We start from the raw sequence: 56,808 nt of genomic DNA, 5'->3' as shown, positions 1-56,808 counted from the left end.
AGATCCTCGACATCTCGCATTTCGAGCCGGCAGTATGACCTGACCCGAGTACGACTGTGGCCCCTCCGGTTTGGAGGGGCCACAGTCGTGTTCTCTGGTGGTGCTCAGAGCCGCTCGATGATGGTGGCGTTGGCCATACCACCGCCTTCACACATCGTCTGGATCCCGTAGCGGCCACCGCTGTGCTCGAGGTTTCCGACCATCGTCGTCAGCAGCCGGGTACCCGAGGCACCCAGTGCGTGACCGAGCGAGATCGCGCCACCGCTCGGATTGAGCTTCTTCGGGTCGCTGCCGAAATCCTTCTCCCAGCACAGCGGTACCGGCGCAAATGCCTCGTTGACCTCATAGGTGTCGATGTCGTTGATGCTCAGGCCGCTGCGTTCGAGAACCTTGCGAGTGGCCGGGATGACCCCGGTGAGCATGTACAGCGGATCGCTGCCGGTGACAGCGAAGGAGTGGAACCGTGCACGGGGAGTCAGCCCGAGTTCCGCCGCCTTTGTCGCCGACATGATCAGCACCGCGGAAGCGGCGTCCGTGAGCGGGGACGAGTTGCCCGGCGTGATCGACCAGTTGATCTGCGGGAACCGCTCGTCGAACTCCGGCCGCGCGAACGACGGCTTGAGGCCGGCGAGACCTTCTGCGGTCGTGCTTGCTCGCAGGGTCTCGTCAGCGTGATGGATGGAGCCGTCGGGCAGGGTGATCGGAATCAGTTCCCGCTCGAATCGACCGGTCGCATGTGCCTCGGCGGCGAGTCGATGTGAGCGCGCGGAGTACTCGTCGAGGGTCGCCCGGTCGAGTCCCCACTTCGCCGCGATCAGCTCGGCGGAGACACCCTGGTTGACCAACCCGTCCGGGTACCGGTCGGACAGCGGCCCGACGGTGGGGTCCTGTCCCTGCGAGCTCGCCCCCATGGGGATGCGGCTCATCGACTCGACACCGCACGCGACGACGATGTCGTACGCGCCCGCGATGACTCCCTGCGCGGCGAAGTGCGCAGCCTGCTGGCTGCTGCCGCACTGACGGTCAACGGAGGTTCCGGGCACCGACTCGGGAAGCCCGGCGCGCAGCGACGCCGTCCTGGCGATGTTGAGGGCCTGCTCACCCGTTTGCGACACGCAGCCGGCGATCACGTCGTCGATCAAGGTGGGATCGAAGTCGTTGCGGTCGAGGAGCGCGGCGAGGGTCTGCGAGAGCAGGTCGGCGGGATGCACACTGGACAGTGCACCTCCCGGCTTGCCGCGGCCGGATCCGGTCCGTACGGCGTCGACGATGACAGCATCGATGGTCACGAGAAATCTCCTAGTTCTCTGTCTTCTTCGTGGGTTGTTCAGAAGGGCTTGGGCCTGGTCGTCAGGCGTGCCACAGGTTTGGGCCCGGACGGGTCAGCAGCAAGCGCGGGACGACCACGGTGCGCTCGAGTTCGGTCAGTGCCACGGTCTGGTCGGCGACATCGCGGGCGGTGATCATCTCCGTCGGCGCGATCGTGTCCGCCAGACCAGAGGTCATGTCCGTCGCGACGTATCCCGGGCACACTGCCACGCCGGACACACCGTGCTCGTACTCCTCGACGGTCAGTGTCTCGCACAAAGAGATCAGGGCGGCCTTGGTCGCGCCGTACGCGGAGTTGAGGGGTTCGGCGCTGATCCCGGTCATCGAGGCCATCGCGATCACGCGCGCTCCCTTGGAGGACAGGCCACCGGTGGCTCGCATCGTGGGAAGCAGTTGCTGGACAAGCTGGTATGCGGACCGCACATTGACTGCGTAGAGCTTGTCGAGGCGCCGCAAGGGAAACTCCGCGAATCGCCCGATTGCTCCCATCCCCGCGTTGAGGACCAGCGCATCCGTCCGGCCGAACGCGTCAACGTGTTCGCGGGCGAGTTGTTCGACCGCCGCCTCGTCCGACATGTCAGCCGCCACCGCGACGATGCGGCGTCCGGTGTCGGCGGCAAGAGCGTGGGCGAAGCCTTGCAGGGCTTCTGGCTGTCGAGCGCTGACGGTCAGGTTCCAGCCCCGCTCGGCGAGGGTGCGCGCGATCAACGCGCCGATGCCTCGGCTCGCGCCGGTGACCAGTGCGACCCGGGCGTCGTCGGCGCTCATTGGGGTGCCATTCGGATCGCGCCGTCGAGGCGGATGGTCTCCCCGTTGATCATTGCGTTCTCGGCGATGTGGCGTACCAGGTTCGCGTACTCGGCCGGTCGACCCAGTCGCGAAGGATGTGGAACCTGAGCTTCGAGGGATGCGCGTGCGGAGTCCGACAGCCCCTTGAGGATCGGCGTCTCGAACATCCCGGGGGCGATTGTCACGACACGGATCAGTCTGCTCGCGAGGTCTCGTGCGATCGGCAGTGTCATGCCGACGATGCCGCCCTTGGATGCGGAGTAGGACGCCTGGCCGATCTGACCGTCGAAGGCAGCGACGGAGGCGGTGTTGACGATCACCCCGCGCTCGCCGCCGATCTGTTCGGTGGCGGCGATGGCGGGGGCCGCGAGGCGGATGACGTTGAAGCTTCCGATGAGGTTGACCTCGACGACCCGTCGGAAGCGCTCGAGGTCGAGCGGGCCTTTGGAGTTCAGGGTCCGAGCCGGATCGCCGATGCCGGCGCAGTTGACGACGATCCGCAGGTCTCCCCATCCGGCCGCGATGTCGATCGCGGGCCCCACCTGATCGGCTTCGCGGACGTCTGCGCCGATGAATCGGACGCGATCGCCCAGGTCGCGCAGGCCGTTCAGATCCGCCGAGGGGAGGTCGAGGGCCACCACGCGGGCGCCTGCGGCGACGAGTTCTGTGGTGGTTGCCAGACCGAGGCCGGAGGCACCGCCGGTGACGAGAGCAACGGTGTCGGAGGTGATGTTCATCGGGTCGTGTCCGTCCATTCGATGTGTGCTGCAACAGTTCCGGTGTCGGGCTGGTACCAGCCCCTGTGCTGCGCGTAGTCGAGCATGGCTGCGAAGCTGGTTTCCCATTCCGGGGTGGGTGTGGCCGACAGCGCGGCTCTGGCGGCGTCCCGGAACGCGCTCACGTCGAGCTTGATCGTCTCGGGGGTGGACTCGACCACTGCGAGGTTGGCCGACAGAAGCGCGTCGAGGACCGCTGACGGCGACTGCCCGGTAGTTGCCACGATCGACAGGCGACGGAAGTCCTCGGGCTCCTGAACGGAGGGCGGTCCGGTGGGCGTCACCGCTATGTACATCTTGTCTCCCGGGTTGTGAGCTGATACTTTCGAGCCTCACACCGAACACCGGACCTCGGTCGTCGCATTTCGATACGCCCACTGCGAACGAACGGGCCATGTGTGTCGATCTGGGACAACCGCATGTGACTGGCGACACATACGTTGGCGGTTGTTCGAGCAGTACCCGCAGACAGGAGAGTGAAGTGACACAGTCGATTCAACGCCCCCAGTGGGCCGACGCATCGTCGGAGGCGGCGCGCGCTCATGGTGCCGACGAGGCGTTGGTGCTCGAGTTCATGGATGCGCTGAGCAGCAATGACGCCGACCGCCTCATCGCCTACTTCGCCGATGACACGATGTACCACAACATGCCACTGCCCGCCGCCTACGGCCGTGATGCCGTCCACGCAACTCTCGCCGGCCTGTTCACGGTGATGAGTATCGACAAAGTTGACACCTTCTACATCGCATCGCGTGATGGCGTGGTGTTCACCGAGCGCGTCGACCTGCTGACGGCCCTTCCCACCGGTAAGTCGTTCGAGTTGCCCGTCACCGGCATCCTCCACATCCGCGACGGCAAGATCACCGGTTGGCGTGACTACTTCGACCTGCGCAGTTTCGAGGAAGCGGTCGACTTCGCACTCGGTGGATAGACCGACTCGTCGTTCCGCCGAGACGGTGAGTAACGCAGAAGGGGGTTCAGTCGAGGCGCTCGGCTGGACCCCCTTTCTGCATGCTCCGGGGCCGCGACCGGCAAACAGGACCGCTACGGTGTGCCTATGACGGTCAACCATGCTCCCGATCGGCGTGTACGGCTCGAGGCCGACGATCGTCGAGAGCGGATGATCGAGGCTGCGCAGTCGCTGTTCGCGGACCGGTCATACGATTCCGTCTCGACGGAGGAGTTGGCCCGCGCCGCGGGCACCACGCGCACCAATCTCAACTATCACTTCGGCAACAAGCGCAACCTCTACCTCGAGGTGCTCCGCCGTTTCTCTGCCCTGCCGTCGAACCTTCCGCGCAGCGTCACACGGGGGGACGCCCCGGTTGCCGACGCGGCGCGGGCATTGTTCACTCGTTGGCTCAATCTCGTCGAAGAGAACCGAGCGACCTTCACTGCTCTGATGCGGGCGCAGCGATCCGCAGACGACGAGATCGCGGCCCTGCTCAGAGGCAGCCTGGCCTCGTGGGAGGACCGAATCCTCGCCGTCACCGCAATGCCTGCCTCGGAAGCGTCGCGTGCCCGAATCCGCGCATTTCAGGGGATGATCAGCGCCGCGACGTCAGAATGGCTCGACCACGACACATTGTCCAAAGACGATGTTCTCGAGCTGCTGGTGCGCGGTGTTGTAGCCCTGAGTGACTGAGACACGATCGGTGCCGCCGAGCTTCACTCGGTGGCACCGGTCGCGCATGTCAGATCTGGTCAGCCGAAGAAGCCGAGAGCGGCGCGGCCGATCATGTCGTAGGTCTGCCCAGAGTTGACGGGGTGATAGATGCCTGCCCGGGCGTCGCGGAACACCCGCTCGAGGGGCAGTCCGCGGCGGATTGCGCTTCCGCCCACCAGCCGCAGCGCCACATCGGTGGCACGAATCGCCGCCTCGGTGGCGGCGACCTTGCCGATTGCCACCCGCGCAGGGCGCTCGTGCGGGTTCCAGGACGCGTCAGCGCCTTCGAACAGGGCCTCGGCGGTGCCTCGAACAGCCCATTCGGCGGCTTGCAGTTCGGTCAAGGCCTTGCCCAGCTCGTACTGCACGTACCCGACATCGCGGACGGCCTTCTGCTCCCCCTCCTGCGTCCTGCCGAGGTTCTTCTTCGCCAGAGTCTCCGTCGCCAGGCGAAGTGCACGGTCGCCGACTCCGAGATAGACGCCAGCGAAAGGGAAACAGGCCCATTCGATCTCGCCGAAGAGCCCGTTGCGGTAGGAGCCGCTGTACGCCTCGCCAGGCACCGAGACGTTGTCGAAAATCAGTGTCTGGGTTCCGCTTGCACGCATGGACATGGTGTCCCAGGTGCGGTCAATCTTCAGGCCGGCGCTCGCGGCGGGAATGACGAACACCGCTTCCCGATCGGCGTGCTCGGAGAAGGTGTCGGGCAACGAGCCGTCGTCATTGGTGATGACGGCAGTGAAGGCGATGATGTCGGCATTCTCGACGTACGTTGCCCAGTTCTTCTTGCCGTTGACCGTCCACCCACCATTTCCGTCGGGGACAGCGGTTGTGTCGGACAGGCCACTGATGCCGGCGCGTTCCTCACTCAACGTTCCGGACAGCATGTCTCCGGTTTCGACGATCCTCCGGAACAGGCGCTCCCGCGCAGGCTCGTCGAGAAGGTTCCGGAAGATGCCGACCATGACGTGATGCATGTTGAACGAGAGTGTGATTCCCGGATCACCGTAGGACGCAAGCTCCTTCTCCACCAGCGCCGTCGTCCAGACATCGGCACCGAACCCGCCGTACTTCTTCGGGATCACCAACCTCGGAAGTCCGCTGTCCTTGTACATAGGGACGAGCTCGGAAGGGAAGAGGTTCTCCTCGTCCGCCTGCCTGCCGAGACGGTCGAACTCCACCGCGAGGTCTCGTGCCCGCGCCACGAGGTCCGCGCGCTCCTGCGGGGTGACTTCGACAGCATGCTTGTTGCCCATTGGGAACTCCTTGATGTTGAAATGACTTACCGGGAAAACAATTGGCCGATCCGACGAGCTGCGCTGTGCTGCCACCCGGCGGATTCTCGGTCAGTGCGAGTCAGACGCTAGGAGTGGGCCGACGACAGGAGGTGTCCCAGAATCGGACGGCTCCACCCAGCACTGTTGACACTGCGTCAGGAGCGCATCCACAATGACCGTGTGACACAGGTCATAGACGGTCGTCGAGGTGGCACGACCAGCCGGTACGTAGACGAACGAGTCCGCGAACTCCTCCGCGAGCGGCGCTCGACGCTCGGCAGGGAGGTGTCGCCCGCTGTCATGGAATCGTGGGCACGTAGCGTCCGATACGGCCTTGACCCCAATCATGTCGAGCCGAGCAGCAAGATCGACTACGACATGGACAGCCGACTGTTGTCCATTGCTGACACGGTGATGTCAACGCGATCAGGCAGCCTGGACATGACCGCGGGATGTCTGTTCCTGACCAACAACTCCGGAGTCATCCTGCGGCAATGGTCAGGCGATTCGACACTCAGCGCCGAACTGCGCCGGCTCGACGTCGAGCCCGGATTCCTCGTATCCGAGACGACGCTGGGAACCACGAGCGGCAGCACACTGATCACCGGCACCCCGGCTTTCGTCCGTGGACCCGAGCACTTCGGCGACCAGTTCGTCGACTACACCTCCGCGGGCATGGTTGTCACCCACCCCGTCCTGCGCAGGGTGATTGGCAGCATCAACCTGATCTGCCGATTCCAGGACACCTCACCAGCAGCGCTAGGCTGGGTTAGCGAGATCGTGCGCGCCATCGAGGCGGCGCTCCTCGACGGGGCAACCCAGTCTGAGCAGCTGTTGATGCGCGGATTCCTCCTCGAGAACCGGGACTCTCGACATCCCGTTGTCGCGGTCAGCGAACGCACCGTGGTCACCAACGCCGCCGCTGCACGCATGCTCGGGACGGTCGACCAACTCATGCTCTGGGAGTACGCATCACGAATCGCATCCGCGCCAGATCAGGCACCCCCGCCCTTCGTCCTGAGCGACGGATCAACAGCCACCGTGCGATGTAGGCCCATCACGAACGCCGACGCGCTCGTTGGAATCGTCATGAATCTCGCACGATCACATCCAAACCGCACCCGGCCTCTCCCGGCACCTTCGAGCCTTCACGGCCTCATCGGGTCCACACTGGCATGGAAATCCATGTCCGAGAGGATCACCAGATGCGGTGGCGCGTCAATGCTGCTCCACGGCGAACCGGGCGTCGGCAAATTCGCCATTGCCCAGTCCGTTGCAGGTCCTCACGCGACGGTGCTCGACGCGGCAGAGTGCCAGCGCGATCCCGCCCGCTGGATCGCTAACGTCGAGCACGCACTGAACAAGCCCGGCACCCCCGTAATCATTCGGCACCTCGAGCAGCTTTCGCAGAATGCAACGGGAGAACTCGCCAACGCACTGATACAGCATCAGCACGCAGCCCGGATCATCGGAACGTCGACAGAACCGCCACCTCAGCGGTACGCGGATACTGAGGCGCTCTCGCAGTTCGTCGCCACCGTCGCTGTGCCGCCCCTACGCGACCGAATGGGCGATCTTCCCGACCTCGTCGCCCACTTCACCGAAAGAGCTGTAACTCAGACCGGTCGTGACTCCGTCCGATGGATGTCCGACGCCCTACAAGCCCTTTCCCGAGTCACATGGGCAGACAACCTAACCGGACTCGAGCGCACCGTCAGACAAGTCGTAGCCAGCGCTCGCTTCGACTACATCGGATCCCGCGACCTTCCCGTCAACCTCGCTATCCAAACCGCCCGCCGTCAACTCAGCACCATCGAACGCGTCGAGGCCACCGCCATTATCAACGCGCTCCACAACGCAGACGGAAACAAACTCCGAGCGGCCGAAGCACTCGGCATCGCACGGTCTACCCTCTATCGAAAACTAAGGTCCCTAGGAATCGACCTGGGTGAATCAACGTTCTGACGGCGAGTGCGGGCCGCCGGGGTATCTGCCGCTACGGCGCGACGGCCGCGGCCCGTCGACCGCCCGAGTTCGCACAGCCTGATCACCAACCCCGGTCGCAGCATCGGTGGGCAGAGCCCAGAACACCGACGGAGCGCCGCACACGAACCACACCGCAATCCCCAACACCAGCACGATCGAGGCGGTGAACAGTCGACTCTGCCAGGTCATGGATGCCCGGATGTCAGCAAGTCGGACGGTTATTGCAGGCGAGTTCACCGCGGTTGAAACCTCGTACGGCACCAGATGCGGCTTGGGGATCGGCTGATCAGCGCGTCGACGTCATCGCTGTCGGTCAGCGAAGTATCGAGCCATGGACGTCTCCGGCAGCATCACCGGCGAGTGTTCGTGGATCCCGCTGGAGGCGTCGGTCGCCGGCCGGGTCAGCGCGGTGCACGTCCAGAGAGCCTGCCGAGGCGGAGTCCTTGAGCGCGGGCTTCTGAGTGACCGTCTCCGACCGCGCGTTGATATCCGCGACCCGATCTCCTGATCCTTCGCCTCCGCATCCGGATCCTCACGCGGTGCGCGGTCGAGGACGACGTTCACCTTCTGCGTCGGCGACGTTGTACGAGGCGCCAACCCCTTCCCGACCGTCTCGGTCACATCGAACGCCGCAACCAACTCGGCACGGCTGCCCGTTGATGCATATCGGCCACACACTGCCCGCTCCCCTCGCTGTCGAACCCGACATCGTCCCAGCAGGCGCGCGCCGCGGCCGACCTCGTCGAGTCCGAGGCCGCGCACCATCCGCCCGAATTGCTGTCTGACATCTGATGATGACACGTCCCCTCGCCCTTCCGGAGCCACTGGGTGGCCGCCGGCGCGGCCGATCAGTTCGGGGGGTCCGATCCAGTGATGAGATGTGCGGACCAGTTGCGGCGGCACCCGGATCGGTGTCGCGGTCTCGTCGAAGTAGCTGCGGTAGTCGATCAAGCCCCGCTGGGGCTGTCCGGTGTCCGGGTCGATGCCGCCGAGCAACGGAACCGCCCGTCCGTAGAGACGTGGCGCTGGCAATCGGTTCTCGATCGCGCACAGAAGTGCAACTCATCGACTGACCGTGAGCCTTGAGCCGTTGTTGGCAGACCCAGTGTGACGGCACCTGGGTTGGCCTGAACGAGGCGGCGACAATCAGCGAATCCTTCTGCTGTAGTGCATGATCAGGCGGGATGGCGATCTGCTGTGTGCGCGTCAGTCCTGTGATGCGGTCTGCAGGTACGTCCAGGGAGTCCGGTTGTGCAGCCATGCCTGAAGATTCACCGCCATGGTGCGTATGCCCTCTGTCGCGTAGTGCTCACGGTCCCATGCCGCGTACATCCTTACTGTCAGAGGGTTTCCCATCGCGAACAGAGGAATCTGATGTAGCCCGAAGCGCGGGGGTTCCGTGACCACTGCGCCCCCACCCCGGCGGCGGCAAGGGCTTGTGCAATCGTCCCGGTGCCTGTGATGTGGGCGAGATCCAGGCTGACTCCGAGAAGGCTGGAGGCACCCACCACGACATCTTCCACGGCGCTTCCGAAGCCTGGCATCACGATGCGTTGGTTTGTGAGCAGTTCGAGTTCCAGGGCGTGGCGGTTGCGGGCCCAATCCGGAACTTGAGCGAATTGTGCGGTGATCGGTATGTCGACCAGTTCTAGGACTGATCGCTCACGGGGCGGGGCATGTGTGCTGACGGCGAGATCGACGTTCTTGTCCAGGGCGGTGTAGACGTCGTTGGGCGTCACCGTGCGTACGTCCACAATGGGCGCCGAGGTCTCCGCGATGAAGGGTGCAATGATGAAGTGCGCCGTGGTGTCGAGGCAAGCCACCGTGTACGCCGGCCGCCCCATAAACAGCGCACGCATCACTTCCTCGGCTCGATCGACCCTGCTGAGGATGTCGGTTGCCAGCTCCAGGAGCTTTTCGCCGGCCCCGGTGAGTTCCATTCCCGACGGGGTACGCCGGAACAGGCTGGCCTTGATGGCGCTCTTTGATCCTGCTCAGACCTGCTCACCGAAAGTGCTCACCCGTGTGGCTCCGCCGATGAGGGCGGGTCTCCTTCGATGCTGGTGGTCTCTGACCACGCACCAGCACCCCGAAGGAGACCGCTTTCTCATGTTGACATGGGAGGAAGACGTGGAGATCCACGCACTGCACAAACGAGGCTGGACGATCTCGGCGATCGCCCGGCACACCGGCCGAAACCGGCGCACGATCCGCAACTATCTGAACGGCACCACCACCCCCGGCATCCGTAAACCCGCTGGTGAGGATCCGTTCGAACCGTTCGTCGACTACGTCACCGCTCGTCTGACCGAGGATCCGCATCTGTGGGCACGGACCTTGTGCGACGAACTCGAAGACCTCGGCTACACCGCCTCGTATCAGACGCTGACCCGCCAGATCCGGCAACGCAAGCTCCGGCCCGTCTGCCAAGCCTGCGCGTGCGCGACCGACCGCCCCAACGCGGTCATCGACCATCCGGCGGGGGCGGAAACCCAGTGGGACTGGGTCGAGCTGCCGAACCCACCCGCCTCGTGGGGCTGGGGTAAGACCGCATATCTGCTGGTCGGATCGCTCGCGCATTCGGGTCGGTGGCGCGGGGTGCTCGCCCCGGCCATGACCCAGCCGCATCTGATCGACGGCCTCGACCGGATCTGCCGAAAACTCGGCGGCCTGACCCACACCTGGCGATTCGATCGAATGTCGACGGTCTGTTACCCCGACAGCGGAAAAGTCACTGCCTCCTTCGCCGGGGTCGCCAAGTATTACGGCGTGTTGGTGGCGATCTGCCCACCGCGGTCCGGCAATCGCAAGGGTGTCGTCGAGAAGTCCAATCACACTGCGGCCCAGCGATGGTGGCGCACCGTGGCGGACGAGCTCACCGTCGAGCAGGCCCAGGCGAGCGTGGACAAATTCTGTAGTCGACGCGCCGATGCCCGGATGCGGGCCACCGCCGACGGCAAGGCCCCGGTGCGCACCGTCGCCGACCGGGAACCGTTGACGTCGATGCCGAGCAGTCCGTATCCGGTGGTGCTCAGCGAACCGCGCACCGTCTCGAGGCAGGCGTTGGTGGCCTACCGCGGCAACCGCTACTCGGTGCCCCCGGAACTGGCCGCAGCGCAGGTCACCGTCACCCGGCAGCTCGGCGACGAGGTGATCGACATCGTCACCGCCTCGCAGATCACCGTCGCCCGCCACCGGTTGGCGCCGGACGGGGCCGGCGCCGTGGTGCGCGATCACGGCCACGTTCACGCCCTTGAACAGGCCGCGATGGCCGGTGCCGCGGCCGGAGGCCGACCGCACCGCCGCAAAGAACGCATCCCACCCGGACCCGAGGCGCTCACTGCGGCAGCAGCATTGCGCACCAACACCACGGACCGCCACCCACCGTCGACGACACCGCGATCGACGGTGGTCGACCTGGCCGCCTACGAGCGCGCAGCCCGCGGAAGGAACACCCTCGTATGACCACCACCCCCGACACCACCGCGACCTCGGCAAGTCTTTATCAGCGTCTGCGAGGACACTTGGCGACGCTCAAGTTGCACGACGCTGCCGAAGCGCTGCCGTCGGTGCTCGACCGAGCCCAGAAGGACGGTCTGTCGATGACCGCAGCGCTCGAACAGCTGCTGTCGATCGAGGTCGACGCCACCGAAGCCCGCCGCCTCGCCGGGCGGTTGCGGTTCGCGTGCCTGCCCACCCCGGCCTGTCTCGAGGACTTCGACTTCGACGCCGCCCCCGGCCTCGATCGGGCATTGATCGCCGAGTTGGGCACCTGCCGGTTCCTCGAAACCGCGACGAACGTCCTGCTCATCGGGCCGCCGGGGGTCGGAAAGACCCACCTGTCGGTGGGCTTGGCGCGGGCGGCCGCGCATGCCGGTTATCGCACCTACTTCACCACCGCCGCCGATCTGGCCGCCCGCTGCCATCGCGCTGCGATCGAAGGCCGGTGGGCGACGACGATGCGGTTCTACGCCGGCCCGACGCTGCTGGTGATCGACGAACTCGGCTACCTACCCCTGCCCGGCGAGGCCGCCTCCGCACTGTTTCAGGTTGTCGCGCAACGCTATCTGAAGACCTCGATCATCATCACCACCAACCGGGGTGTCGGAGAGTGGGGTGAGGTCCTCGGCGATACGACCGTCGCCGCCGCGATGCTCGACCGGCTTCTGCACCGATCGGTGGTACTCAACCTCGACGGGGATTCCTACCGGCTGCGTGATCACCACGCCCGGTCGGAAAAGCTCCGTCAAGCCACCACCGGCACCCGGCAACCGCTACAGTGAACCCGCCCACGAGTGGGCACTTTCGACGAGCACAAGCGAGCACCTTCGCTGAGCCTCATCAGCCTTGAGCACTCGCTCCATCCTTTGATCTGTCGGATATCGCGCTGGCGAGTCTCCGACAGTGCGTTGCAGGTGGCGACCAGCAACCAAGGAAGCGGATCGGCCGGTAGCTGATGGAGCTCCTTCCACCCGGCGGCTACAGCCTCGCCACCTGCTCCGACGAATTCGCGGGCCTGGACCGCGGTTCTGGCAACTCAGCTCGAAACCCCGAACGTGCGGCGCGACGAGGAGATTCGCGCGGACCATGCAGCAGGATTGCTGTCCGCAGTCTCGCAGAGCGCCACGCCGTCACCCCGGAGGGGATTCGCCAGATCCTGCGCGAGTAGCCGACCGCTGGCTCGCCCGGACACGGCCTCCGCTCGCCCGATGTGCTCCCTCGCCACGGGGACGGTTCAGGCTGTTCGGGCGATCTCGACGGCGAGGCGTCCGTCGGCGGTGGGGGTGACACGCGACCGGATATGGTCCAGCCCGCACTTCTTGAAGGCGACGACCTTCCCTTTGCCGAGGTCGCGGGCGGCGACCCTGGCGATGTGGCCGTCCCCGCTGGCGTAGACCTTGTAGGTGATCCACGTACCCGGCTCTGTCCTGACGAGGACGTTGGCCTTGGCCGCGGCGAACTCCTGCGGCGTAGGCGTTCGCTCGGGGACGGGCTGGGCGCCGAACACCTCGTCGATCGTGTGGCAGTCCGATTCCGCGGTCAGTTCGTCGAGCAGGTCACGGTGCCGGCGGCCGTCGAGTCGGCCGAGCTGCCCGGCCTCGACGAGTCCGTGGCCGGCGGCTGCGTCGACCGGGGTCCAGTCGAGTTCGTTATCCCAGTAGAAGTCCTGGCCGAGCTGGCGGTGCAGGACGAACCGGCCGAGGTTTGGCACGTAGGCGTAGATCCGGGCGGCCTGCGTGTCCTCGTAGGCGAGCCACTGATCCTGGCCGAGGTAACTGACGGTGTAGAGGCTCATGATGTGTCCCTTCCGCGATTCATCTTCCGTGGTGCGTAGTTCTTCGGGGTGACCGGGCAACCGCCGAGCTCGGACAGTTCCGTGAGTCCGGGTGGGGTGGGGACCTGCGCCCAGCGGGCGGTCATCTTCTCGACCAGCGCGGCCCGCTCCTGAGCGGGAACGCGAGTGTCGCGGGCTCGCTCGTAGTCGAGGTGGGTGTCGTCCTTGACCTGCTGCGACTTCTCGGTGTGGAACTGGAACTCGGCGACCAGCCCGTCCGGGTGACGGGCGAGCATGTGCAGACCCTTGTACTGGTTGCCGTCGAGATAGGACTGTTCGGCCTCGATCACCGTCCAACCACGGTCCGACAGGCGAGCGGCCACCGCAGTGGCGGTGGCGACGACCTGCTCGGGACGCGAGATCGCGGTGTAGCGGACGACGTCGGTGATCTTCTCCACGATCCGTTCCGGCTCGGCGAACGGTGCGGCCTTGACACGGTCGGCGAGCTTGCGGGCCAGCGAGGCCGGGCTTTTCATCCGGAACTCGAGGCCATGCATGCGGGCACCCTCGGGAAGCGCAGCGAGCACATCAGCGGTCATCGCGGCCTCCTGCTGCTTCGCGGCAGTCATCGTGCCGACGACCAAGTCCAGTTATCGGAAAACGGTTCGAGCATCTCGATCGAGCATCCTCGGGAGGTGACATCACCTCACCAGGTCCGTCAAGCGCCTGGAGATGTCGACGACCAGGTGTGAGCTGCGCTCATTGTGAGTCACGGCGACCGTCCCGGTATGGAAAGCTCCCGCCAGCGAGTACTGCGTGGTCGATATGGCAGGCGCGCAGACGTATCCGAGACAGCTCCAACTGCCCGTCGTCGCCGCTTCAGAGTCCACCGGTTAGAACGCGGCGTCCTTCTTTCCGATGCTGAGGAGGTATTCCTCCGCCTCGGGTTCGGCGGTGAACGAAAGCACCTCGCCGACGTGCCGGCGCAGCACTTCGAGGACATCCTCCGGCGTGTCGTAGAAGAACTCGCGCCTCGGATTCACCTTGTTGACCCGCCGTTCGGAAAATGTTTCGTGTAGTTCGGCTTCGACGGTCACCGCATCCTCGGAGAAGAACAAGGCATGCACGTCGAATCGGAACGGCACCGATGCGTCACCGAGTTCACGCACCCTGTCCATCGGGTCGAGCCTGCGGGTCATCCCGATCTTGACCATGTTGATCCCGAAGGCACCCATATTCGAGATGACGTAGACGTACCCGGCGCGGATGTTCGCTGCCCGATAGTCGACGTCATCGATTGCGCGCTGGACGTCAGCGAGCTTGGTCCTCAGGCGTTCGGCAGCCGCACTGTCACCGTTGGCCTCCAACGTAGCCAAGGCCGATTGGTAGTGCGCCAACTCTTTGTCCAGCTTGGCGCGTTCGGTGGCTAGTTGTACTGACCGGACACGTTGATCGATAGACAAGTCGCCACTTGTGACAGAAGGCCACGCTTGTCTATAGTGTGGGTATGACAGTTTCACTGGATGTTGCCCTGCCGCGCACGGACCTGTCGGCGCGGGATCACGCGCGGATGCTTGCTCCGTTGTTGAAGCCTTTGTCAGACGAGAACAGACTGATGATCGTGCTGACGCTTGCGGCGGGGGCGTGCTCGAACAAGAAGTTGCAGGAGGCCACCGGGTTGAGCCAGGCGCTGGTGAGTCACCATGTGGCAGCCTTGCGGCAAGCGCAGCTGATCAGTGTGCGGGCCGAGGGCCGGTCCAACATCTACGCGCTGTGTTGTGAGCAGTTGGCGGCGCCGGTGCAGTGGCTCGCTCACTTGGCGACTCTCACTCCAGAGGGACAGAAGGCGTGCTGCACTGCCCCAGCAGGGGAGGGTCAGGCATCGACTGAGGGTGCTGCGCGGTGATTCATGCGGTACAGACCTTCGGGTTGATCCTGGTCCAGTTGCTCGTCCTGTTCTCGCTGATCTCGGTGCTCGTTGCGCTGGTGAACCGGCGGTTCGGGCCGGATCGGATCCAGAGCTGGATGGCCGATGGGCGCCTTCCCGGCCCGCTCAAGGGGCTACTGCTGGGGGCGATCACGCCGTTCTGTTCCTGTTCGACGCTGCCGGTGCTGGCTGGGATGTTGAAGTCGGGGGTGGCGTTCCGGACGTCGATGACCTTCCTGATCTCGTCACCGCTGCTGGATCCCATCATCGTGGCCGGGGTGGTGCTGCTGTTCGACTGGCGTATCGCGTTGGTCTACACGGTGGTCACCGCCGCATGGTCCCTGCTCGCCCCCCTAGTATGGGAACGACTCGGCATGGCCAGCCAGCTCAAGCGAGTCAAGGTCGTCGGCGACGACAGCACCCCCCACCCCTGGGCAGGCCTGCGCAACGAGATCCGGCCCGCACTCGGCGAGGCCTGGGCCGATCTGAGACCGCTGCTCGTCCCGATGGTGCTGGGTGTCTCGGTCGGTGCATTTATCTACGGTTTCGTGTCTCAGGACCAACTCGCCGCGGTCGCTGGCGACGACAAACCGTGGGCCGTGCCGTTGGCCGCCGTGCTTGGCGTTCCGCTTTACGTGCGTATCGAGACGATGCTGCCCATCGGCTTGGCCCTCAGCTCGACCGGCATGGGGCTAGGTGCAGTGTTCGCGCTGATGATCGGCGGCGCCGGAGCCTCGATCCCCGAGATCTCGATGCTCACCGCCTTGTTCAAGCCCCGACTGGTCGTCACTTTCGTGGTCACTGTCATCGGCACGGCCATCGCCGCCGGCTACCTCATCCCACTGATCGCCTGACCCAACCACCACATTCCCAACCACACGAGGAGAACAAGCAACCATGGGACTCAAGGACCTCTTCACCGCACGCAAGCAGGACAGCAGTTGCTGCGGGGCCCAGATCGTGCCCGACGATGACGACCAGCCCCAGAGCGAGCAGGGAACACCCACCGAGACGGCTGCCTCTTCAGCGCCGAACAGCGAGGACACGGACGGCAACTGACATACCGAATCGATGGGGCTGCACCACAGGGTGCAGCCCCATCACTGTCTCCACCCGCTCGTCACCAGGAAGACCACCATGTCCCACGCCAATGCCGCCCTCACTCCGCGTCACCGCCTCAAGGTTGCCCAGCTGGTTGTTGACCACGGATGGCCGATCAGCGAGGTCGCTGCCCGGTTCCAGGTCTCCTGGCCCACCGTGAAGCGCTGGGCTGACCGCTACCGGGCCGGTCAGTCCATGCAGGACCGCAGCTCACGGCCTCACCGCTCCCCGAACAAGACCAGCCCCACGACTGCGAAGCGCTGTATCCAGCTCCGGCTGCGTCTGCGGGAAGGTCCGGTTCAGTTGGCATACCGGATTGGCGTTGCTCCGTCGACAGTCCACCGGATCTTGGTCGACGTCCACTTGAACCGCCTGTCGCACGTCGACCGTGCCACTGGAGAGCCTGTTCGTCGCTACGAGCACGACCACCCCGGGGCGATGCTGCACGTCGACGTGAAGAAGCTCGGCAACATCCCAGACGGCGGAGGCTGGCGCTACGTCGGCCGACGACAAGGCGAGAAGAACCGCGCAGCCACACCCGACAAGCCCAAGAACAAGCACTACGACCCGTTGATGGGCAAGGCCTACGTCCACACCGTCATCGACGACCACTCCCGCGTCGCCTACGCCGAGATCCACGACGACGAAACAGCCCACACCGCCACAGCGGTCCTGGCCAGGGCCGTCAAGTGGTTCAACGCCCGCGGGGTGACCGTCGAGCGGGTCCTGTCGGACAACGGTGGCGCCTATCGCTCACACCTGTGGCGCGACACCTGCGCCGAGCTGGGAATCAGGCACAAACGGACCAGGCCGTATCGCCCGCAGACCAACGGCAAGATCGAGCGCTTCCACCGCACCCTGGCCGACGGCTGGGCCTACGCCCGCTGCTACACCTCCGAGACGGAGCGTCGCGGCGAACTCGACGGCTGGCTGCACTACTACAACCATCACCGGCCCCACACAGCCTGCAGCAACCAGCCGCCCTTCTCACGATTGACCAACGTGTCCGGTCAGTACAGCTAGTTCCTGCTCGGCTTTGCGTTGTTCGCGCAGCTCCTCACGGCGCGCGCGTTCGGCTTCCTTTTCTTCCTGGACCTTCTGGTGGACATCGGCGGCCAGTTCGAGTTCGCGCAATCGGAGGCGGTGATAGTGATCTGTTACGCGTAGAGCGATCATCTGCCCCTGACGTGCGATCTGTTCGGAGGCCTTGAACAGTCGAGCGGACGCGGCCGCGAGATTTCCTGCCTTGACCGTCTTGACGCAGTTCTCCGCCTCGGCGTTGTAGGCGCGCAGCATGATCTTCGACCTCTCCGAGACGAACTTTCGCCCCTGCGTTGCGGAGTTGTTGAACGTGAAATTCGAGGTAGCGGTGATGGCAGTCTTATCGCGCACAGCCTGTTTGATCGCTGCCTGCACGCGGGCGAGTTCATCCTTCAGCTGTACGGACGTCTCGGCCGGATGGGGTCAAGCCCCAGAAGGTGGTGTAGGACGGTGATCCCTTCTCCTGTCCTGCACTATGCAGCAGGAATCGCGGCAGCAGGTTCCGTAACCACCTCCCCGACACTGTCCGGCGCGGTGCCCACAGCACGACAACGAGCCAGCACCTCGAGCCCGAGATACCGCCGGCCCTCCGTCCATTCATCGGTCTGGGGCCTTGACCCCGGTTCTTGGACACGCTGAATCCAGCATCTGCTGGGGAAGCGAGATGATCTTCAGTCATGTCACGAAAGAACTACTCGGAGGAGTTCCGGCGCCAGGCGGTCGAGTTGTACGAGTCCACGCCGGGCGCGACGATCCGAGGTATCGCCGCTGACCTCGGGGTCGTGCGCGGCACCTTGACAGGCTGGATCGACCAGTACGGGACCGGCACCAAAACCCACGTCGACGGCACCCGGGTGCATACTCCGGCACGGCCTCATAGCCTGAGCTCCGGCACGGGTAGCGAATCGGAGACCGTCGAGCAGAAACTCGCCCGTCTCGAAGCCGAGAATGCCGCCCTACGAGCGGAAGCAACCAAGCTCACCACCGAACGCGAGATCCTTCGTAAGGCGGCCAAGTATTTCGCCGGGGAGACGAACTGGTGACCCGCTTCCAGTTCGTCGCCGACCACTCCGACACCTATCAGGTGAAGCGGTTGTGCGAGCTCGTCGAGCTCGAGCGTTCGTCCTACTACGCCTGGAAGTCCGCCGAGCCGGACAGGACCGCTCGCGCCGCGGCCGACGCGCAGCTGGCCGAACGAATCCGGGCGATCCATACCGAGGACAACACCTACGGAGCACCCAGGATCACCGCAGAACTCAACGATGGCGTCACCGTGAACGAGAGGGTCAACCACAAGCGGGTGGCCCGGGTGATGCGTCAGAACAGCATTGTCGGCTACCGCCGTCGACGACGGGTCACGACCACCGTCCCAGAACCTGCGGACCAGAAGGTGCCCGACCTGCTCGAGCGGGACTTCACCGCCCCTGCACCGAACTGTATCTACGTCGGCGACATTACATATTTACCGATCGAGGGCGGTGCCAACCTGTATCTGGCGACGGTGATCGATTGCTACTCCCGCAAACTCGCCGGCTGGGCGATCGCCGACCATATGCGCACCGACCTCGTCGCCGACGCTCTCCTTGCTGCTCATGGAGATCGTAATGGATTGTCCGGGTCTATCTTTCACTCCGATCACGGCGCGCAATACACCTCGAAGGATTTCGCTTCCCTCTGCGCCGACCTCGGCGTCACCCAGTCGATGGGTAAAGTCGGCACGAGCGCCGACAACAGTCTCGCCGAATCCTTCAACGCCGCCCTCAAACGAGAAGTCCTCCAGAACGCGAACGTCTGGTCGGACGAAGCCACGTGCCGGCGTCAGGTGTTCCGTTGGGTCACCCGCTACAACACCCGACGACGACATTCCTGGTGCGGACACCGGTCCCCGAACACCTACGAGACCCTCTACATCGCTACGCTGGCATCCGCGGCGTAATCCACCACCCGTGTCCATTTGCTGGGGGTAAGGCCCCTGCTCGGCCAGAACAGCACCGACCAACCTGACGACCGCGTCACGGTTGGGGAAGATCCCCACCGCATCGGTCCGACGTCGGATCTCTCGATCGAGACGCTCGGCCGGATTATTCGACCACACCTGAGTCCACACATCCTTCGGAAATGCGCTGAATGACAACAGATCCTGGCGGGCATTGCCCAGGTGCTCGGCGACCGCCGGGAGCCGGTCCTCGGTGTACTCGACAAGACGATCGAACTGGGCATCGACCGCATCGGCGGTCGGCTGGTCGTAGACCGAATGCAACATCGCCTTGACCGCCGGCCACATGCTCTTCGGACACACACCCATCAGGTTCGCCGCGTAATGGGTCCGGCATCGCTGCCACGCAGCACCGGGCAGGTTCGCCGCGATCGCATCGACCAGACCACGGTGTGCATCGGAGGTGACCAACCGGACCCCGCTCAGACCGCGGGCGACCAGGTCGGCGAAGAAGGTGTTCCATGCCGGACCGGTCTCGCTGGTGGCCACGTGCAGGCCCAGCACTTCGCGGTGCCCGTCGGCGTTGACTCCGGGGGCGACCATCGCGACTGCGTTCACGACCTGCTTGTTCTCGCGGACTTTCATCGTCAATGCGTCGGCGGCGACGAACGTGAACGGGCCCGCGTGATCGAGTCGGCGTTGCCGGAACGCGGCGACCTGTTCGTCGAGGTCTTCGGCCATGCGTGAGACCTGGGACTTCGACAGTGCGTTGATGCCGAGGGTTTTGACCAGCTTGTCCATCCGGCGGGTGGAGACCCCGGCCAGGTAGCAGTCGGCGACCACGGTGATCAATGCCGCTTCGGCGCGTTTACGGCGTTCGAGGAGCCATTCGGGAAAATACGTCCCGGACCGGAGTTTGGGGGACGGCGACGTCGATGGTGCCGACGCGGGTGTCGAGCGGGCGGCGTCGGTATCCGTTGCGCTGGTTGACTCGTTCGGTGGACTGTCGGCCCCATTCGGCGCCGCAGACCGCGTCGGCTTCGGCGGACAGCAGGGCGTTGATCATGGTTTGTAGCAGTTCGCGCATCAGGTCGGGAGACGCGTCGGTCAGGGCTTGGTGCTATACACCCGCAGGGTCGACAATGTGGGGTGCGGTCATCGTGATGACTCCGTTCGAGGATTCTGTGGAAGGTTGACTCGAAGGATCACGCGGTGACCGTTTCACGTCCAGCAGCGACACGCTGTCGGTTGTGGTGCTGGTCACCGGGTTACACCACTCTATGGGGCACTACTGGTGGAGAATGTGAACACTTCAACTACCATCAACCGAACACTGCCGTCAAAACCGGCCACCCATGAGCAAACTCAGGGCCGGCGCCACCAACGTCACGACCTTATACATCTAAGCGGGAGTTTCCACAGAGGAACGGCTATGCCGAGGACTACAGACGTCTGGAGAGTGATCGTCTCAGCGCTGACGGCTATGGCCATCGTCGGCTGTTCGGCCGATCGAGCTGGCGAACTAGACGAAATGGTCGTGCCGAAGCAGCTGTCGTGCTCGGTTAACTCGGAAGCGAACTTGCTACCTCCCCCCTATTGGTTTGTGGCCGCACAAATAGTCCGAAATGATTCGACTATGATCGTAGTCGAAATGAATATGTCTTCCCTGCCGCCCGAACGCTACTCCAATGTAGTTGGAAATCCTCCTACCTTGACAAACATCGGGATAGAAATGCTCGATGGGGGGTCCTGGGAAGACAGACCCCTTGGGATAAACAGGGTCTTAATCGAGATGGAGCGAATCTCTCGGCCCGCGACGGCATCCCGCACCGTTGAAGTGGAATCGGATGACCCTGAAAATTTATTTGGTACCACAATCGAATCCCAAGAGGAATGGCCCTCTCCTCGGGGGATCCAGGTGCTGGAGGCCGGAAATTCCCTAACCGTGATCATCGAACCCGAGGTATTCCCAAACCTCCGCGCCGGAAAAGACTTTCATACCAGTATAATTATCACGCACCAAGACTTCAGAAATACCCTTGATACTCCGAGTTATTCTTGGCCTCAGTGTAAGTAACGGAGCGCATCGCCGCGTGTGCAAAGCGATCACTGTAGCCTTCCGCTGGAACGAGGTCCTTAAATAAATAATCGGATCCGGGTTATCGGCAACACAATTCCATGGTCTTTCGGACATGGCTGCAGAACCTAACGCATTCCGAAATGCGCTCTAACCTCGATCTTTCGTGCGGGTGACGCGCCGGCCTGAGCAGTTCAGATTGGGTGTGGAAACCTGCGGATCCGGTGTGCGGCCACGATCGACTACCCGACACGGTCGGGTGACGCCGGGGTCCACGGCCCCGAGCTGAGTGTCCTTTCGTCTCGATAAATGAAGATACGTGCAGGTCACGCAGGCGCAGGTAGCGCGGTGAGCCTGTTCAAGCCGGCCACGAGAACATCGACACCCGGAGCCGTCGCGGCCAGCCGCAGTCGAACACGGCGGGCATGCCGGGCGATCTTCCCGGCGATCGACAGCACCCGCAGCCGTAGCCGTTTCGGTTCCCACCTGCGTGCAGTCACGTCGGTGAACGCGAGCATTTGCATCCACGCGGTCAGCTCGCATGCGAGTTGCACCAGCGCCAGCCAGATCCGGTTCTGGTCGTAGCCGTGCAGCGGAAGATCCTGCAGACCGGTGACTTTCGCTGCCCGGATCCGGTCCTCGCACCGAGCCCGACGCCGGTGCCGCAGCTCCAGATCGGGGAGTTGCCCACGGCGGGTGTTGGTGACGAACGCGGTCAGGCGCAGGCCGTCACGGTCGGTGAACCGCAACTGCGCACCCGGATGCGGGCGTTCCTTCCTGACGATCACGCGCATGTCGTTCGGCCACGTGGACAGGTCGAGCAGTCCGGTGATCTCCGTGACCCAGGCGCCGTCACGAACCTGCCCGTCCGGGTCGTAGGCCGGAGTCCATGCCTGTTCGGGGACCAGATCGAGGGCGGCGGTCATCGTGTCGGTCAACCCGAATCCGACCGAATACGAGAGCCTGCGTTTGGTCAGGTACTCGATCAAGGAGTGGGTGCCGCCGGCACCGTCGATCCGGACCAGTACCTTCTTCCCGACCCGATATCCCGGATCGAACGGTAACTGCGCCAGTGCGTCCTGCACGACGGTGATGGGGGTACCGCCCTGCACGTAGTGCTTGGGGGAGGATCGGCGGCGGTGTTCGACCCGGCGTTACCGGGGCGCAGCAGCATCATCGCGACGGGTTCACCGGTGCCGTACTCACCGTGGTCGATGAACGCGCACAATGGATGAAACCCGTAGCCGCGTTTGAAGTTCGGGGCAGCGTGTTCTTTGTCGGAGTGGGCGGTGACGAGGGTGGCATCGATGTCGATGACCAGTGGTTTTTGTTCGTCGATGGTGTGGTCCGGTGCCGCGGAGCCGGCGGCGGTCCAGGCGTGGGCGCGGGCGGTGGCGCGGGCCCGTCCGATGGCAGCGAGAGCAGTATCGGCGTCGGAGGCCAACACACCGATCAGGCGGGAGACGGTCGGATCGGACGCCACCGCACCGAACAGTTCGGGCTGGGCACGTAGTTGGTTGATGTCGGCGAGGCAGTCTCCGCCGAGTGCGAGGGAGACCGCGAGGTCGAGGAGGATCTTGCCGGGATCGTGGCGAGCCAACGGTTTGCGGAACGGGCCGAGTTCGGTCGTCAATGCCGTGGTGAGGCCGGTTTTCTCCGCGGTGCGCAGTAGCAGGATCGCGCCGGCATGCGACACGAGGCTGGTTCCGGTGGCCGATGCGGACACGTGTGGGTAGGGGGACGTAGACTTGCTCACCGGAATGGTGCCTTTCGGACTCGGACTGATTCAACCTTCGCAAGTCGAATTATCCCAGTTCAGGGCACCATTCTTCGTGTTCGACACGGCCGCCCGCTCAATCAGTACGAAAGCGCGAGGCTAAGAGTGAGTGGTGGGATCAGAGAGTGCTGAGCCAGCATTCGAGTGCGAGCTGGGCCGCAGAATAAGGGTCTGTGAGGTCGACTCGCACGGATGCGTCAGTGAACGTCACCCTTGTCGAGTTCCCTTCACTGTCACGATTATTGACCTGCGAACGCACCTCCACGACCGCGTTTCCAGCCGGGCCTTTGCGCATCTGAAGGTAGGGCGAGAACCCCGGATAGCTGTTCGACAGCCACAGCCTCAACCTGTCGTCGCTGATCCCCAGATCGAGTTCGTCGGGATGATCGTTTGCTTCGTTCGCGAGTGCAATGAACGCATCGGCGAACGCGTCGGGGATCGTGATGTACGGATCGGCCATCGTTCCTCCTACTGCAGAGGCAGGCCTATGCCTGCGGTTGACGGGAGCGACGTTAGGGACGTCGGCAACACGGTGTTACAGTGTCTTCTCGCTGGAGTTAGCGGGACCCGTCTGCGATCGAGCACGAACAACCCAGAGGCCCTCGTCCCCGCCCGCCTCACCGTCGATAGTCTCGAGCGATGCCACCACTGAACCCCAACCTCGCCGGCCGGGTCTTCCCGCCGACGACATACCTCGTCGGCCGCGAGAAGGTTCGCGAGTTCGCCCGCGCCGTGCGCGCGACGAACCCGCTGCACCACGACGTCGAGGCATCCCGGGCCGCTGGCTTCGCAGATGTCATCGCGCCGACGACCTTCACCACCGTCGTCCAGTCCCCCTCGGTGACCCAACTCGTCGAAACCCCGGACACCGGACTCGACCCGCACCGCATCGTCCACGCCTCGGAGAAGATCGAATACCGCCGCCCGATCGTCGCCGGCGAGGAACTCAGCACCACGCTGACGATCACCGACGTCACCGAGCGTGCCGGCAACTCCATCCTGTCCACGATCTGCGAAATCCGAGATGAAAGCGGCGACGTGGTCGTCACCATCACCTCGTCGCTGCTGCACCGAGGAGATGACGAATGACCTACACAGTTCCTCGCTTCACGGACCTCGAGGTCGGTGCGGTTGTCGCGAAGGCCGACCTGACTGTGACCCGAGATGACCTGGTCCGCTATGCCGGCGCCTCGGGCGACTTCAACCCCATCCATTTCAACGACGCCGTCGCGACCAGCGCAGGACTACCGGGCGTTCTCGCTCACGGGATGCTGACCGCGGCCCTCGGTCTGCAGGTCGTCACGGACTGGCTCGGCGACCCCACCACGGTCGTCTCGTACGAGACCCGGTTCACGCGGCCGGTCGTGGTCGACCAGGTGAAGGGTGCCGAACTGTCGATCTCGGCGAAGGTGGCTCGACTCGACGACGAGGAACGCACCGCGCGAATCGACGTCACCGTGTCTGCTGAGAGACAGAAGGTCCTCGGGAAGACCCAGGCTCACCTCAAGTTCTCCGCCTGATCTCGTACAACCGCGGCAGGGCCCTGCCACCACGTGTGGCAGGGCCCTGCGCTGCAGTGGGTTACCCCCGCATCACTGCTGCATCCACACGTACTGGGATGTACCGAAGGCCGGCACTCCCAGCGTCTGGACCGTCAGTAGGCTCGCGCCCGCACCAATCGGGATGTCGACTCGGCTGGGTCCGGGCCTGTCCACCGTGACCGTTACCGCGTGGCCGAACGGCGCGATGCCATTCACCCATTCCAGCTTCACCGGGGCCACGCATTCTGAGCTGGCGCCGAAGTTGCCCGTCGGCGTGAGTGTCACCCCGAGCAGGTCCGTTCGGCCGGGGACGGTGTCCCTCGATATTTGGATCGGACCGCCGCATCGGTCGAGGTTGACGACGGGCCAGATGTTGTCTCCGCCCGGGCTTGGTGTGACCGGCGGTGATGCCGCTGATGCGAGCCCGGCTCCGGAGATAGTTAGGGCTCCTGCCGCAGCCACTCCGGCTGCAATCTGAACCGCACGTCGCACTGCACCGTTGAGCTTGCTCATGAATACCCCTTGATCGTTGGTGAACTGGCGGCTCGACCGTACGTAGAGGGTTCACCAGTTCGCGGGCTCGATCTTGGTGACTGCTGACGGAGGTCGACGGCGCGCGAGCTCAATATCTGCAACACTTCCCCGCTCTCGCATGGCACACTGGGCGACCGGTAGCAGCCACCTACGACCAGGAAGGACACTCGAATGCGCACCAGCGCGTACCTACAGTGCATGTCGCAGCCGAAGATCCAATTCCTGGACCGGCTCGCTGAACACTCCGGCACGACCGCCGGATTCCGCGTCTACTGACGCCCCTCCTCTCGGGGCGTGCGCGCCCCGACTTTCAGTCACCCCCGAGGTGACTTCCGGCCGACCCCGGCCTCATCGGGACGAGCACACCTCGAGAACCCGCCACTCCCCTCTGCGAGAGAACGAGGTTGTCGATTGCCATGCACCGCCCACCCACCGCCATCACCGCCCGCACCTGGATGAACACCCGCGTGCGGGTCCTCAACGTCACCTACGAGGACTTCGACGTCGTACCGGCCGCCCGAGCGGTGGTGCTGCTCAACGAGTAGCTCGCGATCACCTTGGTCGAGCACACTCCGCGCTTCGTGGTGCGATCGCAGCACGTGGCGATCCCTCTGCCGCACACGATCCAGCTGCTTGAGTACGTCCATACTCCCCCGCGACCGGCGATCGATGATGACACCCGCGCGAGCTTCGCAGCGGTGCTCGCTCGCGACCACCACCGGTGCGCGTACTGCGGCCAGCCCGGTGCCCGGACGGTGGACCACGTATTTCCCAAGAGTCGCGGCGGAGGAGACCACTACGGCAACCTCGTTGCCGCCTGCTCGGATTGCAACGGCCGCAAGGCAGACCGCACCCCCGAGGAGGCCGACATGCCGCTCCTGTGGGTGCCCCGGGCACCCCGTACCGATCAGAAGCGCCAGCAGGCCATCTGGCGCGAGTTGGCCCCAACTACCTGAATCGCCTGGAAGGAGGCGCATCCCGATGACAGTCACGCTGACCCTGACCGACCTGCTCCCCATCTCCGAGGACGCCACGGACTGGGACGTCGCCGCTTGCCGTGGCGATCAGCACCCGGACCGATGGTTCCCGGACCCGAGCGAGTCGTTCGACTACGCCGCTAGAATCTGCGCTCGCTGCCCGATCGCCGACGCGTGCGGCACCTACGCCAGCGCGACCGGGCAGACCGGCGTCTGGGGTGGCCGTGAATACCGTCGCGGCAAGTTGATTCGCTGAGCACACGACAGTGGGCTCCACACCAATGCTGGTGTGGAGCCCGCTGTCTTGCTGTTGCGGTCAGCCCGCGATCGGCGCAGCCGGATCCGCGGCCGGGGCAGCCCCGAAAGCTGCGATGGCGTCACCGACCGCCGTGCTGATCAGGTTTCCGCTCAGACCCGGCGTGGCGTCGTTGAAGAACGTCTCGAGGGTCTGGTCGACCTGGTCGAGGATCTGTTCGCCACCCGCCTGAGCGCCGACGAAGTCCCGGACCTGTGTGTCGAGGGCCGGGGCCGTCTCGGTAGTGAACGACTGAACCGCGTCGACCACGGTCGCACCCACCGGATCCTGGGACCACTGATCTAAGGTGGTGTCCACCTGCTCGGCGATCTGGTCCTCTTCGACGTCCGGGACCGTCGTCTCGATCGGGGTGGCACCCTCGCCGGCTCCGTAGGCGGTACCAGCCGCGAGGCCTGCGGCGCCACCAATTCCGGCGCCGACCGCACCACCGGTAACGCAGCCTGCTGCAGCGCCGATCGCGGCGCCGCCGGCAGTGCCCGCGACACCGGTGGTGATCGGTGCGGTTCCGGGGATCGGGGAGGGAACCCATCCGCCCAGGACAGCACCACCGATTCCACCGATCGTGCCGCCGATGAGCCCTGCCGGAACTGCTGTGGCCACACATCCGGTCGCGAACCCGCTCACCGCGCCAAGCGCGGTTCCTGCCACCTGCCCGGAGGCGACCTTTTCGGCTTCGGTGGTTTCCAGGCCAACCGAGCGCCACGCGTCGGTGACCTGGGCTTCGATGACAGCCGTGGTGTTGTTGGTGCGCTCGGCGTCGATGTCCGAGACCCAGTTCGGCTGATCGAAGATCACTCGTCCGACGCGGATCTTGTCCTTGGGAGCTTCGATTGGGAGCGTCGGATCGATCACCGGCGTGGGTGCATGCAGATTGCTCCAGTCGACCTGGGGCGAGGTGTTCTCGGAGTAGTTGGTACCACCCGAGTAATCGTCGCCTCCGGAGTAGTTGTTGCCCCCGGAGTAGTCGTTGCCGGACCAGACCGTCTGCGTCACGCCACCGCCGGTTTCCGGGTTGTACGCCCGCGTGCCGCGGTTGTACTGGGGCGGCGGAGCGACCCAGAACGACTCCTCGGGCTCAGGAGCACTCTGCACGGGCGCTGGTTCCGGAGTTGCCGGCGTCGGGTTCGGGTTCGACCACCCGGACTCCGGTGCGCTGTCCGAAGGATCCGGGTTCGACCACCCCGACTCCGGGGCGGCAGTGGCGATACCCGCGCCGGTGATGGCGGTCATGCCGATACCAGCGGCGACCGCCGTCGGGGCAATCCACGAGCTTCGTGGCTTGCGGTGCTTCTTGGCCATCTGTTGTTCCTCCTGTGCTGCAGCCAGAGCTGATACCGAGTTCCCGGCGGCTCCGGGACCGGTGAGCCTGTGCGACGCGGGGCCCCGCACGTTGTCGCAAAGGTCGCGCCGACCGTAGAGCGGCGCTTCTCCACTCCCACCCGACGCCGAGTGAAAACAGTTCGCATGCAGGGCAAACAAGCGATGACCTGCGTGGAGAAGCATGGGGCTACGGTTCTGCGCACCGACCACCAGACCGACCCGATACGAGGAACGCCATGGCACGCGGACGCGTAGAACCCGACACACAGCCAATGCCCGGGAACGACGAGTGGGACAGCGACGACCCATGGGCTGAGGAACCAGTCACCGACGGACAGAGCTTCACTCCCGGGTACGACCAGGGGTTCGGCGACGAGTACGTCGCGGACGAATTCGGCGGGGGCACCGACGGCTTCGACGACGCCTCGGAGGTGACCGCTGCGTTCCCCGCGGTGACCCCTGCCCCTTTACCCGACTACGAGCCCTGGGATCCGCGCGCCGAGTCCGAATACCGTGGTGCCGATCACTACGAGAGATCCGACTATGACCACCACTCTTCCGACGCCCGCACAGCAGATCCCTACGGGGGCATGCCCGAAGGGGACTTCGACACCGACGCGTTTCTTCGGACTCCCCAGAAACCGACCCGAACCCCCGCGGGAAAGCGTCGTCGCGTCGGCGTGGTCGCTGTCGTCGCCGGGGTTGTGGTCCTCGGCGCCGTTGCCGTCGGCACTTTCCGGGGCGGCTTCACAGATCAGGAATCCTCGGCGGCGGTAGGTACAACCGCTGCCGTCACGACGACCGCGCCGGCGACGCCGAGCACCGTCGCTTCCGCTCCTGCTCCCGGGGACACCACCAGCGGCCCCGGGGTGATCCTCGGCTTCGACAACGCGTACTACGAGCAGCGCAACGGTGCCGCCGCTGCCGGATACCTCGTCGCCAGCCAGAACATTCCCGCCACCGCGCAGGCAATCCAAACCGACATCGACCGACTCGACCCGTTGACGACCCACAACATCGTGATCACCAGCACCGAGACCGAGAACGTCTACAACGTGCGACTGACGGTCACCACCCCTGACGGCGTGAGCCACGAGTACCACCAGCAGTACACGGTGGTCTCAGCCGGAGGACGGTTCTACATCGCGAACAAGCTGAACTGCGACTCGGTCTGCCCGACCCCCTGACAGTGCGACAGCCGGGGACTGAAACATCCGCCGCCCGAGGAGGTTCTGTGGAGGCGTCCCCGACAACCCGGTCCTGCGGACCGATCCCCACAGAGGAGGATTCATGCCCACGCTGTCGCCGCTCCACGCCATCCTCAGTCCCGTTGCACTGCACGCATCATGGAGGAACTGGCAAGACCGCACAGAAAACACGGTGGTCGCGGGAGTCATTCGCGTCGATCGACCCACCCCCGATCTGACGCAACGCATCCGGCCGTACACAGCCGTTGTGACATATCAAGGCATAGATGGCCACACCACGACAGTCCCCTTCGAACGTGACCACACGCAGCGCGCCGAAGCGGTAGTACTCGATGCGTTCGAGCACTTCTATGCGCTCGCCGAACAATCCATCATCCGCCCCGCCTTGTACATCGACCATTCGGGAGTCCGCGCCGAGACACGACGATGCGCTGCGAGCTTCCCCGCAGTCGTCCTCACAGCGAGTCCGCTCGGCTGCCATTCCGAACTCTTCCATGCCGCCGGACGCGCTCTACCCGAGGTACCGAAATCGTTGAAGAACCCCGACCCGACCCGCAGCGGCAAACGGGAGTCGATTCTGCAGGTCGCCACCGACGCGTCGAAGCGTCGCGGCCGCGCCGGTGTCGGCATCAGCGCAGTGGACGCCGCCGGCAGGGTCTACGTCGACTACCTACCCGACGTGGAGAGCATCAACTTGGGTGAGTGCCTCGCGATCGAGATGGCGGTGCGCCGACACACTGGCCAGCTGGAGATCCTCACCGACAGTCTGCACGTCGCTACCTACCTGCAGAGCAACGATCCCGACGTCCCCCGTTGGCTCATTTCGAGTCACGCCGGCCGGGTCCGGGCGCTGCGGGAGAAGCTGCAACGGACCGGAAGCACGGTGCGCTGGGTCCGTGGTCACGATGGGCATCCACTGAACGAGGCGGCCCACCGGGCAGCGATTGCGGTGCGCCGCAACAACGAGTTCGACGTTTCTCCAACCGTAGCGTCGGACATGTACCGGAGGATCGGTGGTGACGCAGTTCAGTTGGTCGCTGCATGAACCGTGACTACAGGTCTGCGGCGTCCAACGCCGGGGCGGTTGCGGCAGGCTGGACCACGGAGTGTGCGCGAGGTGCCCGTGAGGGTGCCGTGGGAGTCGGCTCCGGAGCGACGACGGGCGCCGCAGCGGGTGCTTCCGGGTCCTCGACAACCGCCTCGTCTGCTGGATAGAACGCGACCGCAGGCAGCTTCAACCCCATCTTCTGACTCAGGTACGCCGCCAGGTCCGCCAGCTCCGGTGCGGCCGCATCGGACCCGGCGGCCGCCGCGAACACCGCCGCTAACAGCTCGTACATCCCCGGATCGGCACCGACGAGAAGGCGAAAATCCTCCTGCCGCGCAATTCCGAATGCGAGGTGCTGCTCCCCGCCATCGGGAGCGTCCACGCAGCGCAAAGCGCCAGGTACGGCCTTCGATCGGAGATAAGGCCCCGGGGTGGCGCGCCCGGCGACACTCCGCAGCCGGGTCGCGGCCATCTCGAATACGGACTCAGCTTTGGTCATCTGCGCTCCTTCCAATCGGTGGTGCGGCAAAAGTTATCGGTCCGGTTCACCAGCTGCCGGTCGGAGCTGATGACCAGTGGGCACGAGGCTCGGGCACCGCGCCGATCCCCCATCGCGGTTGGCCTCACCGAGAATGTCTACTACTATTGGACGTGCTGGCGGCTGGTTCATCCACGTCGTGCGGCCGCGTCTCCCAGAGAGTCGCGCTACCTGTGCACCCCTCCCTCGCGGCGGGTGTGTGTGGGCAGATCCGATAGAGCGTAGTGAGCGTCGGCCTTGCCGGCGCTCCTCCTTTTTGTTCAGGTAGATAGCCTTTTTCATCAGAGTGGAGAAGGCGTTTGCCAGGGTGTCCGCGTCCACACCCAGCGGATCCGGGGACAGCGAGACCGGCCAATCACACCGGCCATCGACGTCGATCCGGGCCCACACCTGACTCGGAGATGCCCGATGACGCCCCGCGCATCCATGCTCACACGCGCCGCCACCGCTGCACTCACCACAGCCGTCGCAGGCGCAACCAGCCTCGGCGTCGGCGCGCTGGCCGGCCCCCCGGCATACGCCGCTCCCGGCGACTGCTCCCCCGCCGAAATCATCGCCGTCCCAGGCACCTGGGAGACCAACAAGAACGCAGACCCGAGTACGCCCGTGGGGATGCTCAAGACTGTCACCGACAAGGCCGCCGCCAAGTCCGGCGGCACCATCAGCTCTCTCTTCCCCGCCTACGAAGCCACCGCCTTCGACCAAGGCGTCGGCTACGCCGACAGCAAGGCCGACGGCGTCGCCGCCGTCAGCACCGCACTCAAGCAGCGCGCCGCTCGCTGCCCGTCCACCCTGTTCGGACTCACCGGATACAGCCAAGGCGCTGACATCGCCGGCGACATCGCAGAACAGATCGCACAAGGCAACGGTCCGATCCCCGCATCCAGACTGCGCGCCACCGTCTTGATCGCGGACCCTCGCCGCGGTACCCCCGGGGAAACTGTCGTCGGCCCGAATCCGCCCGGCCACGGCATCGCCGGTCCGCGTACCGACGGGTTCTCCGGCATGAAGGTCATGACCATCTGCGATCCCGCCCCCGACCTTTACTGCGCCACCCCGGGCGACGACGGTCTCCTCAGTGGTATCGGATCGGTGCTCGGCAACGTCGGGCTGGCAAGCAGCGCCGACGACGCCCCCACCAACCCTGCCGACACCGCCACGGCCACCGATCTCGCCCATCTCAACATCGACGGCCTCAAGACCGCATCTACTCGCATCCAGACCGCACTCTCCTCCGGGGACACCGCTGGCGCGCGCACGATCGCGACCCAAACACGCAAGGACAGCCAGCTGTTCCGCAGCCTCGCGCAGAACATCAGCAACGGATACGCCGCCGCCACCCTTACTGACTTCTCCCAGGACACGGCCCAGTACCGCGCCAGCACCGTCCTCAACAAGGTCCGCAGTGTCGACATCGACAACCTCTCGAGGATCCTCGACAGCCTCGCCGACGGCGCCGAGAGACTCGGCGCAAATCAACTCATGGGTTCCGCCGCCGACCTCGCCGAAGTTCTCGGCCCGCTCGCAGGACTCGGCGGTAGCGATGCCACCGCGGCCGCACGCATCGTGCGCGGCATCCAACCGGTCTCTCTGCTCCGCCAAGCCTCGGTCACCTCGGGCAAGGTCGCACGCATCGACTTCCAAGGCATCGTCAACGACCTGACCACTCTCGGCTCGCTCGCCGCCGTCGGCGACTTCCCCGCCATGCCCAACATCGTCAACGCCCTCAACGCCAAGCTCGTCGGCATCGTCGAAGCTGTCGACTCGGTCGATCTCGACCCGCTCATTGCGATCCTGCAGACCATGCCCACCGGGTCACCCGAAAGGCTGGCCGGGGATGTCCTCAAGGTCATCAACCGCCTCGACCTGACCGCACTCGCCCAAAACGTCGCTCTGATCGTCAAGTACGTGATGAGCGGTGACCTGCTCGCGATCCCACCGCTGATCCTCCACACCCTCGCCACCGCGGCCGACACCAGCGGGATCCTCGACGGCGTCGACCTCGACGCCGTTTCGAACCTCGCCTCCTCGTTCAACGTCGCCTCCGTCACTCGCTCCGCGACCCGAGCCATCTCCTTCTATTCCGGTGGTGCGCACCAGAACTACGGCCAGCTCGTCGTCGACTCCCGAGGCCGCGACGCATTGACCTGGACCGCGGACTACTTCACCAGTGAACTCGGAGGCCGCAATTCGGCCGTGACCACCACCAAGAGGGCTCCGGCAAGGACATCTGCAACACCGTCGCAGCCGACCTTTACCGTCGAGGGTGAGCCCGCAGCCGCGGGTAACTGACCGAAGAGAAAGGCGCCGGCCATGTCCGCGATACTTCACGCGGGCGCGTTCGTGCTCGCAATACTCATCAGCATCGCCCTGATCCGGGCCGCGTTCGCTGTCCCCGCATGGTGGGCTGCGCTAACGGTCTCCGCACTGATGAACATCCCGGTCGCACTTCTCGCGTGGGCGGGAGCCCCACGATGGGTCATACCCCTCCCGCTCGTGGCGATACTCGGGGTGCTCGCCTTCATGCTGTCCGCCGTTGCGGTCGAACAGCATCGGAGGTTGCAGCACCTTTGCCGCGAGCGGGACAACGCCCGCCAAACCCTCCGCCGACCCGAGTCGGTCGAGGCGTCTGCCTCGGCCGCCGCCGGCACACCTGCACCGGCAGGCTGGTGGGACGCACCAAAAATCACGGCACCCGTCACAGAGGACGACTCCATCGATACCGTCATCAATCGATCCGATCTGGTCGGAGGCCAGCACGGCAGGAACAGGAGTGCAGACCAAGACAGCCAGGAGTTCCAAGAGTTGATACGACGGAACTTCTCAATCTGAACCACCTACAACGGCCTGCAACGCTTCTCGTGCTGCAGGCCCGTTGCGATGATAAGGACTCGCCATCGAGTGGTGTCGTGAGTGCAGTCTCCCCACCGGTTACCGCACAAATACGTGCTCCAGACCGCGGTGAGGCCGCAGATCCATTGACATTTTCCGCAGGTCGAGGCGATGTAGTCCTGCTCAGAGCATCCGCAGTTGGCAAAAGGCTACGAGTCACTCAGTGTGAGCTGCGGCAAGTCAAAGGTCCTCAAGGACTTCTTCAGGTCAGGAGGCAGCTCATCTTCGATGAGCTTGAACAGGCTCGCGGTGCGGTGCACCTGGTTTAGGGCAAGCTCGGACAGGCTCTGCGTGTCGAAATGAGTCAAAGTGCTCGGGCTCACCTCCGCGCTTCTTGCTGCATCCACGATATGCGGATACCCGATTTTCCGGTCTATGGGTCCCCTCCCATCGTCTCGATTGCAGTGGACGATTGTGACCCCAGCAGACTGTGCCCAAGCGTCCGAGACGGTCGCTATCTGGGATGAAACCGATACTGGTACAAGGGAGCTGGCCTTGTCGAGCATTCTCGCTACCAATCCGAAGTGCGTCAGAGTGAGGTTATTGCGCGTCAGATAGATCTCTGTAGGAAGCGGTTGTGCCGATTCAAGGGCTTCAGTGAACGCCTTCTGATATGCAATTGCCGTTGCAGTTAGGGCCTCGACATCACACTTGGGTGGGGTAGGTGGAAGCTGCCGTTCAACGCCCGCTGCTGTTGCTATCTCGCGAAACGTCTCGAAAGACTGCGCGAGGAAAGCGCATGCGGAAACAAGCCAGGGGAGAGCCTGCTGCTCGATGCGTCTGCGTTGCCATCGGCCAATGAGGACGTTTGAGAAAACGAGACCTGGGCCAACGAGAGCAAGTGCCGCAGTCACACTGATCCAGAAACCCATGTCATTCGGCAAGTTGAGACCAACCCAGAGTGCAGCCAAGCTCAAGATGATTCCGCCCGCAGTGACTGTGCGTGGGATTGCCTCGCCGCGGGGCCCGTCCCACCAATTTTTTATGCCCATGTCCCGATCGTCTCACCGGCTCCAGGAGACCCCGCCGCCCTCGACCAGTTCTCGGTATCACTTCAATCGTGGGAAGACGTGCTCGCATACTGCAGCGAGGTCGCGAACGTAGCGCCGCTGTGCGCGCTCCTCAACCTGCCGAGGTGTCAGCGACTCCTGTCTTCCAGCGGCGCGTTCGTGCTTCGTCGGCGTCGTGAACCGTCGGGCCGGCAACGATGTCAGGTAGTCGACCAGGTGGGTCGCGTCGACGAGTGTGACGAGTCGGGTACCGACCACCGGCGTCTCGGAGTCATCGTCAACCGGATCACCAAGCAGCTCGATCGTCCACTTTCCCCAGGGCACATTCATGCGGGCGCCGTGGATGGCGAGGACGATCGGGACCGCTTGGCGATCGAGGCCATCGGCGTGGAAGGCCCACGCGATGCGGTCAGCTTCGAAGATCGCCGACTGCGCGAGGCTGGCGTCGAGCACCTGGCCGTTGTAGAACCAGTCGCTGCCGGCGGTGCCATCTTCGGTAACCCAGGGGCGGGCTTCGAAGTTCCCTGACCGGTACTTGCTGTCGATGAGCAGGACACCAGCCGGGCCGATCACGATGTGGTCCGCATCCGCCGCCGTGTAGTGCAGTGCCCGAGAGTGCAGCACGTGCCAGCGGTCATCGAGGCCGGTCAACATGTGAGCGGTGATGCGTTCGGCGTCAGCGCCGACCTCGAGGTACTCCTCGGCCATCCACCGGCCGTCCCCGTCCGGGCGCTCGGCAAGCGGTGCGCCGGTGCGGTACCGGATCTTCGAGCGCCAACCCGCGCGGCGTGCCCGCCAGGTGATCGGCCACGCAGCGCGCCACCCGACAGCCACCAGGCTCGTGACGAGGGCGGGTGCTACCCACAGCCAACGCGGTAGACCGAGGGCGGCCGTCGCCCAGAAGGCCGTGACGATGACGGTCAAGACTGCGACGGTGGGGAGGTACGGGGTTCGGGTGGTGCGACGGGTCGAGAACACGGCCACCGAGGTGACTGCGCATGCAAGGGCGGCGGCCCAGGATGCAGCGGCCCCGAGCTCGTAGATCTGACCAATAGTGAAGACCAGCGCGGCTGCGACGAACGCGAAGCCGACTGCTGCGGCGCGGCGTGGGAAGGTGATGAGTGCGTAGGCGGCGGCGAGTGCCGCGGCGCTGTAGGTGCCCACGGCGAGGGCGTCCATGAGCGGGAGCACGAACAGCAGAGCGATGGTGGTGACCGTCGCGGTGATCGCGCTGGCGGTGACTATGAGCTGACCGGTCATGGTGCGCAGGGCGCGGCGTTGCGCGCGCGAGCGGTTGCGGAGGGACTGCCCGGCGAGGGCGGGGTTGTCGCCGCCGACGGAGTGGGCGTCTGGTGTGCTCATGTCGGTGAAGGTACGGAGACGCTTCGCCGGGTGTTTCAGCCGTAACTGTTACAAGTGCGGCGTGTCGTGCAACTCCGTAACAGTTATGCGTGTTTAATGACCGCCATGGCTCAACCACACCTCGGCGAACGAACGCAGATTCGTTTCCACGCGCCCCAGGCCGTCGTCGATGCTCTCGCTACCTATGCGGAGCGACGTGGTCTGCCTGTAAGCAGAGCAGTCGCTGACTTGCTCTCCGAAACCGCCGGTCGCCCTGACCTCGTTCTTCACGGTGAGCCGATGTTCGACTTCGCAGAAGTCATCCCATCGGTGGCCCATGAATCGGAGGGGACAGGGACACTCGCGATTCGCGTGCCCAAGGAACTCGTCCCGGTCCTTGACGAGTTCGCGGCCGAGGCAGCTCTTCGTCGCCCCGACGTCGTCGCCTCTCTGCTTGCCCACCGCGTAGGCCTAGGGCACCTGATGCCCGAGAGGAGCCAGCTGCTGATGACCGGCTAACGCCACACGCCGGGCCGGCCTTACCAGACAACCGGCGTCAGGCCCATGAACAACTTCATCAGCCGTGGACGTACATGTCTAGGAACTAACCACCCCTAGAAACAGCTAAACCCCGCATAAGCGGGGCTTCTGTAGCTGCTCGGTGAGCGCCAACTCACCGAACCAGTGTTCATGTGCGGGGCAGAGTTACCAGCTCTGCTGATCCGCGGCTCCGAACCAATGAGGAGCTTTCCTGTGCTAGCAGGACAGTTCGATGGTAGCGCACATCTATGCGCTGATCCATCGGCAACACACAACGACGCTGTCACAACTGTCACTAACCACAACTGGCGCCACACCTACTACCAGGCGTTTCACGAATGGTCCCCGCGGCCCTCCGCCCGAGTCGACACCGCGCGCACCCACACCTACACCGACGCGCCATTTCCGGCCGACCTACCGGACTTCCCCGTCGCGATGTACCTCGCCGACCCTCACGGCACCTACCGATTCCTCGCGTTCGACTTCGACTCGACCCAAGCACCATCGATCGGACTCGCCGACTCCATTGCTGACGCACTCGCCTTCACCTCGACACTGCGGTCGCTGAACATCCCACACTTGGTGACAGCCTCCGGCAGCCAATGGGGCCGCCACGTCTGGATCCGCATGGCCGAGCCGGTAGCCGCCGGAGCGGTGCGCTCCCTCGCCCGCCTGACCAAACAGCTCCACAGCAGCCTCGACCTGTCGCCCCTGACCAACCCGCGAACCGGCTGCGTCCGTCTCCCGGCCTCCGCTCACCGCAGCGGCACATGCTCCACCCCCGTACTGCCCGATCCCGACGGTGACCCCAACGAAGCGCTCGCCGCACTGTCCCTCGGCGCGACCATGCTCGACCTGCGCCGGCTCTCCAAGCATCTGACCATGATGCTGACGGTCCTCAACACCGCCGGCACCACCGAGCCGACGCCGCAGCCGAAGCCCCGCACACCCCGCAAGTCCCCGCGCCTGGAAGTCCTCACCGGCCCGACCATCGTCGAAACCCGGGCCCCCGCCATCCGCTGCAACCTCGAAGACGACCCCCGCCACGCCGCGCTCCACGCCGCGCTGTCGACCCCCATCCGCCCACGAGACGACCACAGTGGCCCTGCGTTCTCTGCCCTGTTGCGCATGGCCGCCAACGGATGGCGCACCGACGATGTCCTCTCCGCCGCGCGTACCGCACCCGCCCTCGAATATCTCCGCACCGGTCGCTACGGCGGTACCGGCCGCGTTCAACGCCCCGACATCGATCGGTTCGCGCTGCGCCAGTGGGACCGTGCCTTGGCAGCCTGGAACCGATGGACCCAGAAGCACCCCTGTCGCGCGGAGACAACCACCGACAAGGGCGGCAGGTTTCGCGCCCACCAGATTCAGCACGCCGCCGGTACCGACCCCACACAGTGGAGCGGCAACGCCGGAGTCCACAGACGATGTGTTCTCGATGCACTGTGCCTGATTGCGTGGGAGACCGGACGGACAGAGTTCGACATCGATCAGCGACGTTTGGCCCTGACTGCGGGGGTCACGCAGCCGACTGCGTCGAGGGCGCTGAGTTGGCTGCGGGAGAACGGATGGATCACCCGAGTAGATACCTGCCGGGGAACGCGATCCGATCGGTATCGGTTGGACCTTCCTGCCGTTGAGATTAGAACTGAATCACAAGGGGTACCCGCCCCCGATCCCCTCCTGGGCACCCGCCTCCACCAGACCCTGCTCCACGCCCGCCACGACCTCTGGACCAGCACCGGCCTCGGCGGCGCCTGCGGTGCCACCCACCGCGCCCTCCTGTCGGGCCACCACAGCACCTCCTCGCTCTCTCAGGCGACGGGCCTCCCCGCAGCGACGGTCACTCGGCATCTGCGGCTCCTGCAGGACCTCGGACTTGTCACTCGATGCGGTCGGGCTGTGAAGAAGGTGGTCTCGGCTATGGCTGCTGCCGCTGTGAAGCTGGGCGTGGCGGGCGTGATCGAAGCACGTCAGAGGCTGTACACCGCAGAATCGCTGATGTGGGAGTGGTGGCAACGAGAGTTGGCGTGGCGACGAGCACCGCGGAGCCGGAAGCCGGTCCGTGCCGAGCACCCGCTCCCTCTGCTCCGTGGCCGTTTCCCGACGGGCAAGGATGGTCGGGCGGACTTTGCTGGAGCACTCGGTCGGGTGCTGGCGTCTTTGTCCCGTGCTGTGGCCCTGGCTGCATAAGCTGCGAGCGGATGACCGGAGTGGAGGGAAGCAGCGATGACAAGCGGCTTTGAGTTGGCACGGTTGACCTCGGTTGCGCCCCGTACCGTGTGGCCGGACGAGGCATTGCACTTCACACCTTGGTTGCTAGAGAACGCGGATGTTCTCGCGGAGCTGCTCGGTATTGACGATCTCGTTCTCGAAGCAGCAGAGCACCGAGTCGGGGGGTTCCGCCTGGACTTGATCGGCCGGGATCAGGGAACGGACCGGAAGGTGATCGTCGAAAACCAGCTCGGGCGTTCGGATCACCAGCATCTCGGCCAGATCATCACGTACGCGGCCGGCACGAACCCAAGCACAATTGTGTGGGTGACCACGGGGTTCCGTGAGGAGCACCGGGCGGCACTGGAATGGCTCAATCATCGCACCGACGAGGACACCAGATTCTTCGGTGTAGAGATCCGTGTGGTGCGGATCGGCGACTCCCCCGTCGCCCCGAACTTCGAACTGGTCGTCAAACCGAACGACTGGGAGAAGACAGTGAAGAAGGCGGCGACCTCGACAGGTGAGTCCGCGTCGGCTGTGGTGTACCGCGAATTCTGGGCGGTTGTCCTCGACCGGATTCGGGACCGGTATCCGTCTTGGACGAACGCCACCGGCTTGAACAAACCCTGGCAACCCATAGGCACGGGTATCAGCAACGTTCAGCTGCTGATGAGTTGGTTCAACGGAGTCCTTACACATCAGGTGTACTTCTCGGCCAACGCCGAGGAGAACGAGCGCCGGTACGCCATCCTGGTCGAGCATCGCCACATCGTCGACTCGCTGGTCAACGCCGAGGTGACATGGGATCCGATGCCGGACAACAAGGCCGCTCGGATCATCGTTTCCTCGCCGTTCAACGACATCAACGACCGCGACCGGTGGGACGAGATGGCCGAATGGCTCATCACCAATCAAGAGCGCCTCCGAGAAGTCCTGACACGCGTGGATCTGAGGTAACAGCTCAGAGCTGGGTCAGACGCGAGACTTTCCACTCGCCGTCGATGTTGACCAGGGTCAACAGCAGCACTAGCTGTCGTCGCGCAATGAACCGCGTCGAGTTCTCCACCGTCTGCGTCACCCGCACCATCCGGTACGCCTCGAGAGCAGTCTGCGGCGGCACCTCTTGCGTGTCGATCGCCGCAGTGGCATCCACCATCGCACCCGCCTGCGCCCACCGGTTCCACTCGTACCCCGGCGAGGAACGCCCGACCTGGCCGCGGATGTCCTCGGCGAGCTTCGGATCCAGGACCGCTGCAGCACGGACCATTCCAGCGTTCATGTCCGGATCGGCCCCCGGTAACAGCGTGTACGACGTCTCAGCGAACGCGATGGCCACGGCATCCGGGTCGCTGGTGTCGATGGTCGACGCGTCGAGTGTCGGCAAGGTCGACGGCAGCACCTTCGTCGGCGCGGTCTCGGTGGGCTGTGGTGTCGACTCCTCGCTCGACGAGGAGCAGCCGGCCATCACGGCCGCGACCAACGCGAGAGCAGTGACACTGGTCAGTGCACGGCGGATCATCCGAACCTCCTGATGTTTTCGGCGTTGTTCAGGTCGAATGGGTGGACGCCGACGGGCACCCCGAAAGTCTGCGCCTCGAGGACCTTTCCGTCACCGAGCCAGATGGCCACATGCGCGGTGCCGTTGGAATACACCGCATCACCAGGCTGAATGTTCTCCTTGGACACCGCGGTGCCGGTCTCGACCTGCCCCCAGGTGGTGCGAGGAAGGATCGTCCGCTGTCCGGATGCCTGCGCGACGGCGTACAGCACCAGCCCAGAACAGTCGAAGCCGAGTTCGCCGGCGCCCTGACCGGCAGTGGGGCCGTCAGCTCCACCGCCACCCCACACGTAGGGCAGACCCTGCTGACGTGACGCGGCTTCGATCATCGCGCGCGCGAAGGGACTGCCGGCGACGGTGATGGCCGGGCCTCCCCCCGGGACTTCCGGGGACGACCCGATGTTGGCCTCGTACTTCGCCATCCGGGCGCGAATGCCGGGAACGTACGCCTGGGTCTGCCCGAACGGTGGGATCCCCCCGTACTCGATCACCGCACCCTCACCCGCGTTGTAGCCGGCCAATGCCAGATCGACGATGTCGCCCTTGACCTTTTCGCTGGCCACGTGAGGTTTGAGCTGGTCGACGATGTAGCACATGTACTTGCCCTGGGCGGCGATCGCGTCGAACGGATTGAACGGGTCCGGCGCGTTCGGGCCCTCGGGCCGTCCGCTTCTGTCCAGGCCGGAGTCGACGCCCATCGTTGCCCACGTGCCCGGCATGAACTGGGCCATACCTTGGGCGCCACCGGAGTTGACGCCGTCGCCCGCGCTGGTGACCCCTTCCTGCCAGCCGGATTCCTGCTCGAGCTGCGCGGCGATCAGCGGGGGTTTGATCTCCGGACACATCGAGCCTGCGGCGATGACCGCGGCCCGGTACTTCTCGGGCACCGAGCCATCGGCGAGACCGCCTCCACCGCTGGTCTGTGGCTCGATGCAGTCGCCGGTGGAGGTGGACGTGTCGGCCGCGAGGATCGCGGGTGGAGAATTCGGGGAGATGCCCGGCGCGGTGCCGTAGCGTGTGTCGCCGTTCGGGGTTCCACCACCGGCGACGCTGACGTGGACGTGATCGAAGTGATTTTCGGTGTCCGATCCTCGGTCTTCCATCACAGACCAGGAGCCGTTCTGCCACAGTCGTTGCTGCCAGATCAGGTAGTCGACGTGGAAGGCGTCGGCGTTCGCCTGGAAGTAGGCGACGATGTCGTCGCCGAGCTTGGTCCCCTCGAGACTCTTGTAGTCCGGGACCATGATGTCGACGGCACGACCGGACCCGTGGTCGCCCGGGTCCCCGGGCCGTAGGCCACCGATCGTCGTGACGGCGGGGAACTTCGCCGACGCGGCCCGCATGACGCGCACACCGTCGAGCTGCATCCCGGACTCGGTGCCCTTCTCGGCCGGCAAGGCGACCATCTCGGCGGCCGGCGCGGTGAGAGCGTCGAAGGGATTGGCGCTGGTCGACGTGCTCGGGTCGATCGGCGTGTACTCGGGACGCGCAGCTGCCAGCGATGAGGCTGCGGGCAGGTCTTGCGTGAGCCACGGCATCGGATCGACACCGGAGTTGTAGTTGACGTAGCCGCCAGGATGCAGGGAGAAGTGCAGGTGGGGGCCGGAGCTGTCGCCGTCGTTGCCGACGTTGGCGATGTGCTGTCCACCGCGGACGAGGTCACCGGCCTTCACCAGCACGCCGTCGCCAAACATGTGCCCGTAGAGCGTGGCGACCCGTTGGCCGTTGAGGTTGTGCTCGACGATGATCGCGTTGCCGTATCCGGAGACGGGACCGGCGACGGTCACCTCGCCGTCGGCGGCGGCGTAGATCGGTGTGCCGACGGGGGCGGCGAAGTCGCTGCCGTTGTGCATGCCACCGTCACGCATCCCCCATCCGGAGGAGATCGTGTAGGTACCCGAGGCCATGGGGATGGCCAGTGATCCGGCACGGACACCGGACAACGATCCACCGGCGGCACCGAACGCGGACACCCGCCCTCGGTCGACACCGCAGTCAGTCGAGACGACTGTGGTGGTTCCGGTGATCGCCGCGACGAATGCGGTGATCATGTTCCCGACCAACAGCAACAGGACTGCGAAGAACGCGGCGATCGCACCGAGAATCGACAGGTAGAGCGGCCACCGTTTCTTCTTCGGAGCCTGCCCTCCGGCGGCCTTCTTCGCGACCGCCTTGGTGGCCGCCTTCGCGGCGACCTTGCCTGCTACAACCCACATCTGTCAGGCACCACGCATCTCGACGCGGTACACCGCCAGACCGGAGTCGGCCTCCCCGACAGTCCTCGGCCCGACGACGACCTCGAAATGCAGGTTCTCCCAATGCCCGTCCTCCACGTGCTGCGCGAGGAGCCCGAGCACGTAGCGGCGGGCCGGGATGCGGACGGTCACCGTCCCAAAGTCTGCGTCGAGTTGAACGGGCCCGGCCGGCAACACGTCCTGCGCCTGAACCTGCTGGTCCCAGGTCCACCCCCAGATGCTGTCGAATTCCGCCTCGGCCCGACTGGATACTTCCGGCATGGCAAGCGACCGCCACGACGACATCCACGTCCGCCCTGGCGCCGGGTTGGCGGGGCTGAACGTGCCGTACAGCTTGATGAAGTCGATAGCGAATGCCTCAGCGTCGGCTGCCGGCACTTCTGCGTAGGTGTGCTTCGGGGTGACCTCGATGTTTCCCGGGTCGTCGGGGAGCACAGTCGGCGTTGCCGGGGCAGATGGGCTGTCACCGCCGCATCCCGCGAGGGCGACCGCTGCTGCGAGCAGTATCGCGGCCAGCGCGGTCCGCGTGCTGGCCGTACTCATCGGCCGCTCCGGACAGCGTGACGCGCACGCCGCTGCTTGAACCGGCGCCACAGCCAGCGGACCGCCGCAACCGTGAGCTCGAGGGCGATCACCGCGAGCATCAGGGCGGCCATGCGCACGCCACCGTCGCCGAGTCGCTGTGATCCGGTCTCGGACAAGGACTCCGAGAGAACGAGAACGACTCCCCAGAGGACCAGGCGACCGCGGGTGGTGGTGAGCCTGGCCCCGACCTCGTTGATGGCCTGTCCAGCCCACCGCCGTGTGCGGTCAGCAAGATCCATGACGGGTCCTTCCTGCGTCGACGTCGATCGGTCGGACAGACGATTGCGTACGGGTTCTCCACCAGCTGCTGACCAGCGGAAACGCGAAGCGGCCCCCACCGTCGGGTGGGGGCCGCTTCGTGGAGAGGCAGATAGAGTCAGAGCAGGATCATCAGCAGGAACGAGATGATGAGCACTCCGATCAGGATGTACGCGATCATCTTGTTCGACTGCACTCCGAAGATCGTCGGCGGCAGGTCATCCGGTGTCAGCCCGCCGATCCCAGCCGGATCCACCATTCGTCGGATCGCTGACCGCTTCGGCGCTTCACCGGGAGCATCGATCTCCTCGGCCAGCGGGTGACGTGCCGGCGCCGACATGCGCGGTTGGACGCCGCGCGCTTCCGCGAGCCCGTTGACGACGGCGACCATCCCCTCGTCGTCGAGTGGAATGTGGATCGGCTGCTCGCCACCGCCCTCCACGGGAACGACGACGATGATCCGAACCTCACCGGTCTCGTTGTCGTACAGCACCTGAGGGTCGTAGCCGTACAACACCTCATCCCCATATCCGGCGGCGTCGAACGCGTCGAGCGCCTCGGCGAGGTCATCGGCGGGATGGTGGTTGCCGTTGGCCGTGGTTTCCATGCGCTGTCCTTGAGTCGTCGTACTGAGATCGGTCGAAGTCGGGTCGGAGAATGTCACTACGCTTCTCCTCCCCCGTTGCTGCCCGCTCCCTGCTTCGCGTTCTTCCCGCGTCGCTGATCGGGGAGCTTGCGTGCCGGATTGAGCCTGTTGCCCACCGCTTCCTGTGCGCGCAGCGCCGAGTACTGGGCCAGGAACTGGGCCTCCTTGGTCACCTTGGCCGTGGACTTCGCGCCGCGAGCCAGGGAGTCGACAGCCCGGTTCGTTCCCTCACCGGCGTAGGCCGGGGTGCGGCCCCGCGCTCCCTGGTAGGCGCCGCGGACCGCGCCGGCGGTGCCTGTGACTGGGGCGGTCACCAGACGCCGCGCCATCACGCGGGTCCCGCTGCGGCCCATGGCCCGGGACGCGGCGAGGTTGGACTTGTGCTCACCACCGAGCGCGTTGACCGATCCCACCGCGGCGCCCCTGACCATCCGGCCGCCGGTGAGGACCGCGGACTTCGCGGAGCGGCCGCCGGCCTGCACCGCAGCGCCCGTGCCGCGGCCGACCGCGCCGGGCGCGCGCGAAAGGCGCTGCGCACCCTTGTATCCGGCGTACGCGGTCATGGCCTTTGTCGTAGTCATACCGCGGCGAGCCTGGTCGGCCATGTTCACGTTCATCGAGCCCTGCTGTGGGCGGATCTTCTCGTCGATCTTGCGGATCAGCTTGAAGAACCCGAACAGCACCATTCCGACGATGATGATCTTCATACCGGTGTAGATGCTGTCGGAGCGGAATACCAGGCAGATCAGCCAGATGATCAGGGTCATGATCAGGCCGTAGGCGAAGCGTGCGCTGAATGTGTGCAGCACATTCCACACCCATTCCTTAGCGCCGTTGGTCTTACCGGTGAATGTCGCTCCTGCGAGGACCAGGGGGCCGATCATGAAGAGCGCGAACAGCAGCACGTGCCAGAGCATCGTGATGATCGACAGCGACGTGAGTGCGATCGCAATGACCAGCGTCGCGACGAGAGACGACGCGGCCTGAGTGAGCCGCTGCAGGCCATTGGTGCCGGTGAACGCCGAGTACATCGTGCTCGCGTCAACTCCAGCCAGTGCGGGAGAACCGCCTGTTTGCCCCGTATCACCGTCAGACGCGTCTGTAACGGCGGTGACCCGATCAGCCAGAACCTTCCCTGCAGCGAAATAGGGAACGCACTGCTGCGCATCGGCGAGGTTCTTCGGATTGTTGGCATTCAGGCAGGTCGTGACCAGATCGCCGATGGCCGGTCCGCCCTGCTGCACGATCAGGTAGGTCCGCAGGTCACGGCACATGTCAAGGTTGACGTAGCACGGCAGTCCATCGCCCTTGGTCGCTGCGTCCTGGCCGTATCGGACACCTTCCACAGCCTGCCCGGATCCGGCATCGGGCTTGCCTTCATCGACGTTGATCGCACGTCCACCCGAAGGCCCGAACTGTCCGAGCGCCCACGGCCGGTACGCCAAGGTTTCCGCGAGCACACACGAGGACACCCGCTGCCCAAGAGCCTCGGTGTTCCCCGGCGGGACGTGGCAGAACTCTTCGCCATTGTCATCGTTGAGATCGGACAAGATCGCCGTCGTCAGCGCCGAATTCAACTGCCCGATCATCGAATCGAGCGTGTTTGCCACGACGTAGAAGCCCGCGCCCTGCGGCTCATCGAGGGACTGGTCGCTGTTCTTGTCGGCAATGATGCCGCCGAACATGGCCCCGGCGAGAATCATGACGCCAATCGATGCGACCGCCTTCCCGATCGCGTCGCGGCCCCCGCCCCGCACCGCTGCCATTCCGATCGCGATCGCACCCAGAGCCATCGCGATACCCATCAGCGGCAGCGCAAGGTTGGTGAAGACGTTCGCGACCACCGAGTTCGACTTGTCGTACAGCCAGGCGACCGGGTTCTTCGCCTGCGCGAGTTCCTTGAGCGCGATGGTCGCCTGCAGGATGTAGAGGTTGACGGTGAAGATGGCGTTGCCCGACATCGTCCACATCCATGCCGGAATCGAGCACTGGTCGGGCTTCGCCTCCCCGTCGGCGTCCGGCGAGTACTGCCAGTTCACCCAGTCCAAGCCGCGCAGACCCGAGATCTCGTAGAGGGTGTACTGCGTCATGTCGCCGCCGGCCGCGAGACGGATGTCCTTCGCGTTGTCCGAACGCTGACCCGTTTCCGCATCGACCGCACCAGCCAGGTTCAGGTTCGAGAACCATGCCTCAGGGCCGGAACCCACCGGCTGCTGTTCGAGGTTGGGTGCGGTCATACCGCACATGGCTTCCTTGACGGGCTCCGTGATCGCGTTCGTGATCGACGAGAAACCCCACGCTCCCGCCGGCGCGGCCGAGCCGAGCATCACCGTGGCCGCGACCAGCAACGTCACCACCACCGCGGTCACCACCTGCCACGCTCGACCCGCGAGGTGGCGGACCCGCTGATCCGTCTGCGCACGTCGTGGCGCGAGACGCTGCCGCCACCACACAACCGCGGCCCCGAGGATCAGCCCGCCGATCGCAGCGGAGGCAGACGAGAGCCACAGCTGGAGCGGGAGGGTGGCCATCAGTGCGGTCTGAGCCAGGAAGGTGGTGAGTGCCGGCGAGGGGCCGATTCGTCGCGAACGCAGTACCAGCACCGCGAGCGCCAGCAGCCCGGTCAGGTAGGCGGTGAAGTACGCATACCCGCCCTCGATCATCGTCAGCCACGACGATGCCGCACCGAGCGCGACGACTACGCCCGCGTACACCAGCGTTGAGACGGCCGCCAGGACATGTGCCGGGCTACGCCGCCATGCGACGACCAGACCGGCAACCCCGGCCAGCATCGAGGCAACCACGAGGGTCGACACGACGCCGATCTCCTGCACGAGGCCGGCAGCTAGGAACAGCGCCGACACCACCGCGACGCCGCGGAACATCAGACGAGGCTGGGTGAGCACATCCATGAACTTGCGGCCCCACCGCGAGCCGCGGCCGGTCCAGAGCTGTTGAGGGGCAAGGGTAGCCATCAGTGCGCATCCTCCAATCCGGATTCGGTGTACAGGCGCTCGGCAGTCACTGCCGCCGCGACATTGGCCGCTTCGAGCTCGTCGATGTTGCGAGCGATGAAGTCGTGCCAGTCCTCGTCGAGTTCGAGGTCGTCGGTGTAGTCACCGCGCATGTTGGCTTCGCTGATTCCCGTGCGGACTTCGAGCATCGTGGTCGGGTCGATCTCCCAGTCCCGTCCACTGCCACTGATCGGAATGCTCTGGGCTCGAGGACGGTCATTCGGGTTCGTCTCGGTAGCCCGGGCGAGCTCGGCGAACATCTGGTCCACCGAAACCGTGGCCACGCGGTTATCGACATCGCGCATCACACACCGACCACCACGAAGCTGACCGCCAGCGCTCTTGCCTTCCTCAAGAAGCTTGCGTGCCAGCGCGACCGTTTCGGTCGTGGTCCCTCCGCTGGTATCCCGCAGCAGCTCCAGCGCACGGGCCGCCTCGACCGGGGACTTCTGCCGGAACATGAAGATGGTGCCGAACTGGTTCGAGTCGGCCTCGCCGGCGTCCTTGGCCTGCTGTTCAATCTCCTGCACGTCGCGGGGCTGCTGGGAGATGAACACGATCACCAGGTTGAGCGAGCGGCCCTGACGCAGGCCACGGGAGAGGATGCCCTGCCCAGTCGGCTGCCGGGCGATCATGTACCCCTCGTCGACGAACAGTGCACGCGGCGGCGTCTTCATCTCACCGGTCACCGGATTCGGCTTCGGACGATCGTCGAAGAGCTTCTGCACCAGATCGAGCACCGTGAACATCGCGGCTGCCGCATTGCGCTCGGACTCCGACCACGTCTCGGGCTGGTCCGGCTTCTTCGGCGGCGCAAACCCGTGGAGCGTGAAGATGACCCGCCGACGGGTCATGTCACCGAGGTCGACTCGCTGGCCGTTACCGACGAGCAGCTTGGCGTAGCGAGTGTCACGAGCACGCTTGAACCGGTTGATCACTCGATCGAGCTGTTCGAGCTTCTCGGTCGCGTTGAAGGCATTCGCGTTGTCCGCATCTTCTGCCATCGGCCGGTACTTCTCACGGCTCTGCTCGAGGAACCGAACCACTGTCCCCATCGACGGCACGATCGGGTCGCCGTGAATGGGTTCGCCGGCCTGTTCGGCGTCGTAGGCCTCCTTCATCACAGCCAACGCCTGCTCGACGATCGTGCGATCGTCCTTGTCGGTGAACAGCACCTCGACCTGGCCGCGGGCGAGTTCGTCAGCCTCGGCGTACGAGTCGGTCAGCGACCACGCATCCAACTGGCCAGCGGCGCCGCGGGCGAGACTGACGATCGTGGTCTCGGCCCAGAACTCCGGGTTGACCGGCTGGAACTGGGACTCCTCGGTACCGAGAATCCCGGCTTCCGCGTCGGCGGAGAATCCCGGCTGCATCACCTGTTCGCCGAATGCGATGTAGTACGTGAACTTCTCGAAGTCGTTCTTCGGGTCGAGCACCATGCACTGCGTGCCGGACTCGGATTCCCAGAAGTACAGCAGCAGGGCGAGAGTCGACTTGCCGCCGCCCGAGGCGCCGATGATCGCGATGCCTGCGCCGCGGTCCCGCGCAACCTGCACGTGCAGCCCGAAGTGGACCGGCGCGCCATTGGTGTAGGTGTAGCCGACCGGGAACCCGCGCCAGCCTCGGGTCCTCCCCCGGTTCGCCTCGACTGCGTCGCCGACCTGGTCATCGGAATCGAGGCGAGCCACCGCCGGCGCCCACACATCGGTGGTGCGCTCGCCGATCTTCACCCCGCCACCCTGCGCAGCGACGAGGCCGCCGAAGATCTTGCCCGTATAGTCCCCCGGCAGCTGCTCTTTGAGCAGGTGGGACTGGGCACGGGGAACGCGCACCATCTCCAGGTCGCCCATCATCGCTCGGACGTCTTCTTCGGCGGCGACGAGTTCCTTGGGCGTCGGCGCCGAGAGCACCAGCCGCAACCGGCCGATCATCGCGGGCTGCGGAGCGGTACTCGCCTCTTCGAACAAGGCCTGCGCCCGGTCGTACTTGTTCTCGAATCGCGGATCCTCCGAGGCCTGGACCTTGTCGCGGTCGGCGGCCTCATCCTTGATGTTCTTGGCGACCTTGAGGGCTCGGTCCTTGAACTCGGCCGCCGAGATCAGCTCGTAGCGCCACGACAGCTCGACCGGCCGCGGAAGCTGCGCGAGGGCCGGACCCCACGCCATGACCGGGTTGAACTCGAGGATCGGTGCGGACGACGCAACGACGAGGGTTGCGGTGTAGGTCGATCGCTCGTCCCCGGTATCCGGGTCGGTGTCGATGATCTCGACATAGTCCTGCCCATTGCGACCACGGAAGTTCACGGCCATGTCGAAGAAACTTGTCCGCAGCGGCTTCGACGTCAGGATCGGCTGTTCGGAAGGGAAGCGGTGCCCGGACAGTGTCTTTCGGATCAGCCAGATCAGGTCGCCGCGGGTGCACGGTGTTGCGCGGAACGTGGCGAGCTGGAGGTGCACCCGGATCGCGAGATCGCGGAACGGCTCGAGATCCGATGCTCGGAACTGTTCGTCGGCGACGGCGGTGACCCGATTCGCGATGGCGCTGAGTGGGTCGGGGACGGTCTCGCCGGTGAACTCGCCGAGCCGCACCATCAGGTAGCGCTGGCGCTCCGGTGTGGATTCGGACAGCAACGCCGACACGTGGCGCAGAAGCTGGCGCATCAGTCGCGACGGATTCCAGGACGTCTTGAGGTAGCCCCGGGCCCACTCCTCCGCCGACGTCGGCCGGTACCGGATGATCTCGTGGCACTGCACCGACTTGCCGTTGAAGACGGCCAGCAGCGTGTTGTAGGTCTGCGCCACCAACTCGGCAGCTGACTGCTTCTCGTCGGCCGTGAGGAACTCGTCGGTCGTGCCGGCGAGCCGCAGCGCGGTCCACACTGAGTCTCCGGAGATGAAGATCAGGTCGTCCGCGTATCGGTACGGCAGCCGTTCCCGGTCCGCCACTGTCGTCAGCTTCTTCTGCCGAGCGCGCCCCGTGGGGGCGGAGGTTTTGCGCGCTTGGACTTTCCGAGCACCGAAGTAGACGACGCAAATGACGAGGACGCCAAGGAAGATGTATGTCACGGGAAGCTACTTCCGGTAGGTGCCGTAAGGCGCGGGTGTGGGAAAGCTGTCGCTGTAATCCGGCATGTCCTCGGGGCGGTAGAGGATGGCCTGCCAGTGCAGATCGGTCGGGTACTCGTCCTTGCCTGTGCCCTGCAGCATTGCGGGCTGGAACAGGTGGTAGTCGATCCACAGGGTGGTCGATTCGAGGGGCGTGACCCGCCCCTCGGTGTCCTTGGCCACCACGGGGTAGACCGCACCACCGGCTACGATGCCGACCAGCAGTCCGATCCACCACCAGCCGATTCCGAGCAGCCACAGCAGCAGCGTGGTGCCGATCCCGATGGATAGCGCGGCTCCGCCTGCGACACCTGCTCCGACCCAGTCCACGCCAGGGAGGCGGAACTCGTCCATCGAGAACTGACGGGACCGGTGCCGGAACAGGTTGGTCCAGTCATGGGAGATGATTCGGGAAGAGTTGTCGCCGGCGGACATCGCGAGGCTCTACTGTCCGTCGACCACGGATACCCCGCCACCAGTGGTGCCGGACTGGACAGTCTCCTTGCCGAGCGAGGTGGCGAGGCCCGGGATGAAGGTGACCAGCCCAGCGAAGACCCCGGCGAAGACCCACACGCCGACGTCACCGATGCGCTCGCGCATCTTGCCCTTGCCGGAGCCACCGATCTTCACGGCGAGGATGGATCCGAAGACGGTCAGCAGAGTGCTGCCGATGAGGAGGAGATTGTCGCGGACACTCTCTGCGATTTCGTTGACCGTGCCCCACCCCTGCTGCGCGACGACAGCGGTCGACGGGTCTCCCGTCAATGCCAGAACCTGATCCCACATGCTGTGCTTCCTTTCTCGTAAGGGCCGCACCCGCCTTGCGGGCCAGTCGCGGCGACTGCACGATCTCGCATGGGTTCTCCACCCGAACCCGACAGACGCCGAAATTGGCGTTCTACGAGGGACTTCCCCGGGGACTACGCGCTGGGGACCCCTGCAGGATCGAATGGACCGGACGCGGCCTGCGTCGGCTCCTGCGGCTGCACAGGCGTTGTCGGCGACGAGGGCGACGACGATCCACTGCGTGACGAACTGTCGGGCGCACCCGATGACGACGCGGCTGCGCCGCTGTTCGGAACCGGTCCCCCAGACGGATCCAAGGCGGACCCCGTGACGTCGAGAACCGCCCACTTCCCCTGCACGTACCGCAACCGGATCTGGTACGTGCCAGCCTGCTTCGACGTGCTCATCGCACTGGTCCACTCGACAGTCGTCTCCGCGACAACCTCGTCGCCGGACTGGTAGTGGATCGTTCCGCCGGACTCTGTCCGGGCGGTGTACACGGTCACCTTCTCCACGGTGGGGTTGACCAACAAGCCGCGCAGGCCAGCGCGAGCCGCAAACGATGCGTCTTCGGTCAACGTCAGATTGAGCTGCTGGGCATCCGATGATCCCCACGCCTGCAGGAACGGAGAGAGCACCTGATCGCGCAGCTGCGTCGCCAGCTGGGCGTCCTTGGCTCGCGTCTCGGCGTAGGCGGGAGGCGCACCCAACCGGGGTGCCGGCATGAAGCCGACATTGCCGACGACCCGCATCAGCGTCGGGTCTGCACGATCGTTGACCCACACCGGAACGACCGCTTCCAAGGTCTTTTCCGAGTCGTAGGCCACCTGGTACGTCAAATACGCGGCGGCCCCTTCGGTGTAGCCTTCGCGCACCGAGCTGATCTGTCCGGTGAAGACGATGCTCTCCGGTTTCTCTGCCTCCGCAGTCGAAGTACCGGAATAGCCACACCCTGACTCCGTGCCGCTCGTCGCCATCCGAGCCAGCACCTCGCCGCGGGTGCGGACCGCGGCAGTGTTCGACGCGGCCGGACGGGTCAGGCAGACGTTGAGGTACTGCTGACCGAACACCGCTGCCTGCTCGACGGGATACGACGACAGGCGGAACCGCAGCGCCTCGTTCTGCGAGATCGCGCCCTGCGCCGGGACACGCGACGACCCGATGTTCACCCCCACTGCGAACGTGGTGCCGGCCGCCAACAGCAGGACACCCACCGGGATACCCAGCCGCACCGCCCACTGGCGGTTCTTCGTGTGGGACGGATGCCCACCGATCGGCGGGACATCGAAGTCGTCATTGGTGGAGCCGTCGTACTTCGGCGCCGGCTCGTGCTCTCCGCGTACGGCCGAGAACGCGGCCGTTGCTCGCCCGCGCAGGCTGTTACCGGTCTTCTTGTCTTTCGCAGGCGGGGTGTCCGGCGTAGCGGCGTAGGCAGGCTCGGGTTGCGCCTCAGCCGGGGCCCGAGACGGCGCTGGGCGCGGCCGGGTCGGACGTTCCTGCATGCGAGGGGCAGCCCCAGCCGTCCCGGGGGCAACGACCGGTGCGGGCGGCATCGCCCGGCGCGGCGGCCTGCGATCTGGGACCGGAGGAGCGGTCGGTGTGCCAGCAGACGGAGCCGACGCTGCGGGCGGATCGGCCGGCGCGGGCGTGTAACCCGGAGCCGGCGGAAGCGGGTGCACGGGCCGATACCCGGGCGGCGGGGTGGGAGCTGACATTCAAGGCCTCACAGATCGGTGGCGTCGGGCGGCGTGGTCAATTCACTGCGCGGGCACATTCAACTTCCGTACTTCTCCACCGCCGCCTGGCCACGATCGGCGTCGCTATCCCAGGGATCGATCCCCCACTCGGTGTCCGTCTCGTCCCACGGGTCCGGGCCGGGATCTGGTCGCAATGGCACGTCGGAATCGACCGGACGCACGGAGACGGGCTCGCGGAGTTGCTCTCTCGCCGGCAGGGGCGCAGCGACGGCCCACGGATCCTCGGCGTCGGCCAGCACGGGCGCAGACGCGGCCTCGTGCGTCGGTTCCTCGACCGAAGCGGCATCCGCCGACAGCACGTGAGCGAGCACCGCGTCCGACCGCACCCGCTCCGATGTCTTGTCGAGCACCTCGTCACGGAGAGCCTCGGCCTGCTCCACCGCAGCCGGATCGCCGAAGAAATCGTGCCGGTTCGGAGGTTCGAGCACGGTCACCAACCGCAGCGGCTCGAACCACATGTTCGGCCCCTCGTCGACGGTGTGCACCGCGCTCAGCGTGGGTGTCTTCGCGATCCAGATGAACTCGCGAGTGTCGGTCGCGTCGTCCTTGGTCAGCTCCTGCAGTGTTCCCAGGGGGATGCGAGTCTCCCGGACAGAATCGGTCATGCCCGAGTTCATCGACCGGGCGCCGGACCACAGCCGCCACCTGCCGCCGATGTCGATCTCGTGCTTCATCCGCGGCTTGCGTTTGTTGACCTGTCCCGAGAACCCGCAGACGGCCTGATCGTCGGCGTCGGATCCGAGCTGAAAACAGAAGAGGTTGTAGACCTGCTCGAGCACCTGGTTCGCCCACACACCGGTGCCGTCGACGGCGACGAAATCACCCCAGCCCTGCGAGGAGAGCGTAACGCGAATGCCTTCGTTCGAGGACTTGTTGAGCAGCCCGAGCAACGCGGCCGCGGCCGCCGTCGACTTCGCGGAGCCGAGCTCTTCGACCTGCACCACGAACGGCTTCCACGGCGTCGCGTCAGCTTTGCGGGAGGTATCCCCGGTCAGCCTCCGGACATCCGCGATGTTCTTCCGCAGCGTCGAGGTCGTGTTCTGCAGATCGAGTAGCACCATCGTCGACACCAGAATGGACAGGCTTCGGTAGTCGTTCGACGGCAGCGAGAACACGACGATCTCGCCCTGCAGCACCGCCCGGACGAGGTCGATCGTGTCGGTCGCGTCGCGTCCCGGGCGCAGTCGACCTCCCAGTGCCGACGAGTTCGCGAACTTCGAGATCAGCGTCTGGCTGTCCCCGATCGCGCCGGCCAGCAGATTGCCTGCACCGCGGGTCTTCTGCCCCATCTCCGCGACCCGCTGCTGTAGATCGTTGACGCGGCGGCGGGCATCGACGTCGGCCATCGAGGGATGCGCACGAAGGACCGCGTCGACCGTCAGCTGGTTGGCTGCCTTGTCGAGGGCGGCCGGGTCGAGGATCGCGGTGAGCGTCTCGAGCCCGCCCTTGCCGGCGGAGAACCCCGTCAGGTCGGCGATGTCGAACGCCAACATCACGACGTCCTCGGCTGTCCTCAAGTACGCCGCGGCGTCGCCGTCACGGTCCACCGAATTGAGGAGCATCGCGGTCTTGCTGTCACCGTTGCCGCGCACCAGCGGGTCGTAGAACGAGGGCTGGGTGCGCGCGTACGGGTGTGGGCGCCGGTAGGCGCCGGAGGACTTCTCGTTCAGCGTGAAGTGATGGAACGCCCGATTCTCTTGCTGCGCCACCTCCGCCCAGTACGAGGGAATGTCGTCGCCGCCCTTGAAATCGATGATGCACGCGCCGCCACCGGTCACCCGGACCTGCTGAGCATTCATCGAATTCGCGAGTCGTGTCTTACCGGTACGGGGGCCGCCGAGCACGAGCGCCGGCAGTTTCAACGCGTCGAGGTCGCAGACGGCTGGGAAGCCGTAGCGGCCGATGCCGACGGCGACCTGCCCCGCATCGTGGCCGCGTCGGCGAAACAGCGTGGTCTTGGCAGAGATCGGATTCAGTGTCATGAGGTCGCCTCGATAGGTGCGATGGTGTGATGGCCGGCGCGGATCTGTTCGGTGACGCGGCGCGCACGCATCCGATCGAGGACACCGACGGGCCGCCAGTTCGAGAACTCGGGTCCTTCGATCTCGCCGAGCTTCTCCCGCTTGAATCGGCGCACCCGGGTGAACACCGCGGTGACCGCGAAGCCGACAGGCAACGCGAACAGCAGCTGCCCGAGTACCGCAGCCCCGGCCGTCGACGTCGCGACGTCCCGCAGCGCGGCGCCGACGTCACCGTCGACACCGGAGGCAGCGTCGGCTGGCGAGGCGCCAGCCAGAGATGTGATGAGCCACGCGGGAAGTTGGAGGGGCTGGAGCACCCAGGCAAGCAACGAACCGGAGATGAGGACGCCGAGTAGGAAACTCAGGGCTGCCCAGGTTGCCCACCACCGCCCGCGGACTCGTCGCCGTTCGACGATGAGCAATGACACCGCAGTCACTGCGATGGTCGCCGGCACCGTGACGATCGGAACGAGCACCGCCAGGACGCGGGCCGCGATCGGTAGTCCTGCAGAGGTTTCGTTGGATCGCCCTGGCGACCTGGGGTCCTCGTCGTAGCCGTCCTCGTCGGACATCGTGCTCCCTTCACCGGAATTCGGTCGGAAGCAGTCTCGGAAACGCCTTCTCCAGGTCCCGGCACGTGCGAGTTGGCCGGCGTTGGCTGCAGTCGGGAGTCGTGTTGCAGCCGAGAGGCCGCATCGCTCGTCCGGTAGTTTTCGAACAAAGACCGCCGAAGTACGGCGGGCGGAAGGTTGGGGAAACGCTCGTGACCCGGATGAAGACGTACGCAGGAACGGCGCTCGCTGCGCTGTGCTTGATCGGTGTCTCGGCATGCGGTTCATCTGACGATGACGGCAGCGAAGCGGCGGCTGGGACCGGGGCGTCGACCGCCGCCTCCGCGACGCGTTCTGGCTCAGTGAGTCAGGTCGACGGGCGCGTCATGTTGGAAGTGAACTGGAACAAGGAGCAGAAGAAGATCGGGTTCGACAACGTCTCCCCTGCGCTCGCGTCCGTCACGTGTGAGGGGACGGGTTCGTCGTTGAAGGCGGATGTTGCCTTCCCCAATGACATTCAGATCAAGATCGACGGTGCCGCCAAGACTGTTGTACTGACGGCGCCGGAGATACAGCCCGTCACGAATCCGATACGCGCGGAGTCTGTGACGTGGGGGATGAACGGAGTGGAGATCGACGGCGCCGGCGACGTGCAGTTGAAGTTGGCGGGTGAGGATTCCCCGCGGAACGCCAACGCGATCTTCTCCTTCTTGGTGACTTGCTGACGGACGACTGTCCGTCCGTCTCGCTCGGGCCCGAGGTGTTGATACATCTCGGGCCCGAGCTGTATCTGAACCGTCCACGTGGCTGGCAGGAGGCGGCAACCGCTCTGCGTCATGGTCCAGTTCGCAGGGGGTAGAGCGGGTCAGCCGGCTCCCGTAGAGCGTCCCTCGTGAGGCGAGTCGACAAGCTTCTCAGCAATTCGAGCAAGACTCCCTGGAGTCGGGAGCGGGTTTCGCATGTTTTCGCAGGTCAGCGGCAGTATGATTGCTTGGCAGCCTGCTAAAAAACCGCGGATTCTGTTAATTCTCGCTGCATCTCAAGTAGTCGTGACTGTAGGTTCTCGCCGGATGTGTCAGTAGGACGGTCCTTGGACCTTCGGGTTTCCAAATTCGTGTCAGTCCGGGTTTCTCACGATCTTGTCGGAATCCTCAGAAATTCCGGTCCCGTCTTACTGACCGTTCCAGAATGACCGCACGTGTTCGCGGGGTCGTCCGCTCGACAACGGGATCAACTCGGTCCTGTCTGCCGACAGCAGTTTCTAGTAGCCCATCACTGCGTGTGCGCTGCGATGCTGGACGATACGTGGCGGCGCATACGGTGCAGGCCATATCTGCAGCTTGTATCGCTCGACCACCTTGTCGACGACGAGATCCCACGCCAAGTCGCGTCCTGTGGCATAGGCGCGGACCCGATAGGTTCCGGCACCGGCCGACAGCACCGTGTCCGGAAAACCCTCGACGGGTTCCTCCGCGCCGGTGAGCACCGTGGCGATATCCGAATAGGTCTGCAGCGAGGCTTCCTCGATGTCTTCCCATTCTCTGTCGACGAGATCGGGAGCCTCACCGAGAACCTCGACCTGCAGGTCGAGTGGTCCCATGGACATCCCTGTATAGACATAGACCATCCCGGTGTCGGCAGCGAGCAGACCGAATCCTGGCTCGGGCAACTGAGGAAGTTCTTCCCAGGCCCGATCGTCCGCGTCTTTCACACAGAACATTCGGTCGACGCTGGCTCTGCCGATGTACAACATGGTGCCTCTCTCCCTTCTGCAACCGGAGCAGTCGATCAGCAGATGACCGACCGTCCATCTCGGTGGTCCATGCCTCTC

At 65.1% G+C, this 56,808-nt stretch carries 53 protein-coding genes and 4 pseudogenes (1 of these 57 cut by a window edge); 24 read left to right on the top strand and 33 right to left on the bottom strand.

Going from position 1 to position 56,808, the window contains the following annotated elements:
* A protein-coding gene (locus RBB84_RS19630) for a Zn-ribbon domain-containing OB-fold protein (protein WP_350246568.1) crosses the window boundary here: on the top strand, positions 1-38 show its end. The gene continues 445 nt to the left of window position 1, outside the view; 38 of the gene's 483 nt are visible here — the last part of the coding sequence; its start codon lies beyond the left edge, outside the window; the stop codon is at positions 36-38.
* Positions 39-104: 66 nt separating this feature from the next.
* On the opposite strand, the gene RBB84_RS19625 is transcribed toward RBB84_RS19630, so the two are convergent.
* The 4 genes from RBB84_RS19625 to RBB84_RS19610 all read right to left on the bottom strand — a co-directional run bounded on the left by RBB84_RS19625 (position 105) and on the right by RBB84_RS19610 (position 3,178).
* A complete protein-coding gene (locus RBB84_RS19625) occupies positions 105-1,289 on the bottom strand; it encodes a thiolase family protein (protein WP_350246566.1) in 1,185 nt (394 codons plus the stop codon).
* Between the two features lie 61 nt (positions 1,290-1,350).
* The gene (locus RBB84_RS19620) at positions 1,351-2,097 is read right to left on the bottom strand and encodes an SDR family oxidoreductase (RefSeq protein WP_350246564.1); all 747 of its coding nucleotides are present in this window, start codon (positions 2,095-2,097) and stop codon (positions 1,351-1,353) included.
* Positions 2,094-2,855, bottom strand: coding sequence for an SDR family NAD(P)-dependent oxidoreductase (locus RBB84_RS19615; protein WP_350246562.1), 762 nt, complete (start codon positions 2,853-2,855; stop codon positions 2,094-2,096). Before RBB84_RS19615 ends, RBB84_RS19620 begins: the two co-directional genes overlap by 4 nt.
* On the bottom strand, positions 2,852-3,178 hold the full coding sequence (locus tag RBB84_RS19610) for a hypothetical protein (protein WP_350246561.1): 327 nt from the start codon (positions 3,176-3,178) through the stop codon (positions 2,852-2,854). Before RBB84_RS19610 ends, RBB84_RS19615 begins: the two co-directional genes overlap by 4 nt.
* 197 nt (positions 3,179-3,375) lie before the next feature.
* Here RBB84_RS19610 and RBB84_RS19605 point away from each other — a divergent pair, with 197 nt between their 5' ends.
* Together RBB84_RS19605 and RBB84_RS19600 are read left to right on the top strand one after the other, a co-directional pair.
* Positions 3,376-3,825: a limonene-1,2-epoxide hydrolase family protein gene (locus RBB84_RS19605; RefSeq protein WP_350246560.1), complete on the top strand. Its 450-nt coding sequence runs from the start codon at positions 3,376-3,378 to the stop codon at positions 3,823-3,825.
* Between the two features lie 126 nt (positions 3,826-3,951).
* Complete coding sequence (locus tag RBB84_RS19600) at positions 3,952-4,539, top strand: helix-turn-helix domain-containing protein (RefSeq protein ID WP_350246558.1); 588 nt, start codon at positions 3,952-3,954, stop codon at positions 4,537-4,539.
* A gap of 59 nt (positions 4,540-4,598) precedes the next feature.
* Here the strand turns inward: RBB84_RS19600 and RBB84_RS19595 are convergent, their stop codons facing one another.
* Positions 4,599-5,816: an acyl-CoA dehydrogenase family protein gene (locus RBB84_RS19595; RefSeq protein WP_350246556.1), complete on the bottom strand. Its 1,218-nt coding sequence runs from the start codon at positions 5,814-5,816 to the stop codon at positions 4,599-4,601.
* 201 nt (positions 5,817-6,017) lie between these two features.
* On the opposite strand from RBB84_RS19595, the gene RBB84_RS19590 reads away from it, so the two are divergent.
* The gene (locus RBB84_RS19590) at positions 6,018-7,802 is read left to right on the top strand and encodes a helix-turn-helix domain-containing protein (protein ID WP_350246555.1); all 1,785 of its coding nucleotides are present in this window, start codon (positions 6,018-6,020) and stop codon (positions 7,800-7,802) included.
* A 223-nt stretch (positions 7,803-8,025) separates the two neighbouring features.
* Here RBB84_RS19590 and RBB84_RS19585 read toward each other — a convergent pair.
* Both RBB84_RS19585 and RBB84_RS19580 read right to left on the bottom strand, forming a co-directional pair.
* Positions 8,026-8,501: pseudogene (locus RBB84_RS19585) on the bottom strand (SOS response-associated peptidase family protein).
* Between the two features lie 662 nt (positions 8,502-9,163).
* The gene (locus RBB84_RS19580; protein ID WP_350246553.1) at positions 9,164-9,763 is read right to left on the bottom strand and encodes a hypothetical protein; all 600 of its coding nucleotides are present in this window, start codon (positions 9,761-9,763) and stop codon (positions 9,164-9,166) included.
* A 169-nt stretch (positions 9,764-9,932) separates the two neighbouring features.
* Here RBB84_RS19580 and RBB84_RS19575 point away from each other — a divergent pair, with 169 nt between their 5' ends.
* The gene (locus RBB84_RS19575; RefSeq protein WP_068158111.1) at positions 9,933-11,288 is read left to right on the top strand and encodes a helix-turn-helix domain-containing protein; all 1,356 of its coding nucleotides are present in this window, start codon (positions 9,933-9,935) and stop codon (positions 11,286-11,288) included.
* Positions 11,285-12,106, top strand: a complete 822-nt coding sequence (gene istB / locus RBB84_RS19570) for an IS21-like element helper ATPase IstB (RefSeq protein ID WP_068158116.1) — start codon at positions 11,285-11,287, stop codon at positions 12,104-12,106. Before RBB84_RS19575 ends, istB begins: the two co-directional genes overlap by 4 nt.
* Before the next feature lie 452 nt (positions 12,107-12,558).
* Here the strand turns inward: istB and RBB84_RS19565 are convergent, their stop codons facing one another.
* From RBB84_RS19565 to RBB84_RS19555, 3 genes are all read right to left on the bottom strand, one after another.
* Positions 12,559-13,119 (bottom strand): hypothetical protein, encoded by a 561-nt coding sequence (locus RBB84_RS19565; protein ID WP_350246552.1) that lies wholly within the window; start codon positions 13,117-13,119, stop codon positions 12,559-12,561.
* Positions 13,116-13,727, bottom strand: a complete 612-nt coding sequence (locus RBB84_RS19560) for a hypothetical protein (RefSeq protein WP_350246551.1) — start codon at positions 13,725-13,727, stop codon at positions 13,116-13,118. Before RBB84_RS19560 ends, RBB84_RS19565 begins: the two co-directional genes overlap by 4 nt.
* A gap of 264 nt (positions 13,728-13,991) precedes the next feature.
* Positions 13,992-14,474, bottom strand: coding sequence for a GIY-YIG nuclease family protein (locus tag RBB84_RS19555; RefSeq protein WP_350246550.1), 483 nt, complete (start codon positions 14,472-14,474; stop codon positions 13,992-13,994).
* A 131-nt stretch (positions 14,475-14,605) separates the two neighbouring features.
* Here RBB84_RS19555 and RBB84_RS19550 point away from each other — a divergent pair, with 131 nt between their 5' ends.
* The 4 genes from RBB84_RS19550 to RBB84_RS19535 all read left to right on the top strand — a co-directional run bounded on the left by RBB84_RS19550 (position 14,606) and on the right by RBB84_RS19535 (position 17,149).
* Positions 14,606-15,004, top strand: coding sequence for a metalloregulator ArsR/SmtB family transcription factor (locus RBB84_RS19550; RefSeq protein ID WP_048896403.1), 399 nt, complete (start codon positions 14,606-14,608; stop codon positions 15,002-15,004).
* The gene (locus RBB84_RS19545) at positions 15,001-15,879 is read left to right on the top strand and encodes a permease (protein ID WP_048896368.1); all 879 of its coding nucleotides are present in this window, start codon (positions 15,001-15,003) and stop codon (positions 15,877-15,879) included. The genes RBB84_RS19550 and RBB84_RS19545 overlap by 4 nt, the downstream gene beginning before the upstream one ends.
* Before the next feature lie 43 nt (positions 15,880-15,922).
* Positions 15,923-16,084 carry a hypothetical protein gene (locus RBB84_RS19540; RefSeq protein ID WP_154676754.1) on the top strand — a complete coding sequence of 54 codons (162 nt, stop codon included), beginning with the start codon at positions 15,923-15,925 and terminating at the stop codon, positions 16,082-16,084.
* 78 nt (positions 16,085-16,162) lie between these two features.
* Entirely contained in the window at positions 16,163-17,149 is a 987-nt protein-coding gene (locus RBB84_RS19535; RefSeq protein WP_209907617.1) for an IS481 family transposase, read from the top strand.
* Here RBB84_RS19535 and RBB84_RS19530 read toward each other — a convergent pair.
* Positions 17,114-17,542 carry a DUF4041 domain-containing protein gene (locus RBB84_RS19530; RefSeq protein ID WP_350246548.1) on the bottom strand — a complete coding sequence of 143 codons (429 nt, stop codon included), beginning with the start codon at positions 17,540-17,542 and terminating at the stop codon, positions 17,114-17,116. The two genes, RBB84_RS19535 and RBB84_RS19530, sit on opposite strands and share 36 nt — an antisense overlap.
* A gap of 98 nt (positions 17,543-17,640) precedes the next feature.
* Positions 17,641-17,775 (bottom strand): annotated as a pseudogene (locus tag RBB84_RS19525) (IS256 family transposase); the annotation flags it as partial.
* Positions 17,776-17,844: 69 nt separating this feature from the next.
* Between RBB84_RS19525 and RBB84_RS19520 the strand changes: the two are divergent.
* Positions 17,845-19,103 (top strand): IS3 family transposase gene (locus RBB84_RS19520; protein WP_153008518.1). Its coding sequence is split into 2 segments (ribosomal slippage): positions 17,845-18,190 and positions 18,190-19,103, totalling 1,260 coding nucleotides; the frame shifts between segments, so codons are not numbered across the junction.
* A gap of 36 nt (positions 19,104-19,139) precedes the next feature.
* Here RBB84_RS19520 and RBB84_RS19515 read toward each other — a convergent pair.
* From RBB84_RS19515 to RBB84_RS19505, 3 genes and pseudogenes are all read right to left on the bottom strand, one after another.
* Positions 19,140-20,190, bottom strand: a pseudogene (locus RBB84_RS19515) (IS256 family transposase); the annotation flags it as partial.
* 1,316 nt (positions 20,191-21,506) lie between these two features.
* A pseudogene (locus tag RBB84_RS19510) lies at positions 21,507-22,936 on the bottom strand (IS1380 family transposase).
* Positions 22,937-23,075: 139 nt separating this feature from the next.
* Positions 23,076-23,417: a hypothetical protein gene (locus RBB84_RS19505; protein ID WP_193904210.1), complete on the bottom strand. Its 342-nt coding sequence runs from the start codon at positions 23,415-23,417 to the stop codon at positions 23,076-23,078.
* A gap of 179 nt (positions 23,418-23,596) precedes the next feature.
* Between RBB84_RS19505 and RBB84_RS19500 the strand changes: the two genes are divergently transcribed.
* A complete protein-coding gene (locus tag RBB84_RS19500; protein ID WP_350246546.1) occupies positions 23,597-24,046 on the top strand; it encodes a MaoC family dehydratase N-terminal domain-containing protein in 450 nt (149 codons plus the stop codon).
* A complete protein-coding gene (locus RBB84_RS19495) occupies positions 24,043-24,477 on the top strand; it encodes a MaoC/PaaZ C-terminal domain-containing protein (protein ID WP_350246544.1) in 435 nt (144 codons plus the stop codon). Before RBB84_RS19500 ends, RBB84_RS19495 begins: the two co-directional genes overlap by 4 nt.
* Positions 24,478-24,549: 72 nt before the next feature.
* Here the strand turns inward: RBB84_RS19495 and RBB84_RS19490 are convergent, their stop codons facing one another.
* Positions 24,550-25,011: a hypothetical protein gene (locus RBB84_RS19490; protein ID WP_350246542.1), complete on the bottom strand. Its 462-nt coding sequence runs from the start codon at positions 25,009-25,011 to the stop codon at positions 24,550-24,552.
* A 437-nt stretch (positions 25,012-25,448) separates the two neighbouring features.
* Between RBB84_RS19490 and RBB84_RS19485 the strand changes: the two genes are divergently transcribed.
* Genes RBB84_RS19485 through RBB84_RS19475 form a run of 3 tightly spaced genes read left to right on the top strand, consistent with a single transcriptional unit; the run spans position 25,449 to position 26,265 of the window.
* Positions 25,449-25,577, top strand: coding sequence for a hypothetical protein (locus tag RBB84_RS19485; RefSeq protein ID WP_350246540.1), 129 nt, complete (start codon positions 25,449-25,451; stop codon positions 25,575-25,577).
* Positions 25,578-25,631: 54 nt separating this feature from the next.
* On the top strand, positions 25,632-25,988 hold the full coding sequence (locus RBB84_RS19480; protein WP_350246539.1) for an HNH endonuclease: 357 nt from the start codon (positions 25,632-25,634) through the stop codon (positions 25,986-25,988).
* A 25-nt stretch (positions 25,989-26,013) separates the two neighbouring features.
* A complete protein-coding gene (locus RBB84_RS19475) occupies positions 26,014-26,265 on the top strand; it encodes a WhiB family transcriptional regulator (RefSeq protein WP_169687144.1) in 252 nt (83 codons plus the stop codon).
* A 60-nt stretch (positions 26,266-26,325) separates the two neighbouring features.
* Here RBB84_RS19475 and RBB84_RS19470 read toward each other — a convergent pair whose 3' ends face one another.
* Positions 26,326-27,624, bottom strand: coding sequence for an insoluble domain protein (locus RBB84_RS19470; protein ID WP_283481396.1), 1,299 nt, complete (start codon positions 27,622-27,624; stop codon positions 26,326-26,328).
* A gap of 293 nt (positions 27,625-27,917) precedes the next feature.
* On the opposite strand from RBB84_RS19470, the gene RBB84_RS19465 reads away from it, so the two are divergent.
* Positions 27,918-28,832: a hypothetical protein gene (locus RBB84_RS19465; protein WP_350246537.1), complete on the top strand. Its 915-nt coding sequence runs from the start codon at positions 27,918-27,920 to the stop codon at positions 28,830-28,832.
* A gap of 268 nt (positions 28,833-29,100) precedes the next feature.
* Positions 29,101-29,898, top strand: a complete 798-nt coding sequence (locus tag RBB84_RS19460) for an RNase H family protein (RefSeq protein WP_350246536.1) — start codon at positions 29,101-29,103, stop codon at positions 29,896-29,898.
* Positions 29,899-29,905: 7 nt separating this feature from the next.
* On the opposite strand, the gene RBB84_RS19455 is transcribed toward RBB84_RS19460, so the two are convergent.
* Positions 29,906-30,400 (bottom strand): hypothetical protein, encoded by a 495-nt coding sequence (locus RBB84_RS19455; protein WP_138845859.1) that lies wholly within the window; start codon positions 30,398-30,400, stop codon positions 29,906-29,908.
* Between the two features lie 447 nt (positions 30,401-30,847).
* Between RBB84_RS19455 and RBB84_RS19450 the strand changes: the two genes are divergently transcribed.
* Together RBB84_RS19450 and RBB84_RS19445 are read left to right on the top strand one after the other, a co-directional pair.
* Positions 30,848-32,731 carry a cutinase family protein gene (locus RBB84_RS19450; protein WP_350246535.1) on the top strand — a complete coding sequence of 628 codons (1,884 nt, stop codon included), beginning with the start codon at positions 30,848-30,850 and terminating at the stop codon, positions 32,729-32,731.
* 21 nt (positions 32,732-32,752) lie between these two features.
* Entirely contained in the window at positions 32,753-33,271 is a 519-nt protein-coding gene (locus RBB84_RS19445) for a hypothetical protein (protein ID WP_193904220.1), read from the top strand.
* Positions 33,272-33,480: 209 nt separating this feature from the next.
* On the opposite strand, the gene RBB84_RS19440 is transcribed toward RBB84_RS19445, so the two are convergent.
* Together RBB84_RS19440 and RBB84_RS19435 are read right to left on the bottom strand one after the other, a co-directional pair.
* Positions 33,481-34,242 (bottom strand): hypothetical protein, encoded by a 762-nt coding sequence (locus RBB84_RS19440; protein WP_350246533.1) that lies wholly within the window; start codon positions 34,240-34,242, stop codon positions 33,481-33,483.
* Positions 34,243-34,380: 138 nt separating this feature from the next.
* A complete protein-coding gene (locus tag RBB84_RS19435; RefSeq protein ID WP_350246532.1) occupies positions 34,381-35,703 on the bottom strand; it encodes a nuclease-related domain-containing protein in 1,323 nt (440 codons plus the stop codon).
* Positions 35,704-35,982: 279 nt separating this feature from the next.
* Here RBB84_RS19435 and RBB84_RS19430 point away from each other — a divergent pair, with 279 nt between their 5' ends.
* The 3 genes from RBB84_RS19430 (at position 35,983) to RBB84_RS19420 (ending at position 39,399) form a co-directional block, all read left to right on the top strand.
* Entirely contained in the window at positions 35,983-36,201 is a 219-nt protein-coding gene (locus RBB84_RS19430; RefSeq protein ID WP_138846071.1) for a hypothetical protein, read from the top strand.
* Between the two features lie 456 nt (positions 36,202-36,657).
* A complete protein-coding gene (locus RBB84_RS19425) occupies positions 36,658-38,418 on the top strand; it encodes an ArsR family transcriptional regulator (protein WP_350246531.1) in 1,761 nt (586 codons plus the stop codon).
* Positions 38,419-38,454: 36 nt separating this feature from the next.
* Positions 38,455-39,399 (top strand): DUF4268 domain-containing protein, encoded by a 945-nt coding sequence (locus tag RBB84_RS19420; RefSeq protein WP_350246530.1) that lies wholly within the window; start codon positions 38,455-38,457, stop codon positions 39,397-39,399.
* Positions 39,400-39,403: 4 nt separating this feature from the next.
* Here RBB84_RS19420 and RBB84_RS19415 read toward each other — a convergent pair whose 3' ends face one another.
* The 12 genes from RBB84_RS19415 to RBB84_RS19360 all read right to left on the bottom strand — a co-directional run bounded on the left by RBB84_RS19415 (position 39,404) and on the right by RBB84_RS19360 (position 54,998).
* Positions 39,404-39,961: a hypothetical protein gene (locus tag RBB84_RS19415; protein WP_169690315.1), complete on the bottom strand. Its 558-nt coding sequence runs from the start codon at positions 39,959-39,961 to the stop codon at positions 39,404-39,406.
* Complete coding sequence (locus RBB84_RS19410; RefSeq protein WP_350246528.1) at positions 39,958-42,216, bottom strand: peptidoglycan DD-metalloendopeptidase family protein; 2,259 nt, start codon at positions 42,214-42,216, stop codon at positions 39,958-39,960. Before RBB84_RS19410 ends, RBB84_RS19415 begins: the two co-directional genes overlap by 4 nt.
* A gap of 3 nt (positions 42,217-42,219) precedes the next feature.
* Positions 42,220-42,798 carry a hypothetical protein gene (locus RBB84_RS19405; RefSeq protein ID WP_138846066.1) on the bottom strand — a complete coding sequence of 193 codons (579 nt, stop codon included), beginning with the start codon at positions 42,796-42,798 and terminating at the stop codon, positions 42,220-42,222.
* The gene (locus tag RBB84_RS19400) at positions 42,795-43,079 is read right to left on the bottom strand and encodes a hypothetical protein (protein WP_350246526.1); all 285 of its coding nucleotides are present in this window, start codon (positions 43,077-43,079) and stop codon (positions 42,795-42,797) included. The genes RBB84_RS19405 and RBB84_RS19400 overlap by 4 nt, the downstream gene beginning before the upstream one ends.
* Positions 43,080-43,216: 137 nt before the next feature.
* On the bottom strand, positions 43,217-43,705 hold the full coding sequence (locus tag RBB84_RS19395) for a hypothetical protein (RefSeq protein ID WP_138846064.1): 489 nt from the start codon (positions 43,703-43,705) through the stop codon (positions 43,217-43,219).
* Between the two features lie 56 nt (positions 43,706-43,761).
* On the bottom strand, positions 43,762-46,719 hold the full coding sequence (locus tag RBB84_RS19390; protein ID WP_350246524.1) for a hypothetical protein: 2,958 nt from the start codon (positions 46,717-46,719) through the stop codon (positions 43,762-43,764).
* Positions 46,719-49,703: an ATP-binding protein gene (locus tag RBB84_RS19385; RefSeq protein WP_350246523.1), complete on the bottom strand. Its 2,985-nt coding sequence runs from the start codon at positions 49,701-49,703 to the stop codon at positions 46,719-46,721. Before RBB84_RS19385 ends, RBB84_RS19390 begins: the two co-directional genes overlap by 1 nt.
* A gap of 126 nt (positions 49,704-49,829) precedes the next feature.
* Positions 49,830-50,297, bottom strand: coding sequence for a hypothetical protein (locus tag RBB84_RS19380; protein WP_193904229.1), 468 nt, complete (start codon positions 50,295-50,297; stop codon positions 49,830-49,832).
* Positions 50,298-50,306: 9 nt separating this feature from the next.
* Complete coding sequence (locus RBB84_RS19375) at positions 50,307-50,648, bottom strand: hypothetical protein (RefSeq protein ID WP_193904230.1); 342 nt, start codon at positions 50,646-50,648, stop codon at positions 50,307-50,309.
* A 134-nt stretch (positions 50,649-50,782) separates the two neighbouring features.
* Positions 50,783-52,150, bottom strand: a complete 1,368-nt coding sequence (locus RBB84_RS19370; protein WP_350246522.1) for a conjugal transfer protein — start codon at positions 52,148-52,150, stop codon at positions 50,783-50,785.
* Between the two features lie 272 nt (positions 52,151-52,422).
* Positions 52,423-54,387 carry a hypothetical protein gene (locus RBB84_RS19365; protein ID WP_350246520.1) on the bottom strand — a complete coding sequence of 655 codons (1,965 nt, stop codon included), beginning with the start codon at positions 54,385-54,387 and terminating at the stop codon, positions 52,423-52,425.
* A complete protein-coding gene (locus RBB84_RS19360) occupies positions 54,384-54,998 on the bottom strand; it encodes a hypothetical protein (RefSeq protein WP_193904233.1) in 615 nt (204 codons plus the stop codon). Before RBB84_RS19360 ends, RBB84_RS19365 begins: the two co-directional genes overlap by 4 nt.
* A gap of 191 nt (positions 54,999-55,189) precedes the next feature.
* On the opposite strand from RBB84_RS19360, the gene RBB84_RS19355 reads away from it, so the two are divergent.
* Complete coding sequence (locus RBB84_RS19355) at positions 55,190-55,702, top strand: hypothetical protein (protein ID WP_350246518.1); 513 nt, start codon at positions 55,190-55,192, stop codon at positions 55,700-55,702.
* 536 nt (positions 55,703-56,238) lie between these two features.
* Here the strand turns inward: RBB84_RS19355 and RBB84_RS19350 are convergent.
* Positions 56,239-56,697, bottom strand: coding sequence for a hypothetical protein (locus tag RBB84_RS19350; protein ID WP_350246516.1), 459 nt, complete (start codon positions 56,695-56,697; stop codon positions 56,239-56,241).
* Positions 56,698-56,808: the final 111 nt, after the last annotated feature.

The organism is Rhodococcus sp. D-6 (assembly GCF_040256695.1).
GTDB lineage: Bacteria > Actinomycetota > Actinomycetes > Mycobacteriales > Mycobacteriaceae > Rhodococcus > Rhodococcus pyridinivorans.
Note: the sequence above shows the minus strand (reverse complement) of the source record. Positions and strands in the feature narration are given on the sequence as shown.

Coding starts and splice junctions, on each gene's coding strand:
- RBB84_RS19465 (WP_350246537.1), top strand. CDS start 27,918: ATGCCCGGGAACGACGAGTGGGACAGCGACGACCCATGGGCTGAGGAA.
- RBB84_RS19395 (WP_138846064.1), bottom strand. CDS start 43,705: ATGGAAACCACGGCCAACGGCAACCACCATCCCGCCGATGACCTCGCC.
- istB (WP_068158116.1), top strand. CDS start 11,285: ATGACCACCACCCCCGACACCACCGCGACCTCGGCAAGTCTTTATCAG.
- RBB84_RS19505 (WP_193904210.1), bottom strand. CDS start 23,417: ATGGCCGATCCGTACATCACGATCCCCGACGCGTTCGCCGATGCGTTC.
- RBB84_RS19485 (WP_350246540.1), top strand. CDS start 25,449: ATGCACCGCCCACCCACCGCCATCACCGCCCGCACCTGGATGAACACC.
- RBB84_RS19430 (WP_138846071.1), top strand. CDS start 35,983: ATGTTCGACTTCGCAGAAGTCATCCCATCGGTGGCCCATGAATCGGAG.
- RBB84_RS19380 (WP_193904229.1), bottom strand. CDS start 50,297: ATGTCCGCCGGCGACAACTCTTCCCGAATCATCTCCCATGACTGGACC.
- RBB84_RS19425 (WP_350246531.1), top strand. CDS start 36,658: ATGTACCTCGCCGACCCTCACGGCACCTACCGATTCCTCGCGTTCGAC.
- RBB84_RS19550 (WP_048896403.1), top strand. CDS start 14,606: ATGACAGTTTCACTGGATGTTGCCCTGCCGCGCACGGACCTGTCGGCG.
- RBB84_RS19565 (WP_350246552.1), bottom strand. CDS start 13,119: ATGAGCCTCTACACCGTCAGTTACCTCGGCCAGGATCAGTGGCTCGCC.
- RBB84_RS19470 (WP_283481396.1), bottom strand. CDS start 27,624: ATGGCCAAGAAGCACCGCAAGCCACGAAGCTCGTGGATTGCCCCGACG.
- RBB84_RS19455 (WP_138845859.1), bottom strand. CDS start 30,400: ATGACCAAAGCTGAGTCCGTATTCGAGATGGCCGCGACCCGGCTGCGG.
- RBB84_RS19475 (WP_169687144.1), top strand. CDS start 26,014: ATGACAGTCACGCTGACCCTGACCGACCTGCTCCCCATCTCCGAGGAC.
- RBB84_RS19400 (WP_350246526.1), bottom strand. CDS start 43,079: ATGGATCTTGCTGACCGCACACGGCGGTGGGCTGGACAGGCCATCAAC.
- RBB84_RS19410 (WP_350246528.1), bottom strand. CDS start 42,216: ATGTGGGTTGTAGCAGGCAAGGTCGCCGCGAAGGCGGCCACCAAGGCG.
- RBB84_RS19620 (WP_350246564.1), bottom strand. CDS start 2,097: ATGAGCGCCGACGACGCCCGGGTCGCACTGGTCACCGGCGCGAGCCGA.
- RBB84_RS19580 (WP_350246553.1), bottom strand. CDS start 9,763: ATGGAACTCACCGGGGCCGGCGAAAAGCTCCTGGAGCTGGCAACCGAC.
- RBB84_RS19420 (WP_350246530.1), top strand. CDS start 38,455: ATGACAAGCGGCTTTGAGTTGGCACGGTTGACCTCGGTTGCGCCCCGT.
- RBB84_RS19450 (WP_350246535.1), top strand. CDS start 30,848: ATGACGCCCCGCGCATCCATGCTCACACGCGCCGCCACCGCTGCACTC.
- RBB84_RS19405 (WP_138846066.1), bottom strand. CDS start 42,798: ATGAGTACGGCCAGCACGCGGACCGCGCTGGCCGCGATACTGCTCGCA.
- RBB84_RS19595 (WP_350246556.1), bottom strand. CDS start 5,816: ATGGGCAACAAGCATGCTGTCGAAGTCACCCCGCAGGAGCGCGCGGAC.
- RBB84_RS19600 (WP_350246558.1), top strand. CDS start 3,952: ATGACGGTCAACCATGCTCCCGATCGGCGTGTACGGCTCGAGGCCGAC.
- RBB84_RS19375 (WP_193904230.1), bottom strand. CDS start 50,648: ATGTGGGATCAGGTTCTGGCATTGACGGGAGACCCGTCGACCGCTGTC.
- RBB84_RS19560 (WP_350246551.1), bottom strand. CDS start 13,727: ATGACTGCCGCGAAGCAGCAGGAGGCCGCGATGACCGCTGATGTGCTC.
- RBB84_RS19615 (WP_350246562.1), bottom strand. CDS start 2,855: ATGAACATCACCTCCGACACCGTTGCTCTCGTCACCGGCGGTGCCTCC.
- RBB84_RS19370 (WP_350246522.1), bottom strand. CDS start 52,150: ATGCAGGAACGTCCGACCCGGCCGCGCCCAGCGCCGTCTCGGGCCCCG.
- RBB84_RS19535 (WP_209907617.1), top strand. CDS start 16,163: ATGTCCCACGCCAATGCCGCCCTCACTCCGCGTCACCGCCTCAAGGTT.
- RBB84_RS19540 (WP_154676754.1), top strand. CDS start 15,923: ATGGGACTCAAGGACCTCTTCACCGCACGCAAGCAGGACAGCAGTTGC.
- RBB84_RS19360 (WP_193904233.1), bottom strand. CDS start 54,998: ATGTCCGACGAGGACGGCTACGACGAGGACCCCAGGTCGCCAGGGCGA.
- RBB84_RS19435 (WP_350246532.1), bottom strand. CDS start 35,703: ATGAGCACACCAGACGCCCACTCCGTCGGCGGCGACAACCCCGCCCTC.
- RBB84_RS19445 (WP_193904220.1), top strand. CDS start 32,753: ATGTCCGCGATACTTCACGCGGGCGCGTTCGTGCTCGCAATACTCATC.
- RBB84_RS19490 (WP_350246542.1), bottom strand. CDS start 25,011: ATGAGCAAGCTCAACGGTGCAGTGCGACGTGCGGTTCAGATTGCAGCC.
- RBB84_RS19575 (WP_068158111.1), top strand. CDS start 9,933: ATGTTGACATGGGAGGAAGACGTGGAGATCCACGCACTGCACAAACGA.
- RBB84_RS19495 (WP_350246544.1), top strand. CDS start 24,043: ATGACCTACACAGTTCCTCGCTTCACGGACCTCGAGGTCGGTGCGGTT.
- RBB84_RS19390 (WP_350246524.1), bottom strand. CDS start 46,719: ATGGCTACCCTTGCCCCTCAACAGCTCTGGACCGGCCGCGGCTCGCGG.
- RBB84_RS19350 (WP_350246516.1), bottom strand. CDS start 56,697: ATGTTCTGTGTGAAAGACGCGGACGATCGGGCCTGGGAAGAACTTCCT.
- RBB84_RS19500 (WP_350246546.1), top strand. CDS start 23,597: ATGCCACCACTGAACCCCAACCTCGCCGGCCGGGTCTTCCCGCCGACG.
- RBB84_RS19415 (WP_169690315.1), bottom strand. CDS start 39,961: ATGATCCGCCGTGCACTGACCAGTGTCACTGCTCTCGCGTTGGTCGCG.
- RBB84_RS19365 (WP_350246520.1), bottom strand. CDS start 54,387: ATGACACTGAATCCGATCTCTGCCAAGACCACGCTGTTTCGCCGACGC.